Raw genomic sequence first — 57,671 nt, forward strand, 5'->3', positions numbered from 1 at the left:
CAATAAACGATGGATAAAATTGGCTATTACAACAGTCATCAACAGTTGCACAAGGAGCAATAGCCCTATATTGAGTGGCTCTGTAATCTCACTCGCCAGTAAAGCATAGGCAATATAACCTTGACCTGCTAGCGTAATCGCAAAGGCTAAGCTATTCCAAAAAGGGCTATGGCGTATGCGCGCGTTATAAAATAAGAATCCACCAATAACGCTCAATATGCCGCCAATAATAAATACCGCTAGCGTACTATCCAGCAAACCGGTGTTATCTAATAATAAGGTCAAAAACCCTATAAAAAACAGACTAGCTAAAATACCACTCATACCAAAAAGTAAGCTGATAAACCACGGGCTGCGCGCTTCAGATTGAGCACTACTTAAAAGCTCATGGTTGACGTTTTGCGCATCGATGAGTCCCTGCTGTTGCAATAGCAAAAAGTCATGATTTTGTTCGTTATGGTTGATATTATTATTCATCTCATTGTTCATCGCTGTTCCCCTTGATTACAGTATGAGGAGCAGTGTCATCGTTCTTGATACGGGCAACTTTGCGTAGCCACATAACTGCCGACGAGCTCATGCCAATAAGTAGCAAGGCTAATATCAAAAACCCACCTGCGTCAAAACCATCCAACAGCCATTTACCGACCCAAAACATCACCACAGTAATGATAGAAAATGACAAATAAGTCAGCATCAGTAAATCAATACGGCGCTGATAAAATTGCCAAAACATAAAGCCGCACCAACCTAACCATACTATGATAGCGATAAGTGTTGCCCAGATATTGCCATTATCAAAGACCGTGACAATCGCCAGATACGTCATAAAAAACGTACTTAATAAACCGACGACATAAGTGCTCCAGTGCAAGCTGGATTTAGTTTGTGAGCTGTTTGTTTTAGAGTTATTTAGAGTATGCTTAACGTCATTAGTGGTTATATCAGTAGTGGACTTTTTAGGATTAATACGATTGAAGAACTTGCTAGCAATGTAAGGTTTTTTATTGTCGCAGCTAATAAGCCAACTATAAAAGGCAATAAAATTAAATAGTGCAAGGATGGCTACTTGAGAGACGTTTTGCAGGCGCTGGTTGATAAATTGCAGATTTGCGACATCCAAATAGAGTAGCAAGCAGGCATTGATTAAGCCTAACCACAGCAGCCAAAGCGCAGGGAAACGTGCAATCATAACCCAAGGCGTAATCAATAGCGCCCAGCCAAAAAACAGCTGCCAGGTATCAGCGCCCGTTTGATACACTTGCCCAAATAGCGCCAATAAGCTACCGGTAATAATGCTAGCAATGAGCAATAATAACTGCCGAATAAGCTGAAATCGTTGTCTAAGTTTCCTAAAAGACAGTGCTACGTAAAGCGCGATGGTAATCACCAGCGCCCCTTCAACCAAAGCAAATTTACCCATCTTGCCGATATTTTGCCAGTTATAGGCGATAAAGAACACAAGGGATAGTACCAGCGCCACCGCGCCAATAATCAGCAGCGCTTTATCAAAAAACATCAGCCAAGTGCGTTTGCTAGGATAGACTTCTAGGTGCGTTGCTGCCGCCTCGGTATTTTTAAGGGGAAGAAGACCTTGATCTAGTAACTGCTCGATAGTACGCCGTGCTTGGCTCATAGTCGCCTCTGATTAACAACAGTTTGTCGCTTATCTTAGCTGTTTTTACGCCGGCATAATGTACTAAAGTTTATAGCTTGCAAAATTTTATACAGAGTCTAATAAAATTCAATGCGGCTTAGCAGGTGCTCTTGGATTAAATAGGCACAGATATAAGCGCTCGGCCAAGCAACCATAAAGGCATACTTCCATGAATGAAACAGCGTGGTAAAGAAACCTTCGACAAATCCTACATTGATCAGCAGCAACGCCGTCGAGATAATCGTCGACATCATCAGCGCCATTAAAAAGGTGAAAATCAGCCGATAGTATTTGCGCCGCGTGCGTATTCTGACGGTCGGGAATTTTGCCATAACGTTCTGTTGTCCTGCATGATAAGAGCCACGCTTAAATAGTATTGTAAACGTGATGTGTTGCGATGAGAAAGGATGAAATGCCGCATTGCTAGTGCTTGTCAGCGACTATGATATCTCGTGATGGCGGTGAGGTAAAATGGTTATTATAAATAATAAGATTCGTTATATCTTAACGACGACTCTGCTGTTTTTAAAAAGAATAATATCCGAAAAATAGCAAACTAAAGAGGTTTGGTTTTGCTACGATAAATAAGATTAAAAAATAAATGGGACAATGAAATGGCAGCTAAAAAACAGCGAACGTTAGGTATCATCGGCGGGATGAGTTGGGAGAGCACTGAAAGCTATTATCGACTGATTAATGAGGGCATCAAGGCTAAGCTGGGTAACCTGCATTCAGCGGATTTGCTGATTCATAGCGTCGACTTTGCGCCGATTGGCGAGCTGCAAGCACAAGGCGCGTGGGATGAGATGGGCGCGATATTAGCCAAGAGTGGCAAACGTCTGCAAGCTGCTGGCGCGCAAGGCTTATTAATTGCCACTAACACCATGCATAAAGTCATCGATGACGTCCAAGCTGTGACCAATCTGCCGATTATTCATATTGCGGATGCCACAGCTAAAGCTATTCAAGCGCAAGGTTTGACTAAGATTGCGCTCTTGGGTACGCAGTTCACCATGACGCAAGACTTTTATAAGCAGCGCCTTATTGACGCTGGTTTGCAAGTTTTGATACCAGAAAATGATGCTCGGGCAGAGGTGCATCGGATTATCTATGATGAGCTGTGCCAAGGGCAGTATAGCCAAGTAATTAAAGACTTAGCGAATAAAGGTGCAGAAGGCGTCATTTTAGGTTGTACCGAAATTGGACTGCTTATTCAGCAAGCAGACAGCCCAATAGCCGTATTTGATACCACCGCTATTCATGCCGCGGCGGCGGTGGATTTTTTACTCAGTCATTGATTTTAAAACACTTGAGCTTAAACCAATTGAATTTACTATCTATAAACCACGCGATGAGCGTTTATGCTTTCTTCTCATACGGTGTTTTTGCAGGCGTTTTTGTAGTCGACGATGCAACCTTGTGATACGGCGTATAGGTGACAGTTTCCACACCGTGGTCGGTAAGATATCACGAAACGATGCACTGGTGCCGGTATGTGCGCGAAACTCCTCAGACCTTTGCGCGGCTTCCTCTGCGGCCAAGTGTTTGCCTTTGCGCCAGCCGCCGTACAGATATAGTCCTGCTCCCATCACAGCGGTCGCTACCATGCCTGCTGGAAATGACAGCCAAAGCGCATCGGTGCCGAGTAGGGGATAAAGCCCGAACGCAAAGCCAAGGCGCACCGGATACATCGAAATCACCATAACGATCAGCGGCCAAATCACATAGCCATTGGCACGCATGGTGCCGAACAGCACTTGCGCTATGCCAAAAAACACAAAGCCCCATGTCGCCATTAATTGGATATGTCGCCCAATTGGCACCGCTTCGCTGTCACTACCAAGGAAAAGCCCCAAAATAGTTTCATCAAAAATGCTCAGAACCCCAATCATAGCGCCCGTCAATATCACGTTAAAAATAAGCCCCCAACGGGTGATACCTGCAACCCTATGCCATTGATTGGCACCGATGTTCTGTGCAACCATCGCACTAGCAGCGGCACTTAGCGCCATTGCTGGCATCTGCACGTAGGTCCAAAGCTGCTGGGTCGCGCTATAAGCCGCCGTCGTTTGTACGCCTTCGCGGTTGATTAACGATAGCATCGTCAACGCTGCTGAGGAGATGACGATCATCTGTAGACCCATTGGCAAACCCTTTGAAAACATTGACTTTAGGATATCTCGGTCTGCACGCAAAAAGCGCAGCTCTGGCAACTTAAGTGTCAGCACAGAGCCACGCCAGTACAGGGTTACGACCATGCCAATAAGCGCTAGCGTGTTTGCGACGGCGGTTGCGAATGCCGAGCCAAATATGCCCCATTCGGGAAACGGACCTATACCCAAAATCAGTACCGGCGTCAAAATTAGATCAATAATCACCGATATAATGATAAACCAAAGTGGCGTTGTAGAATCGCCCGTCCCGCGCAGTGCCATCATTATCAGCGTAAAGGTCAGGGTGACGGGCATGGCAATGAAAATCATCCGCAGATAGGTCAGGGCAAGGTCTAGCGCACTTGGCGGCGTACCAAGCAAATCAAGAAGCAGGGGAGCAAATAGCCACCCGATTGCCGACACCAATATACTGATCGGAATAATGCTACCCAGCGCCGTTCCCATGGTTCTCTTGACGATGGCATCGTCACGACTGCCCATGGCCTGCCCAATCAAAATAGTAGAAGCCATACCGAAACCAAAAACGAAGGAGATCAGGATAAACATCAAGATATTGCCGTTCGCCGTCGCGGCCAACGCCTCTTCACCTAAAAACCGGCCCACCCAGACGGCATTAATCGAGCCGTTTAACGACTGGAGGGCTGATGATCCAAGTGTTGGCAAGGCAAACAGCAGCATCGTTTTGGCAATTGACCCTTCGGTGAGGTCGCGCTGTTTACCAGTGGAGGTATTTGTTTTACTCAATGTTGATCCTTTTGCGTTATTTAGGGCTGACTGAACGAAAATGCTTATCATAAACCAGAAAGCTTGTGCCTTCTTTACTAGAGCTGTATGAGAGCTGTAAACCCTCGGCAAACTCTATGATTATTTAACTGTCATTTTTTATATGATTGTCATACAGTTTATAGGGGATGATAATTGCTATGATTGCTTAAACTTAAAATAAGCTTGTGTTAGGATTATGCTTTTTTAATTCATTTTGCCAGCTATTAACAAGGATGTTTCGATGCTATTAAAACGCCTAGGCCTTGCCGCGCTTTTTAGTCTTTCAGTCGTCGGTTGTACCACCGCGCCCAATACCTTAGCGGTCAATACCACCCAAAAGATTATTCAATATGAGCGTAACAAGTCTGATTTAGAAATCAAATCGCTAACGTTAGCCTCTGGCGATAAGATGGTCTATGCAGAAAACGGCAACGTTACTGGCGAGCCTTTATTACTGATTCATGGTTTCGGCGGTAATAAAGACAACTTTACCCGTATCGCGCGTCAGTTAGAAGGCTATCATCTGATCATTCCTGATTTACTTGGTTTTGGTGAGTCGAGCAAACCGATGAGCGCCGATTATCGCTCGGAGGCCCAAGCCGTGCGCTTACACGAGCTGCTCCAAGCTAAAGGCCTAGCAGCCAATATTCATGTCGGTGGCAACTCGATGGGCGGCGCTATCAGTGTCGCTTATGCCGCGCTTTATCCTAAAGAGGTCAAAAGCTTATGGTTGGTCGATAGTGCAGGGTTTTGGTCAGCAGGTATTCACGAAGCACTTGCAGGCGCAACGTTAGAGAACAATCCGCTGCTGATTAATAGTAATGAAGACTTCTACAAGATGTACGATTTTGTCATGTATAAGCCGCCATATTTGCCCAAGTCAGTTAAAGCGGTATTTGCCCAAGAACGTATCGCTAATAAAGAACTGCACGCCAAAATCCTCGAGCAAATCGTCACCGATAATGTCGAAGAGCGTGCCAAAGTTATTGCACAATATAAGATTCCGACGTTGGTAGTATGGGGCGAAAAAGATCAGATCATCAAGCCCGAAACGGTCAAGCTGATAAAAGAAATCATCCCGCAATCAGAAGTCATTATGATGCCAGAAGTTGGTCATGTACCGATGGTCGAAGCACTTGATAAGACTGCGGATGACTATAAAGCATTTCGTGAAAAGCTTAATAAGTAATAATCTCGATTGAATAAGTTGGTTTAATTAAGGTAGGCTGGGTTAAAAACTCAGCCTACCTTAATTAAACTATAAATCTTTTACCAGTCGCTCTAGTAATTCAATCGTGCTCTCTTGCCTGACCAAAGCTACCCCTTGTCCTGCCCATAAAGATTGATGTTCTGCATCGAGGTTGTTTTTCGCATGAGCACGTAAGTCGTTGGTCATGGCATTTAATTGCGGGTAGGGCGGTAGCTCATGCGCGCTTTCAAACTGGCCAAAGTTACGCAGATAATCGTTTAACAACCCGCGTGCTTGCTTACCTGAGAATAGCCGCGTTAAACGTGTCTCGCTACTGCGCTTATCTTGACTGGCATCGAGTAGCGCTTGTTTATAAATATCATTGATGCCACATTTATCTGTGGTCAAAAATGCCGTGCCTATTTGCGCCAGCTCAGCACCTGCTGTTTGAATCGCCTTGATAGCTTGCCCCGTCATAATCCCGCCTGCTGCAATCAAAGGAATATCAGTACAAGCCCGCGTTTGACTAATCAGCGTCAATAATCCCATTGGATCGTTTGCGCTTTGTGGCAACCAGCCACCGCGATGGCCGCCAGCTTCTACGCCTTGTACACATACCGCATCGACGCCAATCTCCGCCCATACTTTTGCTTCCAATGGATGATTGGCAGTACCGATGACGCGCGTACCCAAATCTTTTAAACGCTTAACTTGCTCGGCGCTGATAATACCAAAGGTGAAGCTAGCGGCAGGAACCGGATTGTCATACAGCACTTGTAGTTGTTCTACAAAGCTTAGCGCAGGACGTTTAGGTAGCGCCATTTCGATATTTTGTTCTTGATAGTACTTAGTTAGCCAAGCAGGAATTGGACTGTCCAAGGTATTAGAATCATGCTCGGATAACACCATTAGATTAATCATAAAAGGGCGGTTGGTGAGCGATTTGAGAGTATTAATATGGTCATTTAAAACATCTGGCGCCGTCGTGCCACTTCCTAATGACCCTAGTCCACCAAAGTTACTGACTGTTGCTGCCAGCTCAGGCGTGGTGGCACCTGCCATCGGTGCTTGCACGATAGGGTAGGTTAAATCAAAGGCATTTAATAAGGTCATGACCGGCTTCCTTGTTATTTTATGAGGAGGTTTGCATGACTTACTTTAGCAAAGCTGAATGGAGTACGTGTTAGATAATGTGTATTTAGTTGCTGAATAGGAAGGGTGGGCTTTGACTATAAGACTGTTGCTAATGCTAATAATTAAAGATTAAAACAAGGTTTAAAGCTTAGAATTTAATGCAAAAAATAGGTCAGCTTTTTAATTATCAAAAGATAATTAAAAAGCTGACCCATTTTTATAAACTATTTGCTTAGCTTAAATGCTTAATTTAACTGCAATTTAGTTCAACTGCAAAGAACCTTTCGCATTCATCAGCAGCTCAACCACATCATCACCACTGATGACCGTAAAGCGTTTATCAATGGCAGATTCTTCTACGCCATTGTGTTTCATACAGGCGCCGCAGACCAATACTTGACCGCCTTTTTCAATAAAAGCTTCGAGCAATTCGCCCGCAGGTTCAAATGGCGCGCCAATATTGACATCATCTAAAGCGTTCGGTAATGCCAAATGTACCGCATCTACCATTAATATCACTGAGGCAGAGTGCCCTTTTTTCAGCGCGACACCTGCCATGGTAAAGGCTAAGGTGATTTTACTTGGGTTTGAGTCACTATTATCAAATAATGTTCCGACATAATCCGTATTATTAACCATGTTATTTTCCTTATTAGACTGTTTTTTAATTTAAAAGTATTCAGTTGAGTAGGGAACTCACTACTATCCTAACATTTACTATATGTATTTATATAATGTCTTGTTAGAAAATAGTAGCTATACAGTAGTTATAAGGTTACGTAGTTGTGAATATTTGCTTGTGACTTACCAATACCGTTGAATAATTGGCTTTAAGCTTGCGGCGGCCACGGGCGGTCGGCATCACTGACTATCCATTCTGCCACATAGCCGCTCGGCGGTAGCTGCCAATCCGCTTGGTCTAACGCTGCTAAGATACGCGAGGTCTCGATGACTTTGCCGCCTTCGGTGACGCCGGTACGCAGTAGGGCCGATGAGCAAGGTTTGCCCTTTACCCACATCGACTGCTCGATATATATCCAGCGCTCATCGAAACCGACGATATGAGTTTTCATCGTGACTTTATCAAAGGCGCGAATGCGTTTGCGATATTGGATGGTACTACCAGCGACGACCAAACCCCAACGCTGCTTAAGCAGTTGGCTACCAAGCCCGCTCCGTACTGCAAAGTCAGTACGCCCCAAATCATAAAGGGTCAGCACGCGTCCATTATTCATCTCTAAAAAATTATCAATGTCCGTCAAACGACAGCGAAAGGTAATCTCGCTGGTATCTTTAAACGTTAAGGTATTGCCTTTTTTTACTTGTAGCGCGGCATGGGCGATGGTGCTGGCATAACGGATAAATGGATACATAGCACAGTCTCAAAGGGTTAAAGTTTAAATAATAGAATTGCGGTTTGCCAGATTATCAATCGTTATTATAAGTCTTAGACGCTACACCAATATGCTTAAAATAAGCACTGACGGTTTCGGGTATCCAATTGATATCGAATTTTGAGGTTTTTGCTTTTTTACCATTGTTGCCCGCTTGCTTGGTTTTAGCATTATCATTAGTTGATTGGGCGTTAGTCGATTGGGCGTTTTTTGCCTGACTGTCTGAACGATAACGCAAATAACCGATATGACCACCGTGTTCGGTATCTAAAATAGTGACACTGTCCGAGACATCGTTTGGCGTGGCGGTAAAACCAATAAAGGGGTCATCTTTGGCGCTAATGAGTAGTAGCGGGCGCGTGACATCCCTTAGGTATGGCAAGGCAGAGGATGAGTGATAATAGTCATTTTTGGAGCGATAGCCATGACGCGGGGCGGTGAAAATATCGTCAAAATCACTGATGCGATTGGCCGCTTTGATAGAGTTAATCTCATCTTGGCTTAAATCATTAGCCAGTGCTTTTTTAATAATTGGATTGAGCAAATACGGTGTATAAATTCGGTGGCTCAAAAAGCTATGCATGGTAATCGCAGCGGACGACATATCGACCGGCGCAGAAATCACGACTGCGCCATCGCATAGCGCGTTATCGCCATATTCGCCCATATATTTTGCCAACGCATTGCCGCCAAGTGATACGCCTACCGCATAAATATGCGCGTAATTTTCGCGCAAGTTTTCTAACATATGATGCACCTCGCCCGTGTCGCCAGCGTTATAAAATACACGACCGTTAGCAGGAATGCCGCCACAACTGCGAAAGTGCGCCACAACAAAGTGCCAGCCTTGCGCATGCATCTGATAGGCTAACGCGCGCGCATAATGACTGTCGCTGCTGCCTTCCATGCCATGAAATAACACGATTAATGGTGTTTGCTCAAGTTTGCCGTTTTCTGAATCTTCTAAATATTGGACAGGATGGGCATCGTAAAAGTCATAAGCGATATCAGTTTCACACAATGAATCTTGCTTAATCACACGGCGGTAGCTTGGCGTCTTGGGCGCAAAAAACTTCGGCAAGATGCTTTGCAAATGCGGGTTGCTCAGCCAAAAGGGTGGTTTAAACGGCGCGGGCGCGAAAGGTTTGGTTGGTTTTGAAGTTGGCATAGGTCAGTCTTATATGAGTTGTTATAAAAAACAGTGACTTATCATACCGACTGCCAAGATTAAAACCAATGATTTTCAGTGAACGCATGGTTACTCAAAACAATGTTACTCAAAACAATGTTAATCAAAACAATATTATTCAAAACAATATTATTCAAAACAATGCTACTCAAAATAGTTCGTTAAAAACAGCTAATCAAAATATGCATTTCTTATGGTTTATCCAAGATACGCCCATCCATCGCCAGACGTTCTTTTAAGCTGTCGATATCTGCCTCAGCGAGCGTTACGGTTAATGTCACTTGCTTACTATAAGTCACATCATCGATACTGCCATTTAAGCTTTCTACTACATAACGGCACTGCGCTTCAGTGGCAAATTCTGCCAATATTTGTACTTGTGCCATTGGAACATACGGTAGCAAAACCATCTCATCGACGGCCGCTTGCGCAGAGCCAGCATAAGCGCGGGTGAGACCGCCTGCACCCAATTTGATACCACCAAAGTAACGCACCACGATGACAATGACGTTACCGATAGATTTATGCTGTAAGACATTTAATATCGGTCTTCCTGCCGTACCATTGGGCTCGCCATCGTCATCAAAGCCGGCACTGGTGGTATTATTAGGGTCACCGATGATATACGCCCAGCAGTGATGGCGGGCATCGGCATATTGCTGACGTAGTTGTTCCACGTGAAACATCGCCTGCTCACGCGAGGTCACAGGATAAGCATAAGTAATAAAGTCGGATTTTTTAATTTCCAAACGAGTAGTGACGGCATGTTTTAGCGTTTGATAGCTCATATTTCATCAGGCTTAGGTTGGATATGGTAAACTGGTCTGACTTTCACTGTGGTCCGTATTTGGCACAGTGTTCATTAATTTTTTATTATAGTACCATTTCTAACCAGTGAAGATAACGAGCAGGTCACGCTTGAATGCTAATGACGTTGGCTTCTGATTTAGGGTGGGTCACATAAAACGGATGGTAGTAAATAGTATGCGTCTAGATAAATTTCTGAGTAAAGCCACTGAGCTGTCGCGTAAAGAATCAAAAAAGATTCTGCACGCCGGTGAGGTGACGGTAAATGATACTGTGGTCAAAGACCCGGGGTTGCACGTCGATATAGTCAATGATGAAGTGATGTGGGCAGGCGAGCCATTGTCAGTTGCGGCTGGCAATCGTTATATCCTCCTGCATAAGCCTGAAGGCTTTGAATGTACCTTAAAGGTTAAAGAACATCCTATCGTCACTGAGCTGATTGCCGTACCAGAGCTTGGCAGCTTACGTATTGCGGGTCGACTCGATGTCGATACCACGGGTGCGTTGCTTATCAGTGATGATGGCAAATGGTTGCACCGTGTCACCAGCCCCAAACATGAGCATGCCAAAATTTATGAGCTGACCTTAGCTGAAGCGATGGACAGCGACGCTCAAGCCAATGCTGTTAAAGAAGTGGCTGAAGGTATCTTATTAGAAGGCGAGCACGAAGAAACCAAGCCTGCGATTCTTGAGTTCATCGATGAAACCCATGCGCGTTTAACCTTGGAGCAGGGTAAATATCACCAAGTAAAACGTATGATGGGTTACTTTGGCAACAGAGTCACCGAGCTGCATCGCGCCAGTATTGGTCATATCACTTTAGACGGTTTGGATAAAGGCGACAGTCGTTTCCTAACGCCAGAAGAAGTGGCTAAATTCTAAATTTAAGCTTTGTTAAATCATTAAAATGAATTATTAAAATATTTTTCTAAAAAGAGCAGCCACTGAAAAGTGCGCTGCTTTTTGCTGCTTATCGTTTGCCGTGGTTATTTCTGTCAGCTGTCTGTGTTGCCTATCTCTTAAAGCTCAGTAGCAGTTTTGCAAAATTGACAGCTTAAGGCTTTGCAAAATCATCCCATGTGCTACAGTCTGTTTATTATTTTTAATCTATGTTTTTACATAATATGGTTGTCTTTATTAATAAGGTGAATTTGAAAATCCTTATTATTAAATATAGCGGTTCTTCTTTTTAGATTACTACGCAACTATTATTAAAAACCAATAGGACTGTCTCTGTGAAATTACCTGTATTAAAATCTGCCAGCTTAATCAGCGCCATATTGCTGACGACCACCGCTTGTGCGCAGCCAAGCGCCACTGACGCTATCAAGAAAAATACCAGCCAAGCGCCTCAGACCGCCCAAGCGGCTGGCAGCATAACCAAGTCTGTCGATAGTCAATTACGCCAACTGCTGACTAAAGCTGGTATCAAAACGCAAATCAATTCTATCGTAGTATCTAAATTGCCCAATATGTATCAGGTGAATTTGGCAGGACAGCCGCCGCTACATATTACCGAAGATGGCAAATATGTCATTCAAGGCGAGCTGCAAAAGAACCCAAGTAAGCGCGTAGTGATCAAAACGCCAGCGCGTAGCAGCAGTGCACAAGTTGGTAAACCGGTTAGCGCCAGCGTCAAATCTGCCATCCTCGCCAATATGGATGCGCTGAAAAACATGGGTGCCAAAACACCGTTCTTTTATACCGCCGTACCGGGCGTCATTTGGGGCGCAACATTGGAAGGCGTACCTTTCTTGTTATCAGATGATGCGCAGTATATTACCGATGGCGAGATATCAGTGATTGAAAACGGTCAGTTTATTGGCCTCGATCAAGAGTTTGAAAAGCGTAAAAATCAATCGGTATTTGCGACCTTAGATGACAGCCAGCTGATTAATTATCCAGCGACCGGCCCTGAAAAAGCGGTCATTTATGTGGCCAATGATGTCAATTGCCCATACTGCCGCCGCTTGCATCAACAGCTGCCCATGCTCAATGCCAAAGGTGTGACGGTAAAAACCATCGGTTATCCGATATATGAGCAGTCGCCCAAGCAAATGCGCGCTATCTGGTGTCAGAGCAATGAAGACAGTCGTCGCAGCGCTTTTGATAAGGCAATGTTAAAGGGAGAGATGACCCCTGCACCAGCAAGTTGTAACGTCGATTATGTGACTCCTAATCGTGAAAAAGCGGCAGGGCTTGCGGTAATGGCAACGCCTGCTATTTATCGTGAAGATGGCGTGCTGTATCAAGCAAGCTTTGAGAACCCTGAGTTTTTAGAGTTTTTGGGCGTAGAGTAAATTATTAAGAATTCTGATTATTAAGAATTCTATTGCATGATAAATAAATATTAAAAAACTGCCCTATGAGCTATGTTCATAGGGCAGTTTTTCTTATTGCAATTAATAATTGGTTCTAGCCAACCTATTGTGGCAACAGCTATTGCGGCAAGACGATATCAACGATTTGCCAATTTATCAAACCATCTCGCTGCATCTCGATAGTAAGCGGATAACCTTTAACCTGACCGCTGATAGTAAAGCAATTAATACCGCAATAGCTCAGTGTTGGCTTATCGCTATCCGTACCTTGCGCTGCTTGTTGTTCCAGTTCCGCCGCTTGTTTTTGCATGATTTGCTGCATCTGGTTTTTGACGACTGCATTAACGTCGCCGCGATTGATGATTAAGTTTTGAATCAGGTTTTTTAAATCGACTTGATTACTGGCGATTGCCCATGCGGCGGCAAGCTCCTTGGTCGCGGTATTGGCCTGACCTTGGGTATTAATCAGTTTTTCGATATTTTGCGGGGTAATGGCGCCATCGACTGCTTGGGTGATAAAGCCATTGGCCGCTTCCGTTAATGGCGCGCCGCCAAGTTCCGCAACCAGTGGATATTTGGTCATGGTTAGCGCAAACTGGCTGGTCAGCTGATTTTGGATACTTGGACGTACCTGTTCATAATCAATCGCCGCCGCGATAGTCGCGCCATCTTTAGCATCATAGGCATTTTTCAGCTGATAGGCGCTGTAGTAAGGCGAGCCGCCATAGACAGCGACTGCAATGACAATCAATAAAACAATCAGCTTTTTCATAAAAATTGCTACCTTAGCGCAAACGGAATGACGGTAAATCTCAAAAATAGGATTTAAACCCCCATCAATATGGCGCTAAATATTAGCATGGCCAGCCTTTATAAAGGTATAAAAACCTTTGCTCAATTCTTAATAAAACCTTTTTTAGCAGGCTTAAAACCTCATAAGTCAGAATTTCAGCATCCAAGCGCTTGATAAATCATGTTGGCATCTCCATAAATAGCGCAAACTTTTAATAAATTGATTTGGCTAAGCAGCATCCCGCCGTATTCGCTTGCAAGATTCATAAATCATCCTCTTTGCCGCCACGTATTTCGCTATGTTTCATGTGAAACCTTTTAGTGCGAGTGTAGGTAGAATGATAAGTAGGGTGATTGACTCGGGTTGATGAATCGACCGACCGGTGGACTGTGAAGACGATAGGAGAGCCCATGAGTAAGCGCGATTTTTATGAAATATTAGGTGTCAGTAAGACTGCTGATAGCAAGGAAATTAAGCGAGCCTACCGCAAGCTGGCCATGAAATACCATCCAGACCGTAACTCTGAAGATCCTGATGCTGAAGATAAGTTCAAAGAAGCATCGATGGCTTATGAAGTACTGAGCAACGAAGAAAAACGCTCAGCTTATGACCGTATGGGTCATGCTGCGTTTGAAAACGGCATGGGCGGTGGTGGTTTCGGCGGCGGCGGTGGCAATTTCCAAGATATCTTTGGTGATATCTTTGGTAACTTTGGCGATATCTTTGGTCAGTCGCGTGGCGGCGGTGGACGTTCACGTCGCGGCTCAGACCTGCGTTATGTCATTGAGCTGACGCTAGAAGAAGCGGTACGTGGCTGCAAAAAAGAAATCAGCTTTACGGCTCCTGCGCCTTGTGATACTTGTGATGGTAAGGGCGCCAAAGATGCCTCTGATATTGTCACTTGTCAGACCTGTCATGGTCAAGGTCAAGTACGTATGCAGCAAGGCTTCTTTGCCGTACAGCAAGCGTGCCCACATTGTGGCGGCTCTGGTAAACAGATTAAAAATCCTTGCTCTGACTGTCATGGTAATGGCGTTAAGGACAAATCACGTACGCTTGAAGTGTCTATTCCAGCGGGCGTCGATGATGGTGACCGCGTCCGCCTAGCAGGTGAAGGCGAGGCAGGTGGCGCTGGTGTACAGAACGGCGATTTATACGTCGAAGTACGCGTGAAACCGCATGATGTCTTTACCCGTCAAGGCGCCGACCTCTATATGGATGTGCCTGTTAGTATCACCGATGCGGCACTCGGTAAAGAAGTTGAAATCCCAACCCTAGATGGCAAAGTGAAAATCAAGGTTGCCGAAGGTACGCAAAGTGGTAAATTGTTGCGTGTACGCGGTAAAGGCGTGACGCCAGTACGTACGACTATGAAAGGTGATTTGATTTGCCGTGTGGTTATCGAAACCCCAGTGAACCTAACGCGCGAGCAAAAAGACCTGTTGCGCCAGTTCCAAGATACACTTGATGGCGACAGCAAGCATCAGCAGTCACCACATAAAAAATCATTCTTTAAAAAGATTGGCGATTTATTTGATTGATAGCTAAGCTCGACTGTTGACGTAATTTTAAGGCCTATTGTTTCACGTGAAACAATAGGCCTTTTGGTTGATGCTATAAAAAACCATTTATACATTATATTTGTTAAACTTAACCTCATAAATTTAAAAACCAACCTATCAAAAATAAAATATCTAGGGTAGTTATATGAGTCAGCAAGAAAATAGACAAAGTATTAACGTCGGCGTTATTGGTGCTGGTGGTCGTATGGGGCGTATGCTTATCGAAGCCGTACAGGAAAACCCGCAAACAACACTAAACGCGGCGATTGAACGTCAAGGTTCAAGCCTTGTCGGTGCCGATGCTGGCGAAGTCGCAGCGATTGGTCGTCTAGATGTGCAGATTGTCGATGATTTAAAAGCCGTTATTAATGACATTGATGTGCTGATTGATTTTAGCTTGCCTGATGCGACCGAACAAAATATGCAAATCTGCGCGGCGAATAAGGTTGCGATGGTGATTGGCACCACAGGCTTTAATGAACAGCAAGAGCAGGTGCTGGCAGAAGCAAGTAAGCAAATCGCTATCGTCTATGCCGGTAATTATTCAACAGGCGTCAATCTGTCCTTAAAATTGCTCGGTATGGCGGCGAAAGCCTTTGGCAGTGATGCTGATGTAGAGGTCATCGAAGCCCATCATAAGCATAAAATCGATGCGCCATCGGGTACGGCTTATATGATGGCAGAAGCGGTCGCAGAGGCGCGCGGGCAAAACCTAAAGGACGTTGCCGTTTATGGCCGCGAAGGGCAGACCGGCGAGCGTAAAGCCGGTACGATTGGTATTCATGCGATACGTGGCGGTGAAATCATCGGCGATCATACCGTGATGTTTATTGCAGATGGTGAAGTGGTTGAAATTACCCACCGTGCGCGTGCACGTATGACCTTTGCCGCTGGTGCGGTACGTGCGGCAACTTGGGTTATTAAGCAGGAAGTTGGTCAATATAATATGCAAGATGTTTTAGGATTAAATGACTAGTTTCTAAATGTAGGTTTTAAACCAGAAAGATTTGAATTACTAAGTTTTTTTGCTTGTTGCTTAATGGCTACTTGATATGGCTTTTGATAGCGTTTAACTATTGCTAGAGGTCAGTTATGAATAAGTTTAGTGAAAATCTAATAGCGCGTTTTGGTTGCACAGTGGCTATACTTAACACTATTAAAAATATCAAAACGGCCAAAACCATAAATTATGCGCTCCCGATAGCATTTACCTTAAGTTTGACCGTAGTGCCAATAGTCGTACAAGCTGCTGTTTATCAAACCTATGTGATTCATACCTATGGCGGTGAGTCCTTATTACCAGCCGTTCGTCAGCAGTTAAATGCCAGTCGCGACGGCGGCACGGTGTCGACTTATCAAGATAAGTTAGTATTGCATACCACTGCGGCTAATTATCAAGCCGTACAACAATTACTAAGCCAGATCGATGGTCAACCACAAGCGTTGACCGTTGCAGTACGTGTCGGTAATAATAGTCAATCCCAAGGTAATATCCAGCAAGGTCAGGTCATTATTAGCAATCGCGGTATTCAGGGCACAGGAATGATTAACCAACGTAGCAGTCAGTACCAAGGTAATAATTTATATCAGGTACAAACGTTGTCTGGCAGTGCAGCAAGCATTAGCACAGGCACGCTGTACTCACTAAACCAAACCTATATCGCTAATAGTTATCCAAATTATCCAGCCTATCCGATTTATCATGGCCCGTCCGGACAGATTGTTATTCAGCAGCAAGTATTATTACCAACAACCCAAGGGATTGCCGTTACGCCAAGGCTATTGCCAAATGGGCAAGTAGAAGTAACATTATCCCAAGTTGAAGAACAGCTCGTGCGCGCTAATCCTTCTTATAATCGTTATAGTTATAATAATAACAGTAGCGTGCAAGGGCAAAGATTGCATAGCACCATCATCGTGCCACGCGGGCAATGGGTCAATATTGGACAAATCTCACAAAATAATCAAAGCCAAAGCTCAGGTTATGGCAGTAATCGAGTTATTAGCAGCAATAGTGTGCCTATCTCGCTCTTAGTGCAGTAGTTAGTATTTACTAACGCCACCTCACTGAACATATTAAAATAGACACAAAAAAGCGCGGCACTGTTTATCACAGTACCGCGCTTTTTTATTGACATTGATTGTTTAAAAACTAATCAATATAAATCACTTCTAACGGCGGGAAACCATTGAACTCAACCGACGAATACGAGTTGGTATACGCGCCCGTGGTTAACCAAAAGATTTTATCGCCAATCTCAAGCTCTTCTGGCAACTGATAACCGGCTTCTTCATACATGATATCGGTTGAGTCGCAAGTTGGACCGGCTAATACAACCGTGCCTTCGCTGGTTGACGTTTCCATTTTAGGCGTATAAACAGGGTATTTAATGGCTTCACCCAAAGTCTCGATTAAGCCTTGGAATAAGCCCACATCGGTATAGACCCAGCGCGTCAAATCCGTATCTGATTTACGTGAGATAAGTACCACATCACTGACCAATACACCCGAACCACCAACTAATGAGCGACCGGGTTCTAAAATAATATCAGGCATTTCATCTTCATTATAATCATCGGTCAGATAACGGGTAATCTCTTCCGCGTAGACTTTTACCGGATTGACTTCGCTGATATAGTTCGCTGGAAAGCCGCCACCTAAATTAATCATTTGCAGCTTAATGCCTTCTTCATTTTTCATCCAGTCAAACATATATTTGACCTTGGCAAGCGCATCATCCCAAGCAGCAACGTCTTTTTGCTGGCTGCCGACGTGGAACGAGATGCCATACGGCACTAAGCCTAAATCACGTGCTTGTATCAACAGGTCAATCGCCATATTTGGATGGCAACCAAATTTACGTGATAGCGGCCATTCAGCGGTTTCAGACCCTTGTACTAAGATGCGCACAAATATTCTTGAACCAGGCGCGTGCTTAGCGATATTTTTTAAATCCGCTTCTGAGTCGGTTGCATATAAATCAATACCTTTATCAAAAGCATACTTCACATGCTGCGCTTTTTTAATGGTATTGCCATAAGAGATACGTGATGGCTCAACGCCGCAATCGAGCACACGATCAAGCTCGTAGATTGACGCACAGTCAAAGTTTGAACCAAGCTCAGCAAGCAAGTTAATCACTTCAACCGCAGGGCTTGCCTTCATTGCATAATGAATTTTCGCTTTCGGGAAAAAACCGACCATTTCCGCATATTTGGTTTTAATACGGCTAAGGTCGACGACCAAAAACGGGGTTTCGCGACCTTCGGCAGCTTTGGTGAATTTCTGCCAGCCGGCAGGGTCAAAATATTGGTCAATTTTGATCATGGTCATGGTTGGAAACCTTTAATGAAGACACTAGATGTCAGAGAATAAAAACGTCAGAGAGTAAAAACCAATATCAACGTCATAAGCTTATTATCGTAAGTCTTGTTATTAATAACACTTAACGACCATCGTAATTTATTAACGATATTTCTTAATGATAATAAAATGACAGCAAACACGGCTTAAAAAATGAATAAATTAAGAGCTGGTCGTTTGCGGCTGTTTATCCGCGATTTGTTCACCCTGTTTTTCGCGTATTTTAAGCACTTTACGGACTTTATCACGCGCACGAGTTTGCTTAAGACGCGATAAATAATCGACGAAGATGACCCCATTTAAGTGGTCCATCTCATGTTGAATGCAAACGGCAAGTAAGCCTTCGACTTCTTCATCAATCTTATTGCCATTCTCATCTAAGGCTTCGATACGCACCTTATTAGGACGCTCAACCTTATCATAGACTTCAGGTACCGACAAACAACCCTCTTCGTATGGCTGCTTTTCTTCTACCAATGGCGTGACTTTAGGATTAATAAATACCCTTGGGCTGTCTTTATCTTCAGATAAATCCATCACGATAAGCTGAATATGGCGATCGACTTGGCTTGCTGCCAAACCAATACCTTGGGCATCATACATCGTCTCAATCATATCGGCGATTAAGGTTTTGATTTCAGCCGTGACTTCCTTGACAGGCTTGGCAATCTTGCGCAAGCGCGGGTCGGGATAACTTAAAATAGGGAGTAACGCCATAGGGCTCACCTCAATGATAAAGATAAAATAGGTCTGATATTATAAGATAAATGGGGACAAAAGTAATGCTTATCAATACACGACGCTTTATATCCTTGTTTGATAACATAAGCAAAACTTATGATTAATCGTTAAGACAGAATGTAAAAAATAAAACCCGCGCCATAAAAAAGGTCCTGCATCGAGCAAGACCTTTTCTTTATTATTTCTTTACGATGTAGATTGTTAAATGCTCAATTAAATTGGTAGCTAAGTCAGCTGACATCTAAATTAAAATCCATTTAAATTGAAATACATCAAAACTAAAATAATATTATACGTTGCGCTTACTCATAATCATCTCATAGATAAACAGTAAGATAATCGCACCGATTACTGAGAAGATAAGACCGATAAAGCCGCCATCAGCATTGATACCGATTAAGCCTGCAACGAAACCACCTAGCATCGCGCCAACGATACCCAAAACGATGGTCATAATCCAACCCATAGGGTCGCTACCTGGCTTGATAGCACGTGCCAATAAACCTGCGACCAGACCTACAATAATCATCCAAATAAAGCTCATTTTATTCTCCTAATATGTTGCCATTTATGTTGTCATTTATAATGTGTTACTTATTTATATTGCTTTCTTTTAATGAATTCATTGTAGTCATTCCTGAAACCAAAAAGTAAGCACAAAATGTTATCTGTGTACGGGCTATGTGAGGAAAAAGCCATATTTGCTATTAAGCAGATGAGATAGGTAAACAGTAGGTTACAAAGGTAGTAAAGTCGCTAACAGACTTAATAGTTAGTAGTGCTAATGTACAGCGTTCTAAGAGAGAGGTTTTATTTAATGGAACGCAGTAACATAGGCAAGTTAGGGGGACAAGTTAGGGAAAATTAAGTGATAGAAGTGATAGAAGCGAGGTAGGATTTTTATTGGAGATAATCAGACATAAAAAAAGCGCCGCTCGTTAAACGAACCGCGCTTTTAAAAAGCATTTTCAATGCCTTTTGTTTTTTAACAAAGTCTTATTGGGTGCGTAGAGCTGTCAATAGACGCTGATGAATACCTTCAAAGCCACCGTTTGACATAATCACAATAGCATCACCCGCCTTAGCATGAGTGCTGATATGCTCGATAATAGCATCGACGCTAGAAAGTACCTGTTGGTTACCCATATTTGGATTTACCATATTGGCATTTTCGATGACTTCTCTTAAGCCCCACTCAAGTCCCGTAGGCTCATACCATAACGTATGGTCGGCGAGGGCAGCGGACTCAGCCAAGCTGTCTTGATGGATGCCCATTTTCATGGTGTTGCTGCGCGGCTCAATAATCGCCCAAATCCGTCTGTCTGCCAGTTTCTTTTTTGCACCATCTAAGGTGGTGGTAATGGCGGTCGGATGATGGGCGAAATCATCAAACACCAAGATGTCATTTACATCGCCAATCAGCTCCATACGGCGTTTGATACCGGCAAAGGCTGACAATGCGGCGCAGGCGGTTTTGACATCGACACCAACATTATAAGCGGCGGCGACCGCAACCAAGGCATTATTGACATTATGAATGCCGCTCATTGACCATTCGATGATTCCCGCGGCTTCTTTATCAGCTGCAGAACTGACGCTAAACTTCCCACCATCGGCGCTGATAAGCTCAGCTTGCCAGTCGCTGCTATTTTTTAACGTCTGCTCTTCTGTATTGGTGTTATCTGCCGCTGAATCCAGCACGGCAGTACGCCAAATCGGTGTCCAAACGCCTTTTGCCAAAGTGTCTTCTAAACTGATAGTCGCCGCTGGCATAATGATTTTGCCTGTGCTTGGAATCATGCGCACCATATGATGAAACTGGGTTTGGATGGCGTTTAGGTCGGCGAAAATATCGGCATGATCAAATTCAAGATTGTTTAAAATCGCCGTACGCGGACGATAATGGACGAACTTTGAGCGCTTATCAAAAAACGCTGAATCGTACTCATCGGCTTCGATAACAAAGTAACCCGTTTTTTCTGCGTCATCATTATTTTTTTCAGCGCCCAAGTAGCTGCTGTGGGCAAAGACTTGCTGTAAATGTTCATCAGTGGTATCGACCAATGGCACGCCGCCAATCAAGAACCCTGCATCAATACCTGCATAATGTAGTATCCATGCCAGCATGGTCGTCGTTGTGGTCTTACCATGCGTACCTGCTACCGCGATGACGTGGCGCGATTGCAGCACTTGCTCAGATAAAAATTGTGGGCCTGAGGTGTAGCGCAGGCCGCTATCTAGCATATATTCGATGACATCCATGCCACGTTTCATGGCGTTACCAACCACCACCAAATCAGGCGCTGGTTGCAAATGTTCTACCAGATAGCCTTCGGCAATCGTGACGCCTGCATTTTCAAGTTGGGTAGACATCGGCGGATAAACATTGGCGTCTGAACCCGTGACCGTATGCCCGAGCGCACGCGCCAATAATGCCAGCGAGCCCATAAAAGTACCACAAATACCAAGAATATGAATATGCATAGACGTTCCGTACGAGCTTAAATGAGAAGGGTAAAGGGTTTCGAGTCTTTCTAAAAGTTAGGGTATCTGTCACGATTAATTTTAGAAGGCACTCAAGCTAAGTATCATGAGTAATGGTTCTGTTTTGTATGCTGTTATTTTATATAGCGTTATTTTGTTTGGTTGTATTTCGTATTGATAAATATCAGTGGTCTGCCTAATATTAGCATGGCAACCAAGCAATAAATCATGCCCTCATTGTAAAGTAAACACCAGAAGATGACCAATAAAAAACGCCTAGCAAGTAGGCGTTATGTGCTTATCCATTGACACGTTTATTTGCGCGCCAAGCTATAGTCATCATCAGGATTTTTATCCGCGTCTAACCTAATCAAAAGGTTGTCTTTGATATGGTAGGTTTCGATATTTTTTCTCTCATAAACAATCGTAATCATATCGTCATCTTGGCGATAGACGCCAGATTCTAGCAAAGGCGCGCGCGCAGGTTCTGCGTGATTAAAGATACTGGTTTTTAGTACGGAGCCATCAGAAAACAGGTTTAGGGTAATATCGATATTAGCGCAAGATTCGCATGGCACGATGCCGCCATAATCACCCATTAAGGTTGCCTGTAGCGTGCTTTCGTTATTTGATGCAGAAATCATCGGCGTACGACGAGCATTATCATTTATATTGGCCGCCGCAATAAGCGAGGTGCCTTCTTCGCTATTTGCCTTATCTGCTACCTTGTTAGCACTACTCTTTTGAGACTCATCGTTTGGCACCTCAGCTTGCTGCGGAGCGTTAATCGGCGCACCTTGCGTCGTTTTATTATTGGTAGATGAGGACGCACTGTCACAGCTCATCAGCAACAAACAGACGGGTAACGCCAATAATGGGCGCATACAGCGTCTGATAGCCGTAATAGTAGAGAAGGAAGTAGACCAAAAAGTTATCATAGTATTACCAAAAACAGTTTTTTAAATAGTATGGCCAGACGCTATCAGTATAATAAATGAGCTAAAGCTTTGAGAGAAATCAAAGAAGATAAGAACAACAAGCTTAACGGCAATAGCTAAAGTGTGCGACCTTGACTTCGTTAATTTATGTGAGAAGAGTAAGCGGGTAAATAAATAGTAGCGCGTTCCAGCCCTATAAACACTCGCATTACAACGCTTTCTATATACGATTAAAGCGTTATAAAGCCGTCTCTTATTCCAATAGGGTAAATAAACCCTGCAAAGATATCAAAGTGTAAAAGTGACTAAGGAGGCTCTTTAGGTAAACTCTATAATCATAAGGGCGAATAAATGCCTTTATCAGCTGCAAAATAAGATATAAAAAAAGCGCAAAAAAACCGTCAGCGTGATTAAGCATGACGGTTTTAGTTGGTTATTCATTAAAGCGAAACGGCTTATAAAAGCATGCTAGCGCGTAGGATGAATGATACGCCACAATATAAGCACATGCGTTAATATCAAAATACTAAATAAAATCAAAGATTGCTCAGGGATACTCAGCCCCATAAACGTCCATTCGATAGAAGCACATTCACCAGAACCGGCAAACACTTCTTTTAATACCTGCTGCATAGGGAGGGTATCGAGCCAGTAATCTAAACCTGGGCCACATGACGGTACTTGGTCAGCAGGTAGATGCTGTAGCCAAACATGACGCCCTGCTACTATCGCAGCCCAGCCAATACCTGCCAAGCTACCCAGCCATAGTAGCAAGCGTGTCACCATTGATTTTGGATTAAATACCGCCGCGATGAGCGCAAAGCCGCCCATCACCATCAGCCCAATACGCTGAAAGATACACAGCGGACAAGGCGAAAACCCCATATAACGCTGTAAAAAAAACAGCGCAAAACTCATGCCTATTACGGTCATTATCACTAAAAACACTTGCAGATTACGGTAAGTGGTCAGCTGTCGCATGGGGCGCATACTCTTATAAAGTGCTTATTGATGAAAGGTAAAATTATAAAAATTTAGCGATATTGCTGTAAGAAATCCATAAAATCTTCGGTTTCAGCGGCTTCAAGTTCAGCTTGTTGTAGGATAGATTTTTCGGCAAGTACTTCATATTTGGCTTGCGTGTTTGGACTCAAAGTCTGCTGTAATAACGACTCACGATGCTGCTGCGCTAAAGTAAAGCCAAGCTGCCATAAACTGCCCAAACGCTTACTATCAGAATTAACCTGCGCCGAAATAGTTGACTCAGAGTGTCCTGCTTTACCTTGCATCAAGGCAACTGCTGCCCGATAGTCATTACCACCATAATGTGCATCAAGCAGGGCTGCCAATGGTTGCATCCGGCTTAAATGAGTGAGCATCCAGCTTTCTAGAGTTTGCTCAGCGCCGTTATTAATAATCTGTAAGTTTTCACGGCGACCTTCATTGACCACGCGCTCAAGATTAACAGCCAACGCTTCTTCCTCTGCAGGCAGCAGCTCTGGCGAATCACTCAGCAAGCAATATAGCGCCATCACTTCTAAAAAGCAGGCGCTAGATAAGCGAATACCAATATCGCTATAAGGGTCAAGGTCAATGGCGCGAAACTCAACGTAAGCAATGCCGCGACGCTCAAGCGCTTCGGTTGGGCTCTCGCCACTTTCGGCGATTTGTTTTGGGCGGATAGGGCTATAGTATTCATTTTCTATTTGTAGAATATGATCATTGATTTGAATCGGGTTGCCATCGGCATCATTTAAACCCAGTTTCTCAAAGCTTGCATGCGGGGTTTGAATCGCGCGGCGTAGCCCCTTGATATACTCGGGTAAATTGTTATAGCGGATATCGAGATGTTCTTGCACGCTGTTGGTATAACCAAGCTTGCCCATGCGCAGGCTGGTCGCAGTCGGCTTATAATAGGTCGAATCATTGAGCAGCTCAAGGTCATGCTCAACCCCTGACACAAAGCAAGGGCAAACACTGGGACTGGCGCCCAATAAATACAGCACCAAACTGGTCAGACGTTTAAAGTTACGAATCAATCCCAGATACTTATCGTTTCTAAATTCTGTCAGGGTCAGGTCTTGTGCGGTTGGCGTTTGCGCTTGCCACGCGGCAAATAAATCATCGCCAAACGATAGGTTATAATGTAAACCAGCAATCGTCTGCATACGGCGACCATAACGGATGCCAAGTCCACTACGATATAGCGTTTTCAGCTTACCGGTATTAGAGCTGCCATAATCGGCCAGTGGGATATCTTCATCATTGGACGACAGCATACACGGCATGGATAATGGCCACATCAGCTCACCTTCAGGCATACCTTGATAGACCAATAAATGCAGTTGGCGCAGCATATTTAAGGTTTCTTTTGGCGAGGTCTTGGGGTCAGTGATAAGCTCAAGCAGGCTTTCTGAATAATCCGTGGTGATAAACGGATGGGTAAGTTTGGAGCCAAGCTTAGTCGGATGCGGCGTTTGTGCCAAATAACCATCAGGTTTGACACGCAGCCCTTCTTTTTCGATACCGCGGAGCATACCCGCTAGGTGCTGACTGTCAAACCAGTTTGGAATTTCAAAATCGACAAAGCTGCTCGCAAAATTACTCATAATAGTCATCTGTTGTTATTAGTTATGTTCGGTCGAAACACAGGCGGTTCGACCGCAAAAAGGGGTTAGAGAATCAGGTCAGTTTAGCCCAAAGCGACCCTAAAAACCACGTGCAATTACAAATACAGTAAGCTTTGCCGGTGTTCGATTCGAGCAGTTTTAATGCAAAAACTGGCGATAAAATAGCCGCAAAAACTTAAGATAAAGAGGGTCGGTTGTACTTCTTGGGCTTTACTTTCTCATAGCTTGTATGGTGCGTCATGACCGCTTTATCAATATCAAACTATCTAATATTATCTATTACTCATAAAGCGGTAGACTAAAAAGCACCTAACGATAAGATAGGTGCCTTAATAAAATGAAGAAAAATGATTCAAAAATCATTGATTTAGATAGAAAACGATGAACCACAACCACAAGAAGTGGTGGCATTGGGGTTGGCGACCACAAAGCGCGCACCTTCCAAGCCTTCGGTATAGTCAACCGTAGAGCCTTGTAGATACTGATAGCTCAGCGAATCGACGACTAAGGTCACATCACCATTATCGAAGTTGGCATCGTCTTCGCCTAAGTCGCTGTCAAATCTAAATCCGTAAGAGAAGCCAGAACAGCCGCCGCCGGTCACATAGACGCGTAGCATAAGCTCGCTGTCACCTTCTTCTTCACGCAGACGACGTACTTTTTGTGCAGCACTGTCAGTTAAGCTCAAGGCAGTCGGGTCGACGGGCTGGCTGGCGCTTGGGTTAAATTGGTTGGTTGATTCGTTCATATCTACCTCAGTTGCTAAAATCAAATGATATTGTTTTTTATTGATACGAGGTCGTCTATTTATACAGGATAGGGCGACTGATCCGTAGCGGCTGATACGCATAGGCTACGGTAACATTAATGAGATTGGGTCACTATTTGACATTTAGACATTCATATAGACACTCATAGTTTGGGGTATGCATATTTGGCTTAAGACTTTAGACGCTCATATCGAGCTGTCATGGTGGCATACGCTGAAGCCCATACTAACATGGCTATTAGCACTTAACTGCATGATGTCAATAGTGTTTTACTAGTATAGCATAATTGGGCTAATGATTGATTTGTCAAGGGTAACAACAGCGTTCACGACTAAAAAAGTGATTTAAACTGCAAACTTTTAAATAGCCTACGCCTCATTATCATAACAAGCGGTTTTTAGCAGTATAAAGGTTTGAATTTAAAATACTTATTTAATTGTTTGCCTATGCGGCAAGCGTTTGAAATAATAGCCGCCAGTAAACATGCCAGACGTGTGTTTTTTATTGCCTTAAGTTTTACATTATTGTTGAGATGAAGAAATTATATGATCGAATTTAAAGACGTTGGTGTTCGCCGTGATGGTCGTGAGTTGTTTGCAGGGGCAAGCTTCCAGCTACATCCGGGCCATAAAGTTGGCTTAACGGGCAATAACGGCACAGGCAAATCAACCTTATTTGCCTTATTATTGACGCGTATGGGCACTGGTGATACCGAAGTGACGCTTGATAAAGGCGAAATCAGTATTCCTGATAGCTGGCATGTGGCGCACATGGCGCAGGAAGTGGGCGCCAGTACCCAAACGGCGATTGATTATGTCTTAAGTGGCGATGAGCAGTGGTATGAGATTAATGCGGCGTTAAATGATTTGAGCAGTGTCAGTGACGACCAAATTGGCGTATTGCATCAGCAGTTTGATGAGATTGATGGTTACCGTACCCCGACCAAAGCGGCACAAATCATGGCGGGTCTTGGTTTTAATACCAGCCAGCATGAGCTGCCCGTCGAAGGCTTTTCTGGTGGTTGGCGTATGCGCTTAAACCTTGCCAAAACCTTGATGAGCCGCGCAGATTTAATGCTGCTTGATGAACCAACCAACCATTTGGATTTGGATGCCATTCTTTGGCTTGAAACGTGGATTAACGCTTTTAGCGGTTTGGTTATCGTCATCTCGCATGACCAAGCGTTTTTGGACGCCACCGTCGGGCATATCTTGCACGTCGAGCAGCAAAAAATCACCCTTTATACCGGTAACTATCAGCAGTTTATTCGTACCCGTCATGAGCGCATGGCGCAGCAGCAGCAAGCGTTTGAAAAGCAGCAAGCGACCAAAGCGCATTTGGATGACTTTATTCGTCGTTTCCGTGCCAAGGCCAGTAAAGCCAAGCAAGCACAGAGCCGTATTAAGCAGCTTGAGCGTATGGCGGAGCTGTCACCGATGATGGCGGACAACCCGTTCTCATTCCGCTTTTATGAGCCGGCAAATATGAGCTCGCCATTGATTGAGCTGAGCAATGCCGATATTGGTTATACCGATACCGCGCTACTGCATAATGCCAATATTCAAGTGACGCCGGATACGCGTATTGGCCTGCTTGGGATGAATGGCGCTGGTAAATCGACCTTGATTAAAGCCTTGGTTGGCGAGCTCGGTATTTTATCAGGCAGCTATCGCGTTTCTGATACCCTAAAGCTTGGCTACTTTAACCAGCATCAAATGGATGCTTTGGATGCAGCAGCGACGCCGATGCAAATGCTACGCCGCCTAGCGGGCAAAACTTCTGATGCAGAATTGCGCGCGTTCCTCGGCAGCTTTGACTTTCGCGGTGAGCGTATCGACACGCCAAGCGAGCTGTTTTCTGGTGGCGAGCGTGCACGTTTAACCTTGGCATTAATCGTCTGGCAACGTCCAAACGTGCTTGTACTCGATGAGCCAACCAACCATTTAGACTTACAAATGCGTCAGGCGTTGACCATCGCTTTACAGGGTTTTGAAGGGGCAGTGGTACTGGTATCGCATGACCGCGAGCTGATTGCCAACGTCTGTGACGAGCTGTTTTTGGTCCATGACGGTATAATCGAAGAGTTTGATGGTGATATCAGCGATTACGGTAAGTGGCTTGCCGAAAAGCGTAAGCAAGAAAATACGCCCGATAAAAGCAATAGTAAGAAAAAGAGCAAAAAGGACAATAAGAAGTTTGTTTCACGTGAAACAAACACCAGTTTAGCTAGTAATCAAATTAGTAGTAAAGCTGCTACTGCCCCAGCAAAAGCTGCTCAGCCTGCGCTTAGTAAAGAAGAACAGCGTAAATTGGCCGCTGAGCAACGCAAACTTACCGCGCCTATTCGCCGTGAGATTGAAGACACAGAAAAAGCCTTGGCTAAGATTACGGATAAATTGGCCAGTTTAGAGACCAAGCTTGCTGATACTGGGCTATATGAAGAAAGCCGTAAGGCTGATTTACTGGTGTTACTCAATGAGCAGACGGCGTTACAACAGCAGCATAGCGATAATGAAGAGAAGTTGTTGCTCGCGATGACGACGCTAGAAGAAATGGAAGCGGCTGTTAAATAGGCGGCAGTCAGTTGGCAACTATTAATTATTTTGAAGTAGTAGATTCACTTTAAAAGTACACCCTGCTGGTATGAATTTTCCGTAGCCTCTGGAGTGCAAAGCACACAGCAAGCGAGGAAGATTTATACCAGCAGAATACTATTTCTGCCGTAACTTTTTATTTTAAACTGACTCTATAGGCTATTGAAGAATTATTTAGCGATACAAACCAGTGTTTTAAAATCATCGAGCATAAAAAAGGGAGAGCGTGAGCTCTCCCTTTTTTATTACATTATTCCATACGGTATTTACCATCACCATAAGATAGTATCTTCATGGTGGTGGTACAAAGTTCACAGTTTATTTTACCAGCAGCGGCTTTCGATAAATCCAAAATGCGACCTCTAATAAAAGGTCCTCTATCGGTAATTTTTACGATCACGCTCTGCTTTGTCTTTTTATTGGTCACTTGCACCTTCGTACCAAACGGCAGCGTCTTATGCGCGGCGGTTAGCGAGTTCATATTGAAGATACTGCCACTTGCGGTACGTTTGCCGTGAAACTTACTACCATAGTAACTGGTGTTGCCGGCAAAAACGGTGGTACTGAGCAGCAGCGATAAAGTGATGACTAAAGACTTGATTAAATAAGACATTTAATACCTTTTTTCTATTGATGAGATAGACAGATACTCTTGCCTATGTTATCCATGCCCCTATCAGCTTGAATAATATGGGTATTTTACAATAAGGAGCTTACTTCGTTCTTACGGCTCTGTAAAAAACGCCCCAGTTCAAATATCTCATAATAGAGTAGTAGAAGATGTTTTTATGATCATTATTAAGTCTTGCTACTAATCCTGTAGACCTTGGTATATATGACCAATTCTGTGAAACTTATTTATTAGGCTAAGTGAATAGATAAGCACTACCAGTGCTGATAAAGTGGTTTTTACAACAAAAAAGTTAGTCATAGCGCCTTAGTAAATGTAAAAACTAATTCTGCCTATGTAGTTAGGACTGTCGTAAAGATGCACTATATAAGGGCTAAAGCGTTATATTTAATAATTTTAATATTTAAAAAAGGAAAATGAGATAAAATTGAAAATAATGTAATAAAATCTTGCTATATTCTTACTATTTCTGAAGAAATCACAGTATTTGGCGTTTTGTGAGAATAATCACTTTGTAATTAGTTAACCATCTAGAAGATTGATATAGCTCTTATGTGATATAGCTCTTATGTTTAGGCAGGCGAGCGCAAAGTTTGGCAAGCACATACTTAGCTATGCTATGGTAAATGTGATGGTTTATGAATCAAAAACGATATGCAGATAGACATACAGATAAACATGAAAATAAAGCCATCAAGTTTGGTTTGCGCTAAGCGTGACAAACAAAGTGCTGAGTTATCTCATGTTGCCGCTAAACGAGAAGACTGTCTGTGCTTCCATTGTTTGTACTAAAATGACATTACGGCAACAGCTGTCAAAGAATAATGATGCCAGAATCATAGTGAAAAACGCTAATATAGTGACGAACGCTAATACAGTGACGCATGCTAATAACGATGCTTTAAGCAATGCAGACAACACCAATGCTAGTATCGCTTGGCATCATTACTGGTCAAACTTTGATGATGACAACCGTATGCTAAAAATGAAATATTCATTCATTGCCCCCATATTATGTATTAAATAAATGATCAGTAATAAATACTATAAGAAGGAAAAATAACATGGCAGAGAAAAATTACTATGACATTTTAGGGGTCAAAAAAGACGCCACAGATGCTGAGATTAAAAAGAAATATCGTAAGCTTGTGCGGCAATACCACCCTGATGTCAGCGACGATCCAGACGCTGATAATAAAATCGCGGAAATTAACAACGCTTATGAAACCATTAGAGATAAAGATAAGCGGGCGGAATACGATGCCATGCTCAACAATCCCTTTGCTGGTCAGGGCGGTGCAGGCGGTTTTGGTGGACAGTCTGCTGGCGGCGCACAAGGCGGTTTCCGCTGGGAAGATATCAAAGATCAGTTTGGCGAAGGCCAAGCTTATGGCGATGGCGGTTTTCGCTTCGACGATATTTTCTCCGCTTTTGGCGGCGGTGGCGGCGCGCGCGGACAATCGCAGCAGGGTGGTTTTAGGTCGCAAAATAGCCAAGGTCAAGACCAACATGCAGAGATTACCGTTGATTTGTCCTCGGTCTACAGCGGCGATGACTATAGTATTAAATTAAACGTTCCCGTTCGCCAGCCAAATGGCAGCGTCGATTACGAAAATAAAACCTTGAAAATTAAAATTCCAAAAGGCATTACTGATGGCAAGCAAATTCGTTTAGCAGGGCAAGGTGCGGCCGGTATTGGTGGCGGTAAAAACGGTGATTTGTTTTTAAAGGTAAAAATCCGTCATGCGGATAATATCCGTATCGAAGGCGCTGATGTCTATCAGACGGTCAATGTAGCGCCATGGGAAGCGGCACTGGGCGAAAAATTAACGTCAGTACCCCAGCAGGAACGCTTGGCGTGACGATTCCCAAAAATAGCAAATCAGGTAGCAATTTACGTTTAAGAGGTAAAGGTATTCCTGCTAAGCAAGCGGGCGATTTATATTTAACCTTAAACATCGTCAACCCTGATATCAGCAGCGAGTCCGCTACCAAAGCCTACGAGCAGCTTAAAGAAGCCTTTGCTGAAACCAATATCAGCCGTTAATAAAATCGCATTTAAAAACGCCAAAAGCTACGAAAATAGCAGCAATATAACAAAGCAAACAGCAGAGATGAAGACCATACGATAACGATAAAATAAAGAGCAAACGAGGATAATCGCCATGAAACACTCGCCTGAATTTACCGACATTATCTTGAGCTTAGATGAGCTTGTATCTGCCTGTGGTCAAGAGCGCCAATGGGTCATCGAATTGATTGAAGAAAATATCATCGAATATGATGTGCCAGAGCGTCAGCAATTTACTGGTTATCAATTGACGACTGTGCGCCGTGCCTCACGCCTAAGTCGCGACTTTGAAGCGAGCGTACCGGCAATTGGACTGATACTTGAGCTATTAGATGAGGTGGAACAATTGCGTCAATTTAAACGCCAGCTAGACATGCAGACACCAGTGATTGAAGTAGATGTCGATCATTTAAAATAGTTTTTACAATAACAGTCTAAAGCAGTTATTTAAAATCACTGTTTAAATTAATAAATCACCCAATATTCAACACAAAAAAGGGTCTCTATAATGAGACCCTTTATTATTGCAAGTATCGTTTTAAAAACTAGCGCGCATATTTTGGATCAGCAGCGGCAGTAAATAAAACGTCGGTTGATGAGTTCAAGGCAGTTTCTGCAGAGTCCTGCACCACACCGATGATAAAGCCAAGTGCCACTACTTGCATGGCAATATCGTTTGGAATACTAAATAAGCTTGCTGCTAATGGAATCAAGAGTAATGAGCCACCAGCGACACCTGAGGCGCCGCAAGCACTAATCGTCGCGACCAAACTTAATAATAGCGCTGATGCAAACGATACTTCGATACCAAGCGTATGCGCTGCCGCAAGGGTCAAGACGTTAATCGTGATAGCAGCGCCTGCCATATTGATGGTTGCACCGAGTGGAATGGTGACCGAATAAGTGTCTTCGTGTAGACCCAATTTGCGCGCAAGGTTCATATTGACAGGGATATTGGCCGCTGAACTACGGGTAAAGAATGCGGTAATCCCTGACTCACGTAAGCAGGCAAACACCAACGGATAAGGGTTTTACCTGTTTTAACCAATACAATCAGCGGGTTGACGATTAAAGCAATAAATAGCATACAGCCGACCAATACCATCAAGATATGGGCATAGCCCGCCAACGCGGCAAAGCCTGTCTCAGCAACGGTATTGGCAACCAAGCCTAAAATACCAAAAGGCGCTAGGGCGATGACCCATTTGACCACTTGTGAGATGGCGTCAGAAAAATCGCTGACCACGGTACGCGCGGTATCGCTGGCTTGACGTAGGGCAAAACCAATGATAATTGCCCACGCTAAGATACCAATATAATTGGCTTCAGCGATAGCCTGAACAGGGTTGGCGACCAAATTCATCAGCAAGTTGGTCAATACTTCTTGAAGGTTGGCAGGTGGTACTTGCTCAATGGTGGCATTGACCAATATCAGCTCTGTCGGGAATAAAAAACTTGCCGCAACCGCCGTTAATGCAGCCAAAAAGTGCCGAACATATACATAATAAGCACAGGTTTGACATACACTTCATTGCCGCTACGGTGTTGGCTAATGGCTGCCATGACCAAGATAAATACCAGTATCGGCGCGACCGCTTTTAGCGCCCCGACAAATAGCGTCCCTAATAATCCTAACGCAATACCGATATTTGGTGCCAGCCAGCCAATCAAAACCCCCAGTATTAAACCAATAATAATGAGCGGCACCAGCCCTATACGCTGATACATCGCAATCAATGAACGCATCTATACACCCTCGACTTTGTCAATAAATATAAAATTTATAATAGAACGGAAAAGTAATCGAAGGATGGTAGCATTTTTGCGATAAGCGCCTACCTCTCACCCACGTAGACATGGGGTTATAGGGTAGTGAAAAAGCGTGGCACGGTAGGCAAATAAAGGGCGCTAGCAAGGTGAGAAAATAAAGATAAAAATCAATAAATTAAACTTTAAAGTGCGTGAGCTCATAGCCTAATTGTTGATAACTCTTATACTTATGACGACCTTCTTGCACGCTATTGGCATCAGGTTTTATCAGCTCAAGTACCCGAGTAGGCTGGGCATTATTGGTCGCTGCCATAAAGTCATTAACAGGATGGATGGTGGTATTCAGGACAATACCTTTAAAGTCGGCTGGCATATAGCTGCTCAATAAAACGGGTGCTAACGGTTGACTGTTGATAGGGTTAATAGCCGTATTTTCGCTATGGCTAGTATCAGTATCAGTATCAGCACCAATATTAGAATCTAAAAGCCGCTGATGCGGTATAAAGCTTGTGGCATCATGTGCCCATAGTGCTTCATCAAGCGTCGATAGCAAGGCATCTTGTTTGTCGATAAGAATCAGTAACGACTGGCTGCTTTTATTAAGCGCCGTTTGGGTTAGCTGACAAATAAAGCCCAAGAAATCTTGGGCTTTACTCTCACTTAAAACATAAAAACTAACTTTCATAAACTGGTCTTCATCAATGAATTATTCACAACTGATTAAGCCATGTTTGCGCTGTTTTTGAGGTATTGCATAAACAATGGTACAGGACGACCGGTTGCCGCTTTATCTTTACCTGAATTCCATGCGGTACCAGCGATATCCAAGTGCGCCCATGCTTGACCTTCTTCGACGAAGCGCGATAAGAAGCAAGCAGCAGTCACAGCACCAGCGCCTTTACCACCGATGTTTTGCATATCAGCAATAGGCGAGTCAAGCTGCGCTTGATAGTCGTCATCCATTGGCATATGCCAGATTAAATCGCCCGATAAGTGACTGGCGTTTTCTAATTCAAATAAGACGTCTTCGTCATTACTAAATACCGCTGAGCGTACGTGACCTAAGGCAACCACACAAGCGCCGGTCAACGTTGCCACATCGATAATCGCTTTTGGATTATAGCGTTGTACGTAGCATAAAGTATCGGCTAATACCAAACGACCTTCCGCATCAGTATTTAAGATTTCAACCGATTTGCCGTTCATAGCTTTCACGATATCACCAGGGCGCGTAGCATCACCTGATGGCATGTTTTCCGCACAAGCAAGGGCACCAACGACGTTAATCGGTAGACGCGCTTCACACAAAGCTTTAATCGTACCGAGTACCGATGCTGAACCGCCCATATCAAATTTCATCTCATCCATTGCCGCACCCGGTTTGATTGAGATACCACCTGAATCAAACGTCACGCCCTTACCGACTAAGACGATAGGCGCGTCATCATTGGCAACTTGTACATCGCTATTTGCATCAGCATTTTTAGATGGTTTCTTAGGCAGTTTGGTGGGTAGTTTATCCGCTAAGGCTTTTAGACCGCCTGCGACTTTGGCGCTGTTAGTGATGCCTTTATTAGAGCCCGTGCTAAAGTTTGATTTACCACGGTATTCCATGAGTACCAATTTACCTTCTTTAGCAGAACCTTGCGCAACTGCTAAGAAGCAACCCATGCCTAGCGCCGACATCTCATCTTCACCCAATACGGTGACTTTTAATAGGTCAGGATAGGTTGTGGCCAATTCTTGTGCTTGTTCAGCCATATAAGCGGGGAAGCAGATGTTACCCGGCTCATTGGCGACATCACGGGTTAAGCTTTGACCGGCGAATACTGCTTCAGAAAATGTTAATGCAGCTTCTAATGACTCATCAGCCAATAAATAGATATCGGTTAAAACTGGCGTGGTTTGCTCAGATTTGTATTTATCAAAACGGTAGCTTGCTGCTAGTAAATTCAAAGCAAACTGACCGAAATGATTTTCTTCTAATGCATCACCTAGGGCGACGGTAATAGAATCGACGCGTTTTTGCGTGCTTTGATAAATGGTATTGGCAATTTTTTGCAATACGCTATGACCAAGCTTATCAATATTACCAACACCGACCAATAACAGCTGTACTGGATTTTCTTTCGCCGTTTTTTTATCACCAGCCAAGGCATAATCAGCGACGGTCTCGCAGGCTTTACCATTAAAATGTGATACTTCCATCAACTGCTTAATGCGCGTTTGATAATCGCTTAATGCGGCTTCAGCTAAGATGTTTTTCTTATCATCGATAAGCACCACAAGGCAGGCCGCGTCTTTGCTTTTGGCTTCTTTTTTAAGTATTTTTTGCGTATGCGTCTTTGGTAGGGTTTGGGTTAATTTAATATTCATATAATTATCCTTATTAGAGTTATGAAATTAGCATGATAAAAACGGCAGGTTTTATTTAAATTGCTTATACCTGTTAAATCGTTTGGGCTAATGAGCCATCGCAATAGTGTAGCATATTGCAAGGCGAGTGCGCAGTGAGCAAGGCTTAGGTAATATATTTGCACAATTTTGCGATAATTATTTAAGTAATTGTTTTATGTCTTTATAGAGTAGTAATTTACTCACCAACCAATTCGGCGGTCGTGACTAAAGCGGCAAATCTATCTTGTAATGCGGCCATCGCAGTCTCGTGCATTACTTCTGCGCTTATGGCTTCTTTTTTATCATTCGGCAAGGCGCGAGTGGCACAAGCATCATGGCAGACAAAACTGTCAAAGCCCAAATCAAACGCCGCTCTGACGCTTGAGCTGACACACATATGACTCATAAAACCTGCGAAAATAATTTGCTGCTTTTGCGTGCCTGCTATTAGCGTTTGCAGCTTGGTATCGTAAAAAGCATTAGGATGTTTTTTGACGATGACGGTTTCACCAGTCTTTGGTTGTAATTCAGCGACAATATCGACATTTGATGATAAAGGATCAAAAACTTTATCATGATCGTCGCCGTGATGGGCGATATGGACAATAGGAATGTCTTGCGCGCGGGCTTTATCTAATAACAGACGCGCATTTTTAATGGCGTTAGCACCAGCTTGCCCCAATGGCATCGCCCCATCGACGTATTCGTTTTGATAGTCAATAAAGACGATAGCGCAATTTGACCAATCAAGTGCATCAAATTGACCACCAGCAAGTTCAAGTAAAGTAGCGGGCGTAGAAGTGAGTTTGTTTGTCATTAGTATTCTCCGTTGAGCGTTATAAGTATAAATTTGCAGGTATTCAGTCTAGCAATGAAATCTAAAGATAGGCGAACAAGGATACCAAGGACAAACAAACTTTTCTAAATGACATAAAGTAAAAATATAGGACAAATACTTAATAGAGTTGCTCTGATATTAAGTGAGGCTTATAACTCATATACACTATACGCCTTTTTGGTTTTAGCTATTATCCACTAAATAATCTAGCGTTATAGCAAGATAGAGGCAATGTTTTTCAACACATTTCACAGCCATTTTTGAGCAAAATATGCTAGGATTAACGGTTATCTTTATCGCTACTATTTATAGAGTATCGTCAGTCAGACGGCGATAAATTGTGCGCATACCAACCTTTTTCTAAAGAGTGCCTATTGTGATATTACGCCGCTATATGACTCAACAAGTTGCCTCAACGACCGCCTTGGTCTTGGGGTTTTTAGTGGTGATGATGCTCGGCGGCCGCTTAATCCGTTACTTTGGCATTGCCGCAGAAGGCAATCTGGACATCAGCTTATTATTTACCATCATTGGTTATAACTTGCCTTACTTTTTAGAGCTTATCCTGCCATTGGCATTTTTTATCGCTCTAATGCTGGTATTTGGGCGCTTGTATGTTGACCAAGAAATGGCGGTGATTAATGCCAGCGGTGTGTCGCGCGGTAAACTTGGCCGTTTGATGACGCCGTTGATATTGGCATTATTTGTTGGGGAAGCGGTTTTATCTATTGTTGGTAAACCGTGGGGCGTACGCTCATCTGAGAGTGTTTGGCAACAGCAAGCGTTGACCAGCGCTTTTGATTTAATTCGCCCCAATCAGTTTATCAGCAGCGGTAATTATCATTTGTATGTCGGCAGCTTGAGCGATGATAAAAAGCAATTGCAAGATGTGATATTGATACAATCTGAGCCTAAGCCTAAAGGCAGTGCGGCAAAAAATGCGGCCGTTGATGTTAATAATAATATTGACCCAGAAACTGCTGAGCGACTCAATATCCCAGAGCTGCCAAATGCGCTTATAAGCGATAACAGTATCAGTAAAGATACCATTACCCTCGCTAAACGCGCTCAGCAAGTAGATACCGGCAGTAGCGGCGTCACCCAATTGGATTTATTCCAAGGTCGCCGTTATGAAGTCGGCGCGGGCAGTCTAAAATACAATCAAGTGGGCTTTGATCGCTATCGTATCACCTTGACCGAATCCTCCAAAGAAGTCATCACCGAAGCCAATATCGAAACCCAAGCGATTGGTCCACTATGGCAAGCTGCAACGGGCAGTACAGCAGTGAATAGTGAAAACGCATTACGAGCGGCACAAGGGGAGCTTGGCTATCGCTTGGCCTTGCCTTGGTTGATGATTATTGCACCAATGCTGGCCGTGCCACTGGCGCAAGTACGTCCGCGTCAAGGTCGCTGGTTGCGCTTGTTCCCATCGATTTTATTATTTATCAGCTGTGCATTGGGTATTATTTCTCTCAAAAATGCGGTGAGTAAAGGCAGTGTTAGCGTTTGGGCGTATGCATGGTTGGTATTAGGTTTTATGGCATTGGCGCTCTATATGAATTGGGGCAGCCGCGTCCAACATCGTTTGCGCTTTCGCAAACCAGATGAGCAGTTAACCGTCAGCGAGCATCAAGGCAATATTGACCATAAAAGCAATGGCTCACAAGGAGGACAATCCTAATGAGCGCTTTATTCTCTAAATCATCATCGTCTAATTCATCAGAGCCAAATTCGCCAAGCCATAAGCTAAAACTTGCGCCAAAACCAACCAATCTAAAAGTGCTCAGCCGTTACGTTAAACTAAACGCTTTGCTTGCCATCATCGGCGCGGTTATAGGCTTGTGGGCATTGCAGTTGGTATTCTCTTACTTGTCTGAGCTAGATTCACTAGATGATAACTATACGATGGGCGAGGCGATTAAATATATCTTTTATCGCTCGCCGTACTTCTTAGAGCAATTTATCCCAACGGGCGCATTACTTGGTGCCGTGGTCGGTTTAGGTTTATTGGCCAATAAAAGCGAGCTGGTCGTCATGCGCGCCGCTGGCGTCAGTGTTTATCGTATCGTCGGTTGGGTGTTGCAGCCTGCCTTGATTTTTGTGCTATTGGCATTGGTGATTAATCAGTTTGTCCTACCGCATTCGAATCAGTTGGCGCAAGAGATTAACGATGAAGATAACAGCTCGCTTGTCACCTCGGTACGTGGTTATTGGACGGTACAGCCACGCTTTGAGAGTGCAAAAGACGGCAGTGCCAAGCCAGATGGCAGCGATATTTTGTATATCGATTATGCCGATGTGCAAGGCAACATCGGCGAAGTTAAACGTTGGCATTTGGATAATAATGGCAATCTGCAAACTGCTATTCATGCTGAGGGCGGGAAATATATCGGCCGCGAAGCGATAGATACTAATAGCAGCAAACCAAGCGAGCAATATCGTTACGAGTGGCAGCTGAATAATATGACCAAGCTGATGATTGGTCAGGGCTTTGAGAGTAGCCAAGCTATCGCACCGTTAGATACCTTGAGTTTGCCTTTTGCCCCTGAGTCGGTGTATTTACTCACTCGTAAGGCCGAAGATTTGTCATTGACCCAGCTGTATGAGCATCGTCAATTTATGCGCCAACAAGGCACGCGCTCGTTAAGTCATGAGCTGGCATTTTGGCAAAAGCTGCTGTCACCGTTATCGATTTTATCGCTAGTGATTGTTGCTTGCTCATTCGTCTTTGGCTCACTACGTACGCATAGCTTGGGTTTACGTATTGTCGTGGCATTACTATTCGGCTTGCTGTTTAGTTATGTGCAAGACTTGGTTGGCTTTGTCTCATTGGCGACTGGTTTTTCGCCATTATTAATGGTGCTATTACCGATTATCGCTAGTGCGATATTGGGTGGATATTTACTTAAGCGGCAAATGTAGTTTTAAAAATGTAATTCTAAAAATATCACTTTAAAAATATAGTCCTAAAAATTTAGCCATAAAAAAGCCCGCTAACACATCATCGTATTAGCGGGATTTTCGTTTGCTCAGCTTTTAAGTTGCTTAAGCTTAATCTTTGGTCGCCATGGTAATGGTATAGGTTTTACCTTGTTTGACCTTTTCACTATTGCCAAATACTTCGGTAAACGAGCGCTTCATAAATTGACGCAAGCCATTAATCGTCACCACATAAAAACGCCCACCTTGACGCATGCGCGCATAGGCATCAAGGAAGTATAAATAATGCTGCTCTTTACCTACTTTGGCTGGCAAGTTTGACATCACAAGGCTAAAGTCTTTGTCTTTTGCCACATGATTAAAGCCATTTGATAAATGCACATCGACATTTTTCAGACCATTTTTCTCGCAGTTACGGCGCGCATATTCTACCGCCATAAAGTCTTTATCAATGAGCGTATGCAGACCATTCGGGCATTCACGCGCCGCCGTCATGCCAAGCACGCCATAGCCACAGCCCAAATCGATCGAATCATCATCCGCTTGAAAATCCACATAATCAAGCAGCATCAAGCTGCCATCATCGAGCTTTTGCGGTGAAAAAATACCCCACGTGGTCGCGAAGTCAAACGGTTTGCCCAGCACATCTTGGCGAAAGTTAATATCTTCACGCCAGTGTTCAGCGCTTTTTAAAAGGTCAGCAGGGGGTCTATGGCTCATGGGATTCTCAGATTATTTAATAAATAGAAGGTTAATATACTATGGCAGGTATTGTAACGAGAAAAGGGCAGGTTTGCAGCATCCTATTAATAGAATTGTATGGTGGGAAGTTGTTATTGCAAAAATTGTGATGGGAGTCAATCTTGCTATCCGCTACTATCAGGACTAAACCGCGCCGCAAGGCGACTGTTATATGATTGCGAATATATGATTGCGTCATTTGAAGATGGGTAGGGTGTGGCATGCGCACCTGAATCAAAATGATGTCTAAAATTGGTGCGCGAGGTGCACCCTACATCTTTATCTAACCTCTATTTCCCCAACCGCTTCTTTAATAAATGATCAAATATAAACGGACCAAATGGCAAAAACGAGCCAAGCACACCTGCAGGCATTGCCCATAGCGGCATTTTGATTTTGCTAGTTGCAATCAACAGCATCAAAATATAGGCGATAAACAATGCTCCATGCGCCATACCGATATATTTCACTGCTTCAGGAATACCTAACATGTATTTCAAAGGCATGGCGACACCAAGGAGTAATAAAAAAGACGTGCCTTCTAAGTAACCTATGATGGTAAGGTTTTTGAGTGCAGAATTTTGCCCTTTTGTTAGGGTAGGCAGAGTAGAGGGCTGAGCTTGCAACATTAAATATTCCTATTATGATCATCAAGAATGAATTGAGTTAAAATATTAGGCAATTTGGCAAGATGGTATTTAAGTGTTTTTATAACTAGAGAAAAATATGAACATACTTATGCGAGACGCATTAATAGATTTAAAAAAGCAAGTATTAGACAATTATAATCCTATCAAAGTCTCTGAAAAAGCTATGACAATTTTGCTAAATTATTCAAATGAAATACCGTACAAGTTTCAAAGTGATTTGCATGGCTTAATAGCAATGGATATGGGAGATGAATTTATTTTACCTAAGGAAGAGTGTATTCAAATAATTGATGAGTTGCTTGCTTCATAGACGATTCGTGTAAGGCGAGTTACGTCTTGACTGCACTTTTTTCAAAAGCTTATCAAAACTAACCCACTCTACAATTAAAATTTATAATGCTGCATTCTAACCTCTTGGATGATGCTCCGCATGCAACTTCTGCAATCTTGCCGTCGCCACATGGGTATAAATCTGTGTCGTTGATAAATCACTGTGCCCCAGTAATAATTGCACGCTACGTAAGTCCGCACCATGATTGAGCAAATGAGTCGCGAAAGCATGGCGTAAGGTATGCGGCGATAATTCTTTATCAATGCTGGCAACTTTGGCGTATTTCTTTAATAGATACCAAAAGTTCTGCCGTGTCATATAACCACCTTGCGCGGTTAAAAACACCGCTTGGCAATTACCCGATTTCAAATGCGCAATCAAATCGCCACGGGCATGCGTTAGATAATCTTCTAGCGCCTCTGCTGCATATTCGCCGAGTGGCACCAGTCGGGTCTTATTACCTTTCCCCGTAATTTGTAGCCAACCAGAGTTTAGGTTCACTTGCTCAAGCGATAGGTTAATCAACTCACTGACGCGCAGACCGCACGCATAGAGCACCTCTAACATGGCTTTATCACGTAGACCGAGCGCCGTGCTGCTATCAGGTGCCGCCAATAGGTTATCGACATCGGCCTCGCTCAAATCCTTTGGCAGTGGACGACCTAATTTGGGGCTTTTGATACGCTCGCACGGATTGTCCTCGCGCAGATTACTAGCAATCATCCAAAGGTAGAACTGGCGCAAGCTTGAGAGCATACGTGCTTGCGTGCGCGGCGTTTTGCCTTCCTGAGTAAGGGTAGATAGACAGTGCAGCACGTCATTAGGTTGCCATTTCGTCAGCGCGATAGGATTGGTCAACTCGCAAGAACGTAAATCGCGGACATAAGCATTACGCGTCCGCGTTGCAAGTCCGCGGGCAAGCATCGCTTGACGAAACTCAGTGATATAAGTAGGTTCATCATCAACGGCTAGCGCTTTAGGTTGGCGCTGTTGCACAGCACGGTCGCGGCTCATAAGACGATACTCAATGATTGAATATTAAACACGCTGCAAGCACCATAACGAGGTAACCTCGCTACTCCTCGCCACAAATAGAGGATCGGTATTATCTTGACTGCGACCATGCTTAGGTTTGGTATCGAGACGGTATTTTACTTTCAAACCACTATTAGCAAACCAGCCTAATAATTCCTCACGAGTGCGTAATTGTAAATGCTCAGCCAAATCCGACAGAATCAACCAGACTTCTCCTTGCTTAGCTAAATGAGATTTCGCGCCCTGCAAAAATCCACGCAGCATTGCACTGTTGGCATCATAAACGGCGTACTCTAACGGCGAGCTGGGCTTAGCAGGCAACCAAGGCGGATTACAGACAATTAAATTGGCAAGTGGCGCATCAGTCGGATAAAGGTCTGCTTGCTGTAACTGTACGTTAGCTAGCCCTTGGCGCGTAAAGTTTTCACTGGCGCAGGCCAAAGCACGCGGATTTAAGTCGGTGGCAATTACCTGATTTATACCGCGCTGCGCTAAAATAATAGCCAGCAAGCCAGTGCCCGTACCAATATCATAGGCGACATCATGAATTTTCGGCAATGGTGCATCAAGCAATAGCTGCACATACTCATGGCGAGTTGGCGCAAAAACGCCATAATGCGGGAATATCGATAGACCTAGGCTTTCAATTGGGACGCCTTTTTCGCGCCACTGTGCTGCGCCAAGCGCCCCTTGCAAATCACGAAACGACAGTACACATGACTCTTTCAGCTCGCCAAAAGCAGCTATACAAGCGGCACTCACATCGGGAGCGCGGCGTAACTGGCTGACATAATTGGCATCAAGTTCTAATAGCAAGCGGCTTAAGATACGCGCACGCTGGGCTTGGATTTGGCGCTGCTGATGAAATAAGTTGGGAATGTCTTTGGATAACTCTGAAGATTCAACTGCAGTTTTATTAGACTTAGCAGACTGATTTGCTGCTTTTTTTATTTTACGCTGCTCAGAGCGCTCATTGGTACGCTCAATACGTCGGTTGAGCGCTTGTAGCAATTGCTTGGCATTATGAAAGTCACCGCGCCACAGTAATGAAGTGCCCTCGCAAGCCAAACGGTAAGCCTCATCTGCGGTCGTTTTATCATCAATCAATACAATACGCGCAGGCGGCATATGATTGCTCTCCGACAACCAAAGTGCTTGATGTAAGGTTTCGTTTCCGTCTTTGTTTTCCTGCCACTGCACATACTGCTTTTGGGTTGCTAACACGCTATCTACCTTTAATTTGTGAATGATATGTTTCGTACAAAGCAAAGATATCTTGATGCTATTACTGCTGTTACTTTATTAATGTACTGACGTTCTTAGTGCTCTTAGGTTACTAATGCTCTAGGGTCAATCAAATACATTTAAGCATTCTTTTTCTTGACCAAATACCGATAAAGCGTGGCGCTGATAGGTGCGTTATTATCGTCAGCAACTGTGATTTCATCCGGATCAACATTTAAAGGTACATTTTCAGCAAGGGTTTCTTGCTGCACAAGCTCATGCCCCAAATGACGGCAAAAATTAGGAATATCGCGAGTGGTTGCAGGGTCAGTGGCGAGTATCTCAATCACCGCACCGGCTTCGGCTTTACGAATGATTCGATGCAGCATCATCACTGGCTCAGGGCAAATAAGCCCTTGGGTATCTAGATGATGTTGAATCGTGCTATCAGATATTGAAGTTGTCATAGTCGTCGTTTTAAATTAATAAAAGGTTAAATTTTTTTTGCTATCTATTGCTTAGCATTATTTTCTGTTCAGCTGTTTTACACTTCTTCAGCGATTTCAGTGTCTTCTTCAGTTTCTAAAAAGTTAAAAAAGCGCTTAAAGCTAACTTTGAATAAAAATGCCACCCCAAGCCAACAAGATAGTCCCAACCAAGCAGTATCGGCAAATAAAAGCCCGCCAACCAATATGATCGTCGATACGCCAATACTCATAGCAATCATCGATGGCTGATTTAAGCGATAACGATAAATAACCAACGCATCATAGATAGTAATAGGAATCGTGAGCGCAACCAAGGCATAGGGCAAGTTATAGAAGAGTTGATAAAGCAGCTGATTGTCATGAAAGGCTTTGATACTGGCAATGGTGCCAAAGACCATGAAGGCGAGAATAGCGGCATAAATAAGATAAATCGCTATTTGGTTCGCTCGTTGAGCGCCTTTGATACGCGCAATCGCGAGCGGCGCAAAGCCACGTTGCGACTTGTTTTGCAAAGATTGGTCTGAGACAGTGGTCATATTAATCAGTCATTTATTCGTTTAGATGATATAGCAAAGAGGCGCGGTATGTTAGCAATGGACTTACTGCTATCTTAATCCGCTTTGATCGCGTCGATGGCGATACTGCTACTGGGATCAGCAAAGTAAGTCGACATCAGGATACAGGCGGAGATATCATCAATTGGATCACGCTCGTTTTTAATCCAGCCGTTTTCCCACGCAATTTCGCGTGCTGCCACTGAAGTTAGACGCTCATCGCAAAGACTCACGACTACCGGCAGATGCTGCTCCATAACTCTATGAGCTAAGCGGCGGGCAAATTTGTGCGCCCGCTTGGACAGCATCGAGCTGCTACCATCCATATTCAGTGGCAATCCGACCACCACTTTTGCCACGCCCCAAACCTTGATAATACCGAGCAGATTATCCCAATCAGGCTGACCGTTATTCATCGCCAAGATATCAAAGGCACGCGCAGTCTCGGTAATGGTATTACCTAACGCCATGCCCATCTTTTTGACGCCATAATCGAGTGCCAAAATAAGATGCGGCTTAATCGCTGGTTCGACAGCTGTCGTATCTGTTATAAGCGTGCTATCTACCATAATCAGGGGTGTTTCCTATTTCTGTCTTCATTAAGCAAATGCTGCTAAGTATATAGCACTCAATATATAACGCTAGGCATGACCAATATCGCTGCTTAAATAGTCAAAATTAACGCCAATCTTATCGGCAGCGATTTGCCAACGTTCTTCAAATGGCGTATCAAACAATAAGTTTAAATCAGCAGGGCAGACGAGCCAGTCGCCGTTATTGAGCTCTTGGTCGAGCTGTTTTTTACCCCAACTGGCATGACCTAAGCACAGCTGATAATGGCCAACGCCTTGACCGGCGGCGATACGTTTTAGGATATCTTGACTGGTAGTGATACAGACGTTTTCTGATATTGCAAAAGACGATGCCCATTCTGGCTGCCCCGTATGCAGGACAAAGCCGACTTCTGGGTACATAGGACCACCTTCTAGCGCCACATCTTCCATCACTTGTGGGTCAGTCACTTCAATGTCTAAATCCTCTAACAGTTTGCCCACGCGTGACTGCTCTAATGGCCGATTGACCATCAGACCGAGTGCCCCATGTTTATCGTGACGACAGATATAAATCAGCGCCTGCTCAAACCGTGGGTCTGACAGCTCGGGTGCCGCAATTAAGAAATGATGGGTCAAATTGGCTTTGGACATAGCAAAAAACGCAACCTAATGTAAATGGTAAAATAACAGAGATGACACACCACTATATGGCGATACTGAGTAAAAAATCAACCAAAGCAAATATTTAGCGCTTATTCGACGTTAATGGTGCACCGTAAATGTTTATTTAACATCGGTCAATAAACTACGCGCATGGTCACGGGTGACATCAGTAATGGTCACACCGCCAGACATACGTGCCAGCTCATCGACTTGCGCACTATCGGTCAATATTAATAGCTCGCTTTCGGTTTGTTCATCATGATGTTTTTGTACCAAGATATGTTGATGTGCTTGTGCCGCGACTTGTGCTTGGTGGGTAATGGCAAGCAGTTGCTGCGTTTGCCCAAGCGCGCGTAGTAACTCACCGACCACTTGCGCGGTGCCGCCACTGATACCGACATCCACTTCATCAAAGACCAGCATTGGCTTGGCGGCATTATTATCAGCATTGGTCGCTTGCAATACTTGCATCACCAGTGCCATCCGTGACAGCTCACCGCCCGAGGCGATTTTGTGTAATGGCTGCATCGGCATACCGACGTTGGCGCTAAATAATAAATCAATATCATAGCAGCCTTGCGCACTATATTGGCTCGTATCGGCCTTTTTGGTAAATACAAACTCGCAGCGGGCGTTGGGCAGGGCAAGTGGTTGTAATTGCTTAATCAGCTGCTTACTGACCATTGGCGCCGCTTTTGAGCGCTCTTTATTTAACTGCGTTGCGAGCGTGAGATAATCTTGCCATGCTTGCTCAATTTGCGCCGCCATCGCATCGCTGCTTGGCTGGTTTTCTAATTGTTCTAATTGTGCTTCCCAACCTTTTGCTTCATCGATTAAATCATTTGCTGGCAAGCCATGCTTACGTGACAAACGGTGCCCGAGACTGATTAGGCTATCGAGTGTTTGCAGGCGCTCAGGGTCAGGTAGCTGTTGCTCAGCATAATCCGATAACAAGCCTGTGACCTCAGTAATTTGTTGCTGGGCTAAATGCAATTGTTCGGAAGCCTGCTCAAAGGTTTGACTGACGCCCATTTGGTTATCACAGAGCTTAATCGCTTGACCCAGCAAGGTCATGACATCAGGCTCGTCGCTGTCATTATCGAGCAGATGCAAGCCATGACTTGCCTCTTGCATTAATGCCTCGATATTGGATAACTCTTCGTGCTCCGCTTCAACTTCTGCATAATCAACGGCGAGCAGTGGCTCAATGTCGGCAAGCTGGCTTTGCAACAACTGCATACGGTCTTGGCGCTGGGCTTCGCGGCTAGCGATATCAGCAGCCCGACGTTTAAGCTGCTGATAAGCTTGGTAGCTGCTAGCCGTTTGTTCTGCAAGTGGCGTGATTTGTGCCATCTCGTCCAGCCATTGCACCACAAACTGCGGCTTAAGTAATGCTTGCTGGGCATGTTGACTATGGATATTAACCAGTAAGGCGCCCAAGCTTTTAAGCTCTGCCAAGCTGACGGGCGTGCCATTTAACCACGCTTTTGAGCGCCCTGTATTACTAAGCTGACGACGAATGAGTACTTCAGGTTCTTCTAATGGACGCTCATGTTTAGCAAACCATTCGGCAACGACGTCATTATTTTCTACATCAAACTGGGCATAAATATCGGCGTGCGCAGCCCCGTGTCTGACCATCGCACTGTCGGCGCGTTCGCCTGCACATAAAGATAGCGCATCCAATAATAATGACTTGCCAGCACCCGTCTCACCGGTGATGACATTGAAGCCTTCAGCCACACTCAGCTCATGCTGAGCAATCAATGCAAACTGATGTAAAGTTAATGATACGAGCATCAACGCCTCTCATGGCAGACAATGAACTTCACCAATTATGCTGATAATTCATGTCTAAAATAGGTAAATAAAGGAAATAAATGGCTTTGGTTAATGGTGCTAATGAGATAAAGGGGATTGGCAAATATTATGGTGGCAAAAGACCGTAAATACAAATTTTAAAGGTAATCAAAGTATGGTCATGCATTTAATAATAAAGCAAACTTTCCTAGTCGCTGTAACAAACTTTATAGATATAATGTGGTAGCATAATCTCACATAATGATAAACTCTTACCACCAGATTTTCATACAATCTGTGCTACAAGGTTGGTCTTATATATAATGAAATATAGTATTAGTCATTAAAAAGAGGTTGTTTAACTGTCATTTAGGCAGTGAATTAATCTCTGATTTTTCAATTCGATTTTTCAATTTGGTTTTTTAGTTTGGCAATAATTATTTGATAAGGAAGCCACTATGACAGCGGCGCAATTTACCAATGTAACAGTCAATGCTCAAGCCACGATATCCTACGATGGTCGTTGCTCAAGCCATACCATTATGTTTGAGGACGGTCGCCATAAAACGTTAGGAGTTATTTTGCCTTGCGACAATTTGGTCGAACACTATCACTTTAGCACCAATACCTCCGAACGTATCGAAATCATCAGCGGTGAGTGTGAGGTCAAAATAAACGGTGAAGAAGAATTCAGCTACTACCGTGCAGGACAATCATTCGTGGTCGAAGGCAATAGTGGCTTTAACTTACGCACGGAAGAAATCGTGCAGTATATCTGTCATTTAGAAGGTTAATGCTATTTAAGGTTGCTTCTATTAAAAGATAAAGCTCTTAAAAATTCATACTATCAAAAGTCAATGCGGATAAGGGTGTTAAAAGACTACTTCTGACACCTAAAACGAAGCACTTAAAAAGAGATAAATCTTAAATAAGGTTTGTTTCTTTTTTTTGACGATTTTTTTAATAATAATATTTCGTTTAGCCGTTGATTAGTTGCTACAATTATCGTTATATTTTTCTTCTTTATCGCCGCGCGCGATACCCACTTTATAATCAATAGGCCTATTATGGCAAAACCTAGCTATTTCTATGGTATTCATGCAATTGATGCCTTACTCGAACACCGTCCGCTTGATGGACTCAGCTTATTTGTGCAGCAAGGACGTGAGACTGACAGCCACGTACAAGCGATTATGGCGCAAGCACGTGATAATGGCATTAGTATTCAACCGACGCAAAAAGACAAGCTTACGCAACTGTGCGGCAGTCCGCAGCACCAAGGCGTGGTGCTTAATGCGCGCCCGTTAGGGTTCGCTGACGAAGGCTTGCTCGATACCATTGCTGGACGTGAGCAGTGTTTATTATTGGTGCTTGATCAAATTACCGATGCGCATAACTTTGGTGCGTGTTTACGTACTGCAGTGGCCATGGGCGTTGATGCGGTCATTTGTCCAAAACACCATGCGGCAAGCTTGACGCCAACCGTTGCTAAAGTATCGGTAGGGGCGGCAGAGATGATGCCTATCGTCAGTGTGACCAATTTGGCACGTACGCTAACCAAGATTAAAAACGCTGGTGTATTTGTCTTTGGTACTGCCTTAAATGCAGAGGCTAAGCCAATACATGAGGCAGATTTGACCGGAAAAACCGCTATTATTATGGGATCAGAAGGTGAGGGCATGCGTCGCCTGACAACAGAAAGCTGCGATGAGCTGGTTTATATTCCAATGTCAGGCAACGAGCATGGTAACTTACAGAGTTTAAATGTGAGTGTTGCTACCGGTATGGCGCTCTACGAGATTAATCGGCAGCGAACTTTAGCTGCTGGGCAAGCGTAAGATAGTCTTGGTGTAAAGGCTCAAGCTGTACATATAATGCCGCAAGATCGCTCTCGTTGAGTACCACATCATCTGCATAACGATTACGCTCTTCGCGGCTTAGCTGATTGACCATAATGGCTTTAATCTTTTGTACGCTTTGCTCGTCACGCTGGCTGGCACGCGCAAGTTGGGTGTCCTCGGTGGCATCCATTACCAAAATACGGTGGCATAAATTGGCAAGCCCCGCTTCAGCACCTTCAATGAGCAGCGGCGCTGATAGCACCACGTACGGTGACGTGCTGGCTGCTAGTTGCAGTTTCGCCGCTTCACGTATCGCTGGATGGGTGATTGCTTCAAGCTCAATTAAGGCTTCAGGATGAGTAAAGACATGGGTGCGCACAGCAGCGCGATCCATTTCACCATCGGCCTTTAATACCCAATCACCAAATTTTCTCTTGATTTTGCGTAAAGTGGTACTACCTTTAGCGACAACTTGATGAGCAATCACATCCGCATCAATAATATCAATCCCTTGCTTGGCAAACCAGTCGCTTGCCGCCGACTTGCCGCTGCCGATACCACCGGTTAAACCGATGACCAATGTCTTACTTTTGGCTTGGTGAGGCTGTGGTTGAAAGGAATAAGACGAAGATGAGGCGTAATTTGACATAATAATGACTTATTTAACTGATAAAAGAGGGATGACCGTAATACAGCAATATCCTATTCTAGCAGGTTAAAGACCCTGTTTTTAGAAATTGCGGGTCTACTTGCATAGGATAGATGGCTAAGTATACATCCCTAGGTACCAATTGACGATGTCTGAGCCGTATACTAAAGCGATGATACCGGCAATCGCGATATAAGGACCAAAGGCAAAAGGACGACTTTCCCCTTGTTTTTTCATTAGAATAAGCCCAACGATTGAACCAAGCAGTGACGACAGTAGAATAATTAACGGCAACATCATAGGGCCAAGCCAAGCACCCAACACCGCCAATAATTTAAAGTCACCTTGTCCCATGCCATGTTTTTTAGTGATGAGATAAAAGACTTTAACCACAACCCATAAAGATAAAAATCCGAGTAACAACCCCCAAATGGACTGAGTAGGGGATACAAACCAGCCTTGCGAGTTTACCGCCAAGCCTAATCCTGCTAATGGAAAAGTCAGGCGGTCAGGCAGTAGCTGCGTATCAAAGTCAATACCGGTTAATGCTACCAGCGTCCAGACCAAAATCAGGGCAGATAATCCAGCGGCGCTGACGCCAAACTTGTAAATGACCAAGATAGATAGTAGGGCGGACGCTAGCTCAACAATAGGATAACGCAGTCCAATAGGGGCTTTACAGTCTGAGCAGCGTCCCCGTAATGCAAGCCAACTTATCAAAGGGATATTCTCATACCATTTTATTTTATGGGCGCAATGAGGGCAGCGTGAAGCAGGTGTGCTTAATGTGATAGGCGTATCGGTGGCAACGATATCTGGTAATGGCTGCGTATGTTCACGCGGCATGTCCGCTTGCTCAGCCATAAACTGGCTACACTCTTGACGCCAAGCCGCTACCATCATAAGCGGTAACCGATGAATGACGACATTTAAGAAACTGCCAACACAAAGACCGAGTAGACCAAATACGACTAAAGCAAGAGTCATATTTTCTTGTAATAACTGAATAAATTGCATGAAGTCGTTGTCCTTGTAGTAGATTTTAGCCTACCACTGAGCCCATTTGGAAGATTGGTAAGTACATCGCTATTACTAAGCCGCCGACTAGTACGCCTAGCACTGCCATAATCATAGGTTCCATCAAGCTGGTCAACCCATCAACCGCGTTATCGACTTCATTTTCGTAATAGACCGCTACTTTATCTAGCATCTCTTCTAAGCTACCTGACTCTTCACCGATACCGACCATTTGAATCGCCATACTTGGAAATATATTGGTTGAGCGTATGGCAAACTGTAGTTGCTGACCTGTTGAGACATCATTTTTTATTTGCTGAATGGCATTATAAAACACCACGTTATTTGCTGCTCCAGCGGTAGAATCTAAGGCATCAATAAGCGGTACACCAGCGGCAAAGGTGGTTGATAGCGTACGGGCGAAACGGGCGATAACGGCTTGGTAAGCAATATTACCAAATATTGGCGCTTTTAAAACCGCACGGTCTAAGAAATCACGGAATTTCTTAGACCGTTTTTTGGCCTCTGAAAAGCCAATAATAGCACCGCCAATAACCACGATTAAAATAAACCACCATGCCTGCATCCACTCAGACATATTAACGACCATTTGAGTAAAAGCGGGTAGTTCAGCACCAAAAGACTCGAATAAATCCGAAAATACAGGAACCACTTTAATCAGTAGAATCATAGTAACGATAATGGCAACGACAACAACCGCAATCGGATATTTCATTGCTTTTTTAATTTTGGCTTTTAACAGCTCACTTTTTTCTTTATAGGTCGCAACGCGCTCTAACATGGTCTCAAGTGCACCTGATTGCTCACCAGAATCGACAAGTGAACAGAATAGGTCATCAAAGTAACGCGGATGCTTGCGCAGTGCCGACGCAAAGGTACCACCTGCTTCAATATCAGCTTTGATTTGCAGAACCAAGTCTTTCATGCTTGGATTATCAAGTGAGTCGGCGACAATCTCAAAAGACTGGGTCAGCGGCACACCTGCTTTCATCATGGTGGCCAATTGACGGGCAAAAATGGCAATATCAATAGGTTTGATAGATTTTTTAAAGGTATAGAGTGGCTTTGGCTTTTTCTTGATGCCTTTAACCGTGATACCTTGTTTGCGCAAGGTGGCTTTTGCCAGCTCCAAGCTACGACTGGTCGTTTCGCCTTTCACTTTTTGTCCGCGCCGGTTTACCCCATCATAGACAAAGTCTAACAGCATGTCGGTTTTAGCTTTTGCCATGTTACTACCCTCAAAAATTGTCTAATAGAGATACTGCCAAGCTATAAAAAATTGCCAAGCTATAAAAAGATACCTGATATGTATTTTGAATGTGATATACTTTGTTTTAGCTTAAAAAGCCAGTATATATCTGTTTTATATTTAAGTACATCTGTTAGGTAATATTGCTGGTTTATAAAAATCCATGCTTAAAATTAAAAATAATAGCATTTTTATTTTTAACAATAGTTATTCAGAGGTCACGCGCATCATTTCCTGAATACTGGTCACCCCTTGTAGTACTTTTAAAACGCCAGAGCGGCGTAAGTCTCTAAAGCCGTTTCTTAGCGCCGCATCTTTAATGTCTATCGCGTTACCATCTTCCATAATAATACGGGAGATATCAGGGCTGACTTTCATCACTTCGTAAATACCAACACGCCCTTTATAACCTTCACGGCATTCGTTACAGCCGACTGGTTCATAAATAATATTGTCTGGATTGTCTAAATCAGCATCGGTGAAGCCCAGTTCAAGCAGGCTTTGACGCGGGATATTGATTGGTTTTTTACAGTTTTTACATAAGCGCCGTGCTAACCGTTGAGCAATCACTAAGTTTACTGACGTTGCGATATTAAATGAGGCAACACCCATATTACGTAAACGGGTTAAAGTTTCAGGTGCAGAGTTTGTATGCAGGGTCGACAGCACCATATGTCCCGTTTGTGCCGCTTTAATCGCAATTTCAGCGGTTTCAAGGTCACGAATCTCACCAACCATAACGATATCAGGATCTTGACGTAAGAATGACTTAAGCGCATTGGCAAAGGTCAAACCCACCTTCGGGTTGACGTTGACCTGATTGATACCTTCAAGGTTAATCTCGACCGGATCTTCGGCAGTAGAAATATTGGTCTCGCCGGTATTTAAAATATTAATACCGGTGTAGAGCGACACGGTTTTACCAGAGCCGGTAGGACCGGTGATAAGAAGCATGCCTTGCGGTTTATGTAATGCTTCTAAAAACATCTCTTTTTGATCGGGCTCATAACCCAATGCTTCAATACCAAGCATGGCTGATGAGGGATCCAAGATACGTAAAACCAGTTTTTCGCCAAATAAGGTAGGTAAAGAGTTTACTCGGAAATCGATGGCTTTATCTTTAGATATCTTAAGCTTAATACGGCCATCCTGCGGTATACGGCGCTCGGAGATGTCCATCTGCGACATCACTTTTAAGCGTGCCGCAATCTTACTCGCCAGTTGTACCGGCGGGCTGGCCATTTTTTGCATCACACCATCGACACGGAAGCGCACTCGAAAGGTTTTCTCGTAGGGTTCAAAATGTAAGTCTGATGCGCCCATACGAATGGCGTCAACCAGCATTTTATTGACAAACTTTACAACCGGTGCTTCATCGACACCGTCACTAAGCTTGGTTTCACCTTCGTCTTCTTCGCTTTCATCAAATCCAATATTTAAATCGTTATCAGAAAAGCTATCAAAATGCTGCATGGTATCGGCGTAAAGGTTTTCAATACGCTTTTTTAACTTATCTTCTTCAACGACGACGGTTTCAATAGATAGGCGTGAGTTAAAGGCAATAGCATCGATGGCATCAATACGGGTCGGGTCACTCAATGCCACAAACAAGCGCTGTCCGCGCTTAAAAAGCGGTAAGGCATTAAACTTGCGCACGATTTTTTCATCGACCAAGTCTTTTGGTATGACGTCTGAGCTGAGCGCATCAAGATCAAAAAGAGGATCGCCAAACGCTTGTGACAACATCTGTGCCAACTGATAAGCATTGGCAAGCTTGTGGTCGACCAAATAAGGCACTAGCCCTATTTGCTGTTGTTGTGACTCCGTTTGCGCAGTTTTCATATGCGCTTCGCTCACAATACCTTCACTAATCAATTGCTGTGCTAAACCGCCGTATTTACTGGCTGTAATAGACATTAAGACCTCTCTTTGCTTGATATCAAATAGGCTGAATTTTTTAGACTGAATTTTACCGAAACCACATTATTATAATATTTATAGCGCATTCACTTTGAACTCGCACACAACTATTAGCATACCTAGGGTATCGATTTTATTTTAAACCAACTATATATAGTTAATAACCAACGATCGACCATGACATATATAGTTATGTCTAATAAGCGAGTGCCAATCAGTTGTATCTAACTTGTTGTAATTATTGCTAGTCAATCATACAGATGATTGATTGTCTTGGTTTTATTCATTATAAATATAATGATATCTAAATTTACTGCTGTTAAAAGACTTTATATAGGGTATGAGATTGTTAGTCTATAAGAAATAACCACTTAGAAAAAATATAATGTAAGAGTCGGCAAAACATGAGTTTTGATTCTGACCGCACTATACTATAGCACTTGGGAAATATTTGTTATACTTGCGCGCATATGAGCCATATTGGCAGCAATAGATAAGACAAGGTATATAAGTATGCAAGCTTGGGTAATTGGAAATTGGAAGCAGAATCCAGCAACGAGCCATGACGTCAAGGCGCTACTAGACGACTTATTAACTGCCGTTAGCAGCAAAGAGCAATCTGATATCGCTGCCTGTCAATTAATGGTCGCACCAAGTTTTATTCATTTAACAGCTGTCAGTGAGCGTCTAAAAGGTAGCTCGGTGTTGTGCGCTGCTCAAGATATCAGCGCACATAGTGCAAGCACAGGCGCTTATACTGGCGATTGTTCAGCGCAGCAAGTGGTAGACGCTGGCGCAACATGGACGATATTGGGTCACTCTGAGCGCCGCCAGTACCATCAAGAATCGCATGACTGCTTATTGCAAAAAATGACTCATGCGCTCACGCAAAGTTTAGGCGTGATATTTTGTATTGGCGAAACCCAAGCACAGTACGATGCAAAGCAAACACTGGCCGTCATTGATACGCAATTAGCCGTTATTAAGGACTTGCTTGCCCAGCAACCTGAACTTATTGCAGGTTTACCAGCGCGTTTAATCATCGCGTATGAGCCAGTTTGGGCGATTGGCACTGGCAAAGTACCGACCGTGGCAGAGGTAAGTGCAACGCATCAGCATATTAAGCAAACGCTTGCGAGCTTTAATGCTGCATTAGACAACATGACTGTTTTATATGGTGGTAGTGTCAATGCCGACAATGCCGATAGCTTTGCCGCCGATAGCATGATTGATGGTGCATTAGTCGGCGGTGCATCATTAAAAGCAGAAAGCTTTTTAGCTATTGTTCAGGCCTTTAGCCGTGCTATGGCTTAATAAAATCAAATAAAACAGCCGTTTAATAAATACTGAATAGCTACTTTATTCAAAAAATGTCTTTAGCAGTTGGCAAAAGTGGCTTTAACAGTGCCCTTGCAATCGTGTACAATGCGCCTTATTTATATAATCGCTTTGTTTATACAACTGGTTTGGCAATATTAGATGTCAATTGTTAAACATCACTCATTTTTACTATTAATCCCTACGATTTATTTTTCGTTATCAGTCGTCATTACGCGGCAAAAGAGGCCACCATGTTTACGTTTATATTAGCCCTGCACATTATCGTGGCGATTGCCATGATTGGCTTGATTTTGATACAGCATGGTAAAGGGGCAGATGCTGGGGCTTCTTTTGGGGCTGGCTCATCAGGCACAGTATTTGGCGCCGCAGGGACTGCAAACTTTTTAACGCGTGCGACCGCCGTATTAACGGTGATATTTTTTATCACCAGTATGACGCTTGCCGTGCATGCGCGTAAACAGGCAGAAGACCAGTTCCGTTTAGATGCGCCAGTGTCAGCACCACAAACGCCGCGTCCTTTAACGCAAAATCCTCAGTAGCTGTTTTTGATAGTTGATAGTTGATAGTTAGTATTTATTGACTATCATTAGTGACTGTATATAAGTTAATAATAGCTAATTTTGAATAGAGTGGTTGTTAAGTGGCTTTTGCTGCAGGCAGTACTTGCTATTTTAAGAGGTTAGTTTTACAATGCTTCTCTGTTTTTAGCAGTCTTTAACCTTCGATGCCCTCCTTAAGCATCTGTTATAAAGGGTTAAAGGTGAAAAACAGCACAGTGAGAAAGATGCGATTGTGGTGGAATTGGTAGACACGCCATCTTGAGGGGGTGGTGGCGCAAGCTGTGGGGGTTCAAGTCCCCCCAATCGCACCAAGCTTTATTTGTACGATGTTTTACTTGAACGGTATAAGATTGGAATTATCGTCGACAATACTTAATTTAGTATTTATTTAAAATAAGTGTTGACACTTCTATAAAACCTCCCTATAATACGCGTTCTAGATTGATGCGGGGTGGAGCAGTCTGGTAGCTCGTCGGGCTCATAACCCGAAGGTCGTTGGTTCAAATCCAGCCCCCGCTACCACTTTTTATACTGATGTTTTGTACACTAAATTTGTCAGTAACGATTAGCCCACCATTATGTTTGTGGGTTTTTTTGTATCTGATGGTCGGTGTTATCGCGATATCTATCCTACTTATGCTAAGCTCTATCTCTATAGAGTGCGATGCTATTCGTTACTAACCATCATCTGCCGCGACCGGCGCGATGCTTGGTAAGCATACTATCCTTTATTCCTCACGCTTTTATCGATAGTTCTGCTTTATAAATAATAAAGGCATTGTCTGGTTGAGCTTGATGTTTTTTATGCTCATCCCTATATAAAAGCACGAGTCATAAACGCCTAGCATATAAGGCCACGCATAATAGTGACGTGTTTACGTTTTAAGAATAGAATGATAATCATGGCTGAAGTAATATTCTTGTCTATATAAGACAATGCTTAACAAAGCTTTGATTGATAAAACTCTGATTCATAAGATTTTGATTAATAAAGCGCTTTTAATAAATTTTGAACTTATAAAAGTTCGATGCATAAAATTAAAAACACTTAACTCGCTACGCTCGAGAAGTGAATAGGAAAAGATAAATAGATTATGAAGCTTTCGACAAAAGTTACAGAACTGACCAATATTATTGCTCCTGCAGTTGCTGCTTGTGATGTGGCGCTATGGGGTATTGAATTTGCACCTCAAGGCCGTCGCTCGTTATTACGCATTTATATTGAGGCATTGCCAGAAGAGCAAGCGCAAGATAAACAAGTAACGATTGAGGACTGTGCAGCGGTGAATCATCAAGTGAGCGGTATTCTTGAGGTTCATGATCCGATTGCTGGCGAATATATTTTAGAAGTGTCGTCACCGGGTTTTGACCGTGCGTTCTTCTCAGATGAGCAAATGCATGCCTACGTGGGTCAAACAGTGAGCTTACGTTTGATACAAGCGATTGGCGAAGGCGATAAAAAACGCCGTAAAGCCACCGGTACTTTAGACAGTATCGATGCGACCACGTTAAAACTGACTGCTACCGATGGTGAGCAGTTTGAGATTGCGTTAAGCAATATTGATAAAGCCAACCTGATTTATGAAGATGCTTAGTCTTAAAGACTGGTTTTAAAACAGCTTTTCTTAAAACAGTTTTTCTTAAAATAGCTTCCTTATAAATTGGTATTTTAATCTCCAAGCAGCTTATGGCTGACGGTGAAAATATAGCGTCAACACACTAACGATAAAGTTTAAGTCAATTATAAAACGATAGGACAGGTATAGCATGAGTCGTGAAATCTTAACGGTAGTAGAAACTGTCAGTAATGAAAAGGGCTTAAATCCTGAAGATATCTTTGAAGCAATCGAAGATGCTTTGGTGGTATCCACTAAGAA

Annotated in this window: 54 protein-coding genes, 2 tRNA genes and 2 pseudogenes (1 of these 58 running past the window's edge); 22 read left to right on the top strand and 36 right to left on the bottom strand. The window is 43.7% G+C overall.

Annotated elements, in window-relative coordinates; all coding sequences use genetic code 11:
• The 3 genes from JMX94_RS06215 to JMX94_RS06225 form a co-directional block, all read right to left on the bottom strand.
• Positions 1–489 (bottom strand): DUF4401 domain-containing protein (locus JMX94_RS06215; RefSeq protein ID WP_201564201.1); only part of this gene is annotated, 489 nt, incomplete at its 3' end.
• Positions 479–1,636, bottom strand: coding sequence for a DUF2157 domain-containing protein (locus JMX94_RS06220; RefSeq protein WP_201564203.1), 1,158 nt, complete (start codon positions 1,634–1,636; stop codon positions 479–481). The genes JMX94_RS06215 and JMX94_RS06220, both read right to left, overlap by 11 nt.
• 98 nt (positions 1,637–1,734) lie before the next feature.
• Complete coding sequence (locus JMX94_RS06225; RefSeq protein WP_149490298.1) at positions 1,735–1,989, bottom strand: DUF2798 domain-containing protein; 255 nt, start codon at positions 1,987–1,989, stop codon at positions 1,735–1,737.
• 282 nt (positions 1,990–2,271) lie between these two features.
• Between JMX94_RS06225 and JMX94_RS06230 the strand changes: the two genes are divergently transcribed.
• Positions 2,272–2,955, top strand: a complete 684-nt coding sequence (locus tag JMX94_RS06230; RefSeq protein ID WP_201564205.1) for an aspartate/glutamate racemase family protein — start codon at positions 2,272–2,274, stop codon at positions 2,953–2,955.
• Positions 2,956–2,994: 39 nt separating this feature from the next.
• Here JMX94_RS06230 and JMX94_RS06235 read toward each other — a convergent pair whose 3' ends face one another.
• Positions 2,995–4,575: an MATE family efflux transporter gene (locus JMX94_RS06235; RefSeq protein ID WP_201564207.1), complete on the bottom strand. Its 1,581-nt coding sequence runs from the start codon at positions 4,573–4,575 to the stop codon at positions 2,995–2,997.
• Between the two features lie 262 nt (positions 4,576–4,837).
• Between JMX94_RS06235 and JMX94_RS06240 the strand changes: the two genes are divergently transcribed.
• A complete protein-coding gene (locus JMX94_RS06240) occupies positions 4,838–5,785 on the top strand; it encodes an alpha/beta hydrolase (protein WP_201564209.1) in 948 nt (315 codons plus the stop codon).
• A gap of 69 nt (positions 5,786–5,854) precedes the next feature.
• Here JMX94_RS06240 and JMX94_RS06245 read toward each other — a convergent pair whose 3' ends face one another.
• From JMX94_RS06245 to JMX94_RS06265, 5 genes are all read right to left on the bottom strand, one after another.
• Complete coding sequence (locus tag JMX94_RS06245; protein WP_201564211.1) at positions 5,855–6,898, bottom strand: nitronate monooxygenase family protein; 1,044 nt, start codon at positions 6,896–6,898, stop codon at positions 5,855–5,857.
• 282 nt (positions 6,899–7,180) lie between these two features.
• Positions 7,181–7,558, bottom strand: coding sequence for a DsrE family protein (locus JMX94_RS06250; RefSeq protein ID WP_183619325.1), 378 nt, complete (start codon positions 7,556–7,558; stop codon positions 7,181–7,183).
• 191 nt (positions 7,559–7,749) lie between these two features.
• Positions 7,750–8,292 (bottom strand): acyl-CoA thioesterase, encoded by a 543-nt coding sequence (locus tag JMX94_RS06255; protein WP_201564213.1) that lies wholly within the window; start codon positions 8,290–8,292, stop codon positions 7,750–7,752.
• Between the two features lie 55 nt (positions 8,293–8,347).
• Complete coding sequence (locus JMX94_RS06260; protein WP_201564215.1) at positions 8,348–9,481, bottom strand: YheT family hydrolase; 1,134 nt, start codon at positions 9,479–9,481, stop codon at positions 8,348–8,350.
• A gap of 212 nt (positions 9,482–9,693) precedes the next feature.
• Positions 9,694–10,290: a YigZ family protein gene (locus JMX94_RS06265; protein ID WP_201564216.1), complete on the bottom strand. Its 597-nt coding sequence runs from the start codon at positions 10,288–10,290 to the stop codon at positions 9,694–9,696.
• Between the two features lie 196 nt (positions 10,291–10,486).
• Between JMX94_RS06265 and JMX94_RS06270 the strand changes: the two genes are divergently transcribed.
• Together JMX94_RS06270 and JMX94_RS06275 are read left to right on the top strand one after the other, a co-directional pair.
• Positions 10,487–11,191 carry a pseudouridine synthase gene (locus tag JMX94_RS06270; protein WP_201564218.1) on the top strand — a complete coding sequence of 235 codons (705 nt, stop codon included), beginning with the start codon at positions 10,487–10,489 and terminating at the stop codon, positions 11,189–11,191.
• A 353-nt stretch (positions 11,192–11,544) separates the two neighbouring features.
• Positions 11,545–12,609, top strand: a complete 1,065-nt coding sequence (locus JMX94_RS06275; RefSeq protein ID WP_201564220.1) for a disulfide isomerase DsbC N-terminal domain-containing protein — start codon at positions 11,545–11,547, stop codon at positions 12,607–12,609.
• 139 nt (positions 12,610–12,748) lie between these two features.
• Here the strand turns inward: JMX94_RS06275 and JMX94_RS06280 are convergent, their stop codons facing one another.
• Positions 12,749–13,402, bottom strand: a complete 654-nt coding sequence (locus tag JMX94_RS06280) for a DUF2939 domain-containing protein (RefSeq protein WP_201564222.1) — start codon at positions 13,400–13,402, stop codon at positions 12,749–12,751.
• 431 nt (positions 13,403–13,833) lie between these two features.
• On the opposite strand from JMX94_RS06280, the gene dnaJ reads away from it, so the two are divergent.
• The 3 genes from dnaJ to JMX94_RS06295 all read left to right on the top strand — a co-directional run bounded on the left by dnaJ (position 13,834) and on the right by JMX94_RS06295 (position 17,028).
• Positions 13,834–14,964 (top strand): molecular chaperone DnaJ, encoded by a 1,131-nt coding sequence (gene dnaJ / locus JMX94_RS06285; protein ID WP_201564224.1) that lies wholly within the window; start codon positions 13,834–13,836, stop codon positions 14,962–14,964.
• A 166-nt stretch (positions 14,965–15,130) separates the two neighbouring features.
• Positions 15,131–15,961, top strand: a complete 831-nt coding sequence (gene dapB, locus JMX94_RS06290) for a 4-hydroxy-tetrahydrodipicolinate reductase (protein ID WP_201564226.1) — start codon at positions 15,131–15,133, stop codon at positions 15,959–15,961.
• A 116-nt stretch (positions 15,962–16,077) separates the two neighbouring features.
• Complete coding sequence (locus JMX94_RS06295) at positions 16,078–17,028, top strand: hypothetical protein (RefSeq protein ID WP_201564228.1); 951 nt, start codon at positions 16,078–16,080, stop codon at positions 17,026–17,028.
• 109 nt (positions 17,029–17,137) lie between these two features.
• On the opposite strand, the gene JMX94_RS06300 is transcribed toward JMX94_RS06295, so the two are convergent.
• The 8 genes from JMX94_RS06300 to erpA all read right to left on the bottom strand — a co-directional run bounded on the left by JMX94_RS06300 (position 17,138) and on the right by erpA (position 25,890).
• Positions 17,138–18,313, bottom strand: a complete 1,176-nt coding sequence (locus JMX94_RS06300; RefSeq protein WP_201564383.1) for a type III PLP-dependent enzyme — start codon at positions 18,311–18,313, stop codon at positions 17,138–17,140.
• Between the two features lie 198 nt (positions 18,314–18,511).
• Entirely contained in the window at positions 18,512–19,066 is a 555-nt protein-coding gene (gene def, locus JMX94_RS06305; protein ID WP_201564230.1) for a peptide deformylase, read from the bottom strand.
• A 313-nt stretch (positions 19,067–19,379) separates the two neighbouring features.
• Entirely contained in the window at positions 19,380–19,634 is a 255-nt protein-coding gene (locus JMX94_RS06310; protein WP_201564232.1) for a GlsB/YeaQ/YmgE family stress response membrane protein, read from the bottom strand.
• A 452-nt stretch (positions 19,635–20,086) separates the two neighbouring features.
• Positions 20,087–21,574 (bottom strand): UDP-N-acetylmuramate:L-alanyl-gamma-D-glutamyl-meso-diaminopimelate ligase, encoded by a 1,488-nt coding sequence (gene mpl, locus JMX94_RS06315; RefSeq protein ID WP_201564234.1) that lies wholly within the window; start codon positions 21,572–21,574, stop codon positions 20,087–20,089.
• 314 nt (positions 21,575–21,888) lie between these two features.
• Positions 21,889–22,512, bottom strand: a complete 624-nt coding sequence (locus JMX94_RS06320; protein ID WP_201564236.1) for a copper resistance protein NlpE N-terminal domain-containing protein — start codon at positions 22,510–22,512, stop codon at positions 21,889–21,891.
• Between the two features lie 468 nt (positions 22,513–22,980).
• Positions 22,981–23,493, bottom strand: coding sequence for a disulfide bond formation protein B (locus JMX94_RS06325; protein ID WP_201564238.1), 513 nt, complete (start codon positions 23,491–23,493; stop codon positions 22,981–22,983).
• Positions 23,494–23,546: 53 nt separating this feature from the next.
• Entirely contained in the window at positions 23,547–25,121 is a 1,575-nt protein-coding gene (gshA, locus tag JMX94_RS06330) for a glutamate--cysteine ligase (RefSeq protein WP_201564240.1), read from the bottom strand.
• A 388-nt stretch (positions 25,122–25,509) separates the two neighbouring features.
• The gene (gene erpA / locus JMX94_RS06335; protein WP_201564242.1) at positions 25,510–25,890 is read right to left on the bottom strand and encodes an iron-sulfur cluster insertion protein ErpA; all 381 of its coding nucleotides are present in this window, start codon (positions 25,888–25,890) and stop codon (positions 25,510–25,512) included.
• A 567-nt stretch (positions 25,891–26,457) separates the two neighbouring features.
• Between erpA and JMX94_RS06340 the strand changes: the two genes are divergently transcribed.
• Complete coding sequence (locus JMX94_RS06340) at positions 26,458–28,485, top strand: ATP-binding cassette domain-containing protein (RefSeq protein WP_201564244.1); 2,028 nt, start codon at positions 26,458–26,460, stop codon at positions 28,483–28,485.
• A gap of 271 nt (positions 28,486–28,756) precedes the next feature.
• On the opposite strand, the gene JMX94_RS06345 is transcribed toward JMX94_RS06340, so the two are convergent.
• Complete coding sequence (locus JMX94_RS06345; protein ID WP_201564246.1) at positions 28,757–29,119, bottom strand: septal ring lytic transglycosylase RlpA family protein; 363 nt, start codon at positions 29,117–29,119, stop codon at positions 28,757–28,759.
• Between the two features lie 877 nt (positions 29,120–29,996).
• Here JMX94_RS06345 and JMX94_RS06350 point away from each other — a divergent pair.
• The 3 genes and pseudogenes from JMX94_RS06350 to JMX94_RS06360 all read left to right on the top strand — a co-directional run bounded on the left by JMX94_RS06350 (position 29,997) and on the right by JMX94_RS06360 (position 31,626).
• Entirely contained in the window at positions 29,997–30,164 is a 168-nt protein-coding gene (locus JMX94_RS06350; protein WP_201564248.1) for a hypothetical protein, read from the top strand.
• Positions 30,165–30,201: 37 nt separating this feature from the next.
• A pseudogene (locus tag JMX94_RS06355) lies at positions 30,202–31,184 on the top strand (DnaJ C-terminal domain-containing protein).
• A 118-nt stretch (positions 31,185–31,302) separates the two neighbouring features.
• Positions 31,303–31,626 carry a chaperone modulator CbpM gene (locus JMX94_RS06360; protein ID WP_201564015.1) on the top strand — a complete coding sequence of 108 codons (324 nt, stop codon included), beginning with the start codon at positions 31,303–31,305 and terminating at the stop codon, positions 31,624–31,626.
• Between the two features lie 127 nt (positions 31,627–31,753).
• On the opposite strand, the pseudogene sstT reads toward JMX94_RS06360, so the two are convergent.
• From sstT to JMX94_RS06380, 4 genes and pseudogenes are all read right to left on the bottom strand, one after another.
• Positions 31,754–32,954, bottom strand: a pseudogene (gene sstT, locus JMX94_RS06365) (serine/threonine transporter SstT).
• A 199-nt stretch (positions 32,955–33,153) separates the two neighbouring features.
• A complete protein-coding gene (locus JMX94_RS06370) occupies positions 33,154–33,663 on the bottom strand; it encodes a DNA polymerase III subunit chi (RefSeq protein WP_201564250.1) in 510 nt (169 codons plus the stop codon).
• Between the two features lie 35 nt (positions 33,664–33,698).
• A complete protein-coding gene (locus tag JMX94_RS06375) occupies positions 33,699–35,354 on the bottom strand; it encodes a leucyl aminopeptidase (protein WP_201564252.1) in 1,656 nt (551 codons plus the stop codon).
• 217 nt (positions 35,355–35,571) lie between these two features.
• Positions 35,572–36,192 carry a cysteine hydrolase family protein gene (locus JMX94_RS06380; RefSeq protein WP_201564254.1) on the bottom strand — a complete coding sequence of 207 codons (621 nt, stop codon included), beginning with the start codon at positions 36,190–36,192 and terminating at the stop codon, positions 35,572–35,574.
• 415 nt (positions 36,193–36,607) lie between these two features.
• Here JMX94_RS06380 and lptF point away from each other — a divergent pair, with 415 nt between their 5' ends.
• Positions 36,608–37,897: an LPS export ABC transporter permease LptF gene (gene lptF, locus JMX94_RS06385; protein WP_201564256.1), complete on the top strand. Its 1,290-nt coding sequence runs from the start codon at positions 36,608–36,610 to the stop codon at positions 37,895–37,897.
• Complete coding sequence (lptG, locus tag JMX94_RS06390; RefSeq protein WP_201564258.1) at positions 37,897–39,138, top strand: LPS export ABC transporter permease LptG; 1,242 nt, start codon at positions 37,897–37,899, stop codon at positions 39,136–39,138. Before lptF ends, lptG begins: the two co-directional genes overlap by 1 nt.
• Before the next feature lie 129 nt (positions 39,139–39,267).
• Here the strand turns inward: lptG and JMX94_RS06395 are convergent, their stop codons facing one another.
• Both JMX94_RS06395 and JMX94_RS06400 read right to left on the bottom strand, forming a co-directional pair.
• A complete protein-coding gene (locus JMX94_RS06395) occupies positions 39,268–39,876 on the bottom strand; it encodes a class I SAM-dependent methyltransferase (RefSeq protein ID WP_068407352.1) in 609 nt (202 codons plus the stop codon).
• A gap of 311 nt (positions 39,877–40,187) precedes the next feature.
• Positions 40,188–40,526, bottom strand: coding sequence for a DUF3817 domain-containing protein (locus tag JMX94_RS06400; protein ID WP_201564260.1), 339 nt, complete (start codon positions 40,524–40,526; stop codon positions 40,188–40,190).
• Between the two features lie 109 nt (positions 40,527–40,635).
• Here JMX94_RS06400 and JMX94_RS06405 point away from each other — a divergent pair, with 109 nt between their 5' ends.
• Positions 40,636–40,857 carry a hypothetical protein gene (locus JMX94_RS06405; RefSeq protein WP_227673544.1) on the top strand — a complete coding sequence of 74 codons (222 nt, stop codon included), beginning with the start codon at positions 40,636–40,638 and terminating at the stop codon, positions 40,855–40,857.
• Between the two features lie 96 nt (positions 40,858–40,953).
• Here the strand turns inward: JMX94_RS06405 and xerD are convergent, their stop codons facing one another.
• The 7 genes from xerD to recN form a co-directional block, all read right to left on the bottom strand.
• Entirely contained in the window at positions 40,954–41,892 is a 939-nt protein-coding gene (gene xerD, locus JMX94_RS06410; protein ID WP_201564264.1) for a site-specific tyrosine recombinase XerD, read from the bottom strand.
• 24 nt (positions 41,893–41,916) lie between these two features.
• Complete coding sequence (locus JMX94_RS06415; protein ID WP_201564266.1) at positions 41,917–43,137, bottom strand: class I SAM-dependent methyltransferase; 1,221 nt, start codon at positions 43,135–43,137, stop codon at positions 41,917–41,919.
• 140 nt (positions 43,138–43,277) lie between these two features.
• Positions 43,278–43,604 (bottom strand): sulfurtransferase TusA, encoded by a 327-nt coding sequence (tusA, locus tag JMX94_RS06420; RefSeq protein WP_068033657.1) that lies wholly within the window; start codon positions 43,602–43,604, stop codon positions 43,278–43,280.
• Positions 43,605–43,681: 77 nt separating this feature from the next.
• Positions 43,682–44,161 (bottom strand): hypothetical protein, encoded by a 480-nt coding sequence (locus JMX94_RS06425; RefSeq protein ID WP_201564268.1) that lies wholly within the window; start codon positions 44,159–44,161, stop codon positions 43,682–43,684.
• Between the two features lie 74 nt (positions 44,162–44,235).
• Positions 44,236–44,748, bottom strand: a complete 513-nt coding sequence (gene ruvX / locus JMX94_RS06430; protein WP_201564270.1) for a Holliday junction resolvase RuvX — start codon at positions 44,746–44,748, stop codon at positions 44,236–44,238.
• Between the two features lie 72 nt (positions 44,749–44,820).
• On the bottom strand, positions 44,821–45,384 hold the full coding sequence (locus JMX94_RS06435) for a YqgE/AlgH family protein (protein WP_183619385.1): 564 nt from the start codon (positions 45,382–45,384) through the stop codon (positions 44,821–44,823).
• Between the two features lie 132 nt (positions 45,385–45,516).
• Positions 45,517–47,196: a DNA repair protein RecN gene (gene recN / locus JMX94_RS06440; protein ID WP_201564272.1), complete on the bottom strand. Its 1,680-nt coding sequence runs from the start codon at positions 47,194–47,196 to the stop codon at positions 45,517–45,519.
• A gap of 458 nt (positions 47,197–47,654) precedes the next feature.
• Here recN and JMX94_RS06445 point away from each other — a divergent pair, with 458 nt between their 5' ends.
• A complete protein-coding gene (locus JMX94_RS06445) occupies positions 47,655–47,990 on the top strand; it encodes a pyrimidine/purine nucleoside phosphorylase (RefSeq protein ID WP_068407914.1) in 336 nt (111 codons plus the stop codon).
• A 273-nt stretch (positions 47,991–48,263) separates the two neighbouring features.
• Positions 48,264–49,034: a 23S rRNA (guanosine(2251)-2'-O)-methyltransferase RlmB gene (gene rlmB, locus JMX94_RS06450; protein WP_183619390.1), complete on the top strand. Its 771-nt coding sequence runs from the start codon at positions 48,264–48,266 to the stop codon at positions 49,032–49,034.
• On the opposite strand, the gene coaE is transcribed toward rlmB, so the two are convergent.
• The 4 genes from coaE to pilB all read right to left on the bottom strand — a co-directional run bounded on the left by coaE (position 48,997) and on the right by pilB (position 53,890).
• Entirely contained in the window at positions 48,997–49,686 is a 690-nt protein-coding gene (gene coaE, locus JMX94_RS06455) for a dephospho-CoA kinase (protein WP_201564274.1), read from the bottom strand. The two genes, rlmB and coaE, sit on opposite strands and share 38 nt — an antisense overlap.
• 117 nt (positions 49,687–49,803) lie before the next feature.
• The gene (locus JMX94_RS06460; RefSeq protein ID WP_201564276.1) at positions 49,804–50,703 is read right to left on the bottom strand and encodes an A24 family peptidase; all 900 of its coding nucleotides are present in this window, start codon (positions 50,701–50,703) and stop codon (positions 49,804–49,806) included.
• A gap of 25 nt (positions 50,704–50,728) precedes the next feature.
• Positions 50,729–51,952, bottom strand: coding sequence for a type II secretion system F family protein (locus JMX94_RS06465; protein ID WP_201564278.1), 1,224 nt, complete (start codon positions 51,950–51,952; stop codon positions 50,729–50,731).
• Between the two features lie 228 nt (positions 51,953–52,180).
• Positions 52,181–53,890 (bottom strand): type IV-A pilus assembly ATPase PilB, encoded by a 1,710-nt coding sequence (gene pilB, locus JMX94_RS06470; RefSeq protein ID WP_201564280.1) that lies wholly within the window; start codon positions 53,888–53,890, stop codon positions 52,181–52,183.
• A gap of 516 nt (positions 53,891–54,406) precedes the next feature.
• Between pilB and tpiA the strand changes: the two genes are divergently transcribed.
• From tpiA to nusA, 6 genes are all read left to right on the top strand, one after another.
• The gene (tpiA, locus tag JMX94_RS06475) at positions 54,407–55,207 is read left to right on the top strand and encodes a triose-phosphate isomerase (protein WP_201564282.1); all 801 of its coding nucleotides are present in this window, start codon (positions 54,407–54,409) and stop codon (positions 55,205–55,207) included.
• A gap of 257 nt (positions 55,208–55,464) precedes the next feature.
• Positions 55,465–55,773: a preprotein translocase subunit SecG gene (secG, locus tag JMX94_RS06480; protein WP_025652589.1), complete on the top strand. Its 309-nt coding sequence runs from the start codon at positions 55,465–55,467 to the stop codon at positions 55,771–55,773.
• A 247-nt stretch (positions 55,774–56,020) separates the two neighbouring features.
• Positions 56,021–56,105: transfer RNA gene (locus JMX94_RS06485), tRNA-Leu, on the top strand.
• Positions 56,106–56,239: 134 nt separating this feature from the next.
• A tRNA-Met gene (locus JMX94_RS06490) sits at positions 56,240–56,316 on the top strand.
• Positions 56,317–56,888: 572 nt separating this feature from the next.
• Positions 56,889–57,389, top strand: coding sequence for a ribosome maturation factor RimP (rimP, locus tag JMX94_RS06495; RefSeq protein WP_201564284.1), 501 nt, complete (start codon positions 56,889–56,891; stop codon positions 57,387–57,389).
• 172 nt (positions 57,390–57,561) lie between these two features.
• Positions 57,562–57,671, top strand: the start of a protein-coding gene (gene nusA, locus JMX94_RS06500; RefSeq protein ID WP_149490341.1) for a transcription termination factor NusA. 1,375 nt of this gene lie beyond the right edge of the window; the window shows 110 of its 1,485 coding nt (coding positions 1–110); it begins with the start codon at positions 57,562–57,564; its stop codon lies beyond the right edge, outside the window.

Origin of the sequence: Psychrobacter sp. CMS30 (assembly GCF_904846565.1) — a bacterium.
Lineage (GTDB): Bacteria > Pseudomonadota > Gammaproteobacteria > Pseudomonadales > Moraxellaceae > Psychrobacter > Psychrobacter maritimus.

Coding starts and splice junctions, on each gene's coding strand:
- JMX94_RS06345 (WP_201564246.1), bottom strand. CDS start 29,119: ATGTCTTATTTAATCAAGTCTTTAGTCATCACTTTATCGCTGCTGCTC.
- JMX94_RS06245 (WP_201564211.1), bottom strand. CDS start 6,898: ATGACCTTATTAAATGCCTTTGATTTAACCTACCCTATCGTGCAAGCA.
- JMX94_RS06280 (WP_201564222.1), bottom strand. CDS start 13,402: ATGAAAAAGCTGATTGTTTTATTGATTGTCATTGCAGTCGCTGTCTAT.
- JMX94_RS06375 (WP_201564252.1), bottom strand. CDS start 35,354: ATGAATATTAAATTAACCCAAACCCTACCAAAGACGCATACGCAAAAA.
- pilB (WP_201564280.1), bottom strand. CDS start 53,890: ATGTCTATTACAGCCAGTAAATACGGCGGTTTAGCACAGCAATTGATT.
- JMX94_RS06325 (WP_201564238.1), bottom strand. CDS start 23,493: ATGCGACAGCTGACCACTTACCGTAATCTGCAAGTGTTTTTAGTGATA.
- JMX94_RS06240 (WP_201564209.1), top strand. CDS start 4,838: ATGCTATTAAAACGCCTAGGCCTTGCCGCGCTTTTTAGTCTTTCAGTC.
- JMX94_RS06225 (WP_149490298.1), bottom strand. CDS start 1,989: ATGGCAAAATTCCCGACCGTCAGAATACGCACGCGGCGCAAATACTAT.
- rimP (WP_201564284.1), top strand. CDS start 56,889: ATGAAGCTTTCGACAAAAGTTACAGAACTGACCAATATTATTGCTCCT.
- tpiA (WP_201564282.1), top strand. CDS start 54,407: ATGCAAGCTTGGGTAATTGGAAATTGGAAGCAGAATCCAGCAACGAGC.
- JMX94_RS06265 (WP_201564216.1), bottom strand. CDS start 10,290: ATGAGCTATCAAACGCTAAAACATGCCGTCACTACTCGTTTGGAAATT.
- JMX94_RS06260 (WP_201564215.1), bottom strand. CDS start 9,481: ATGCCAACTTCAAAACCAACCAAACCTTTCGCGCCCGCGCCGTTTAAA.
- rlmB (WP_183619390.1), top strand. CDS start 48,264: ATGGCAAAACCTAGCTATTTCTATGGTATTCATGCAATTGATGCCTTA.
- JMX94_RS06320 (WP_201564236.1), bottom strand. CDS start 22,512: ATGATAACTTTTTGGTCTACTTCCTTCTCTACTATTACGGCTATCAGA.
- JMX94_RS06370 (WP_201564250.1), bottom strand. CDS start 33,663: ATGAAAGTTAGTTTTTATGTTTTAAGTGAGAGTAAAGCCCAAGATTTC.
- dnaJ (WP_201564224.1), top strand. CDS start 13,834: ATGAGTAAGCGCGATTTTTATGAAATATTAGGTGTCAGTAAGACTGCT.
- erpA (WP_201564242.1), bottom strand. CDS start 25,890: ATGAACGAATCAACCAACCAATTTAACCCAAGCGCCAGCCAGCCCGTC.
- JMX94_RS06395 (WP_068407352.1), bottom strand. CDS start 39,876: ATGAGCCATAGACCCCCTGCTGACCTTTTAAAAAGCGCTGAACACTGG.
- JMX94_RS06405 (WP_227673544.1), top strand. CDS start 40,636: ATGCGAGACGCATTAATAGATTTAAAAAAGCAAGTATTAGACAATTAT.
- secG (WP_025652589.1), top strand. CDS start 55,465: ATGTTTACGTTTATATTAGCCCTGCACATTATCGTGGCGATTGCCATG.
- gshA (WP_201564240.1), bottom strand. CDS start 25,121: ATGAGTAATTTTGCGAGCAGCTTTGTCGATTTTGAAATTCCAAACTGG.
- JMX94_RS06310 (WP_201564232.1), bottom strand. CDS start 19,634: ATGAGCTTTATTTGGATGATTATTGTAGGTCTGGTCGCAGGTTTATTG.
- JMX94_RS06230 (WP_201564205.1), top strand. CDS start 2,272: ATGGCAGCTAAAAAACAGCGAACGTTAGGTATCATCGGCGGGATGAGT.
- JMX94_RS06435 (WP_183619385.1), bottom strand. CDS start 45,384: ATGTCCAAAGCCAATTTGACCCATCATTTCTTAATTGCGGCACCCGAG.
- JMX94_RS06465 (WP_201564278.1), bottom strand. CDS start 51,952: ATGGCAAAAGCTAAAACCGACATGCTGTTAGACTTTGTCTATGATGGG.
- def (WP_201564230.1), bottom strand. CDS start 19,066: ATGGCGTTACTCCCTATTTTAAGTTATCCCGACCCGCGCTTGCGCAAG.
- JMX94_RS06445 (WP_068407914.1), top strand. CDS start 47,655: ATGACAGCGGCGCAATTTACCAATGTAACAGTCAATGCTCAAGCCACG.
- JMX94_RS06425 (WP_201564268.1), bottom strand. CDS start 44,161: ATGACCACTGTCTCAGACCAATCTTTGCAAAACAAGTCGCAACGTGGC.
- JMX94_RS06255 (WP_201564213.1), bottom strand. CDS start 8,292: ATGTATCCATTTATCCGTTATGCCAGCACCATCGCCCATGCCGCGCTA.
- JMX94_RS06250 (WP_183619325.1), bottom strand. CDS start 7,558: ATGGTTAATAATACGGATTATGTCGGAACATTATTTGATAATAGTGAC.
- JMX94_RS06300 (WP_201564383.1), bottom strand. CDS start 18,313: ATGATCAAAATTGACCAATATTTTGACCCTGCCGGCTGGCAGAAATTC.
- coaE (WP_201564274.1), bottom strand. CDS start 49,686: ATGTCAAATTACGCCTCATCTTCGTCTTATTCCTTTCAACCACAGCCT.
- JMX94_RS06295 (WP_201564228.1), top strand. CDS start 16,078: ATGAATAAGTTTAGTGAAAATCTAATAGCGCGTTTTGGTTGCACAGTG.
- ruvX (WP_201564270.1), bottom strand. CDS start 44,748: ATGGTAGATAGCACGCTTATAACAGATACGACAGCTGTCGAACCAGCG.
- JMX94_RS06380 (WP_201564254.1), bottom strand. CDS start 36,192: ATGACAAACAAACTCACTTCTACGCCCGCTACTTTACTTGAACTTGCT.
- JMX94_RS06400 (WP_201564260.1), bottom strand. CDS start 40,526: ATGTTGCAAGCTCAGCCCTCTACTCTGCCTACCCTAACAAAAGGGCAA.
- JMX94_RS06340 (WP_201564244.1), top strand. CDS start 26,458: ATGATCGAATTTAAAGACGTTGGTGTTCGCCGTGATGGTCGTGAGTTG.
- xerD (WP_201564264.1), bottom strand. CDS start 41,892: ATGAGCCGCGACCGTGCTGTGCAACAGCGCCAACCTAAAGCGCTAGCC.
- JMX94_RS06220 (WP_201564203.1), bottom strand. CDS start 1,636: ATGAGCCAAGCACGGCGTACTATCGAGCAGTTACTAGATCAAGGTCTT.
- mpl (WP_201564234.1), bottom strand. CDS start 21,574: ATGCATATTCATATTCTTGGTATTTGTGGTACTTTTATGGGCTCGCTG.
- lptF (WP_201564256.1), top strand. CDS start 36,608: ATGACTCAACAAGTTGCCTCAACGACCGCCTTGGTCTTGGGGTTTTTA.
- JMX94_RS06270 (WP_201564218.1), top strand. CDS start 10,487: ATGCGTCTAGATAAATTTCTGAGTAAAGCCACTGAGCTGTCGCGTAAA.
- JMX94_RS06360 (WP_201564015.1), top strand. CDS start 31,303: ATGAAACACTCGCCTGAATTTACCGACATTATCTTGAGCTTAGATGAG.
- tusA (WP_068033657.1), bottom strand. CDS start 43,604: ATGACAACTTCAATATCTGATAGCACGATTCAACATCATCTAGATACC.
- dapB (WP_201564226.1), top strand. CDS start 15,131: ATGAGTCAGCAAGAAAATAGACAAAGTATTAACGTCGGCGTTATTGGT.
- recN (WP_201564272.1), bottom strand. CDS start 47,196: ATGCTCGTATCATTAACTTTACATCAGTTTGCATTGATTGCTCAGCAT.
- JMX94_RS06460 (WP_201564276.1), bottom strand. CDS start 50,703: ATGCAATTTATTCAGTTATTACAAGAAAATATGACTCTTGCTTTAGTC.
- lptG (WP_201564258.1), top strand. CDS start 37,897: ATGAGCGCTTTATTCTCTAAATCATCATCGTCTAATTCATCAGAGCCA.